This window comes from uncultured Roseovarius sp. (assembly GCF_913054395.1).
Taxonomy (GTDB): Bacteria; Pseudomonadota; Alphaproteobacteria; order Rhodobacterales; family Rhodobacteraceae; genus Roseovarius.
Genome location: NZ_CAJXIP010000015.1, coordinates 1 through 45748 on the forward strand (window position 1 = coordinate 1; position 45748 = coordinate 45748).

50 protein-coding genes and 1 tRNA gene are annotated in these 45748 nt (G+C 62.0%); 32 read left to right on the forward strand and 19 right to left on the reverse strand.

Features of this window, described 5'->3' with window-relative positions:
• A partial coding sequence (locus QZ522_RS03605; protein WP_294607598.1) for an FAD-dependent oxidoreductase occupies positions 1–2319 on the forward strand: 2319 nt, incomplete at its 5' end.
• 109 nt (positions 2320–2428) lie between these two features.
• Here the strand turns inward: QZ522_RS03605 and QZ522_RS03610 are convergent.
• Together QZ522_RS03610 and QZ522_RS03615 are read right to left on the reverse strand one after the other, a co-directional pair.
• Positions 2429–2653 (reverse strand): DUF2842 domain-containing protein, encoded by a 225-nt coding sequence (locus QZ522_RS03610; RefSeq protein WP_294607600.1) that lies wholly within the window; start codon positions 2651–2653, stop codon positions 2429–2431.
• An 8-nt stretch (positions 2654–2661) separates the two neighbouring features.
• On the reverse strand, positions 2662–3957 hold the full coding sequence (locus QZ522_RS03615) for an adenylosuccinate synthase (RefSeq protein ID WP_294607602.1): 1296 nt from the start codon (positions 3955–3957) through the stop codon (positions 2662–2664).
• 143 nt (positions 3958–4100) lie between these two features.
• Between QZ522_RS03615 and QZ522_RS03620 the strand changes: the two genes are divergently transcribed.
• The 4 genes from QZ522_RS03620 to QZ522_RS03635 all read left to right on the forward strand — a co-directional run bounded on the left by QZ522_RS03620 (position 4101) and on the right by QZ522_RS03635 (position 7951).
• Positions 4101–4496: a DUF6524 family protein gene (locus tag QZ522_RS03620; RefSeq protein ID WP_294607603.1), complete on the forward strand. Its 396-nt coding sequence runs from the start codon at positions 4101–4103 to the stop codon at positions 4494–4496.
• A gap of 104 nt (positions 4497–4600) precedes the next feature.
• Complete coding sequence (locus tag QZ522_RS03625; protein WP_294607606.1) at positions 4601–5524, forward strand: sulfite exporter TauE/SafE family protein; 924 nt, start codon at positions 4601–4603, stop codon at positions 5522–5524.
• Between the two features lie 254 nt (positions 5525–5778).
• Positions 5779–6138: a preprotein translocase subunit SecG gene (secG, locus tag QZ522_RS03630; RefSeq protein ID WP_294607608.1), complete on the forward strand. Its 360-nt coding sequence runs from the start codon at positions 5779–5781 to the stop codon at positions 6136–6138.
• 169 nt (positions 6139–6307) lie between these two features.
• The gene (locus tag QZ522_RS03635) at positions 6308–7951 is read left to right on the forward strand and encodes a CTP synthase (protein WP_294607610.1); all 1644 of its coding nucleotides are present in this window, start codon (positions 6308–6310) and stop codon (positions 7949–7951) included.
• A 20-nt stretch (positions 7952–7971) separates the two neighbouring features.
• Here QZ522_RS03635 and QZ522_RS03640 read toward each other — a convergent pair whose 3' ends face one another.
• On the reverse strand, positions 7972–8550 hold the full coding sequence (locus QZ522_RS03640; protein WP_294607611.1) for a hypothetical protein: 579 nt from the start codon (positions 8548–8550) through the stop codon (positions 7972–7974).
• A 186-nt stretch (positions 8551–8736) separates the two neighbouring features.
• Here QZ522_RS03640 and QZ522_RS03645 point away from each other — a divergent pair, with 186 nt between their 5' ends.
• The 8 genes from QZ522_RS03645 (at position 8737) to QZ522_RS03680 (ending at position 14408) form a co-directional block, all read left to right on the forward strand.
• A complete protein-coding gene (locus QZ522_RS03645; RefSeq protein ID WP_294607614.1) occupies positions 8737–9174 on the forward strand; it encodes a TerB family tellurite resistance protein in 438 nt (145 codons plus the stop codon).
• A gap of 42 nt (positions 9175–9216) precedes the next feature.
• Positions 9217–9657, forward strand: coding sequence for a TerB family tellurite resistance protein (locus QZ522_RS03650; protein ID WP_294607617.1), 441 nt, complete (start codon positions 9217–9219; stop codon positions 9655–9657).
• On the forward strand, positions 9654–10397 hold the full coding sequence (locus QZ522_RS03655) for a PhnD/SsuA/transferrin family substrate-binding protein (RefSeq protein WP_294607620.1): 744 nt from the start codon (positions 9654–9656) through the stop codon (positions 10395–10397). Before QZ522_RS03650 ends, QZ522_RS03655 begins: the two co-directional genes overlap by 4 nt.
• Positions 10398–10520: 123 nt before the next feature.
• On the forward strand, positions 10521–11297 hold the full coding sequence (locus QZ522_RS03660) for an ATP-binding cassette domain-containing protein (RefSeq protein ID WP_294607622.1): 777 nt from the start codon (positions 10521–10523) through the stop codon (positions 11295–11297).
• A gap of 30 nt (positions 11298–11327) precedes the next feature.
• The gene (locus tag QZ522_RS03665; protein WP_294607624.1) at positions 11328–12041 is read left to right on the forward strand and encodes a transporter substrate-binding domain-containing protein; all 714 of its coding nucleotides are present in this window, start codon (positions 11328–11330) and stop codon (positions 12039–12041) included.
• Between the two features lie 58 nt (positions 12042–12099).
• Positions 12100–12984: an ABC transporter permease subunit gene (locus tag QZ522_RS03670; RefSeq protein WP_294607626.1), complete on the forward strand. Its 885-nt coding sequence runs from the start codon at positions 12100–12102 to the stop codon at positions 12982–12984.
• Positions 12981–13787, forward strand: coding sequence for an ABC transporter permease subunit (locus tag QZ522_RS03675; protein ID WP_294607629.1), 807 nt, complete (start codon positions 12981–12983; stop codon positions 13785–13787). The genes QZ522_RS03670 and QZ522_RS03675 overlap by 4 nt, the downstream gene beginning before the upstream one ends.
• 18 nt (positions 13788–13805) lie before the next feature.
• Positions 13806–14408, forward strand: coding sequence for a nucleotidyltransferase family protein (locus tag QZ522_RS03680; RefSeq protein ID WP_294607630.1), 603 nt, complete (start codon positions 13806–13808; stop codon positions 14406–14408).
• Between the two features lie 145 nt (positions 14409–14553).
• Here the strand turns inward: QZ522_RS03680 and QZ522_RS03685 are convergent, their stop codons facing one another.
• The 5 genes from QZ522_RS03685 to QZ522_RS03705 all read right to left on the reverse strand — a co-directional run bounded on the left by QZ522_RS03685 (position 14554) and on the right by QZ522_RS03705 (position 20219).
• Positions 14554–16344, reverse strand: a complete 1791-nt coding sequence (locus tag QZ522_RS03685) for a Hint domain-containing protein (protein WP_294607633.1) — start codon at positions 16342–16344, stop codon at positions 14554–14556.
• Positions 16345–17089: 745 nt separating this feature from the next.
• Complete coding sequence (locus tag QZ522_RS03690) at positions 17090–18004, reverse strand: U32 family peptidase (protein ID WP_294607635.1); 915 nt, start codon at positions 18002–18004, stop codon at positions 17090–17092.
• Between the two features lie 5 nt (positions 18005–18009).
• Positions 18010–19008 (reverse strand): peptidase U32 family protein, encoded by a 999-nt coding sequence (locus tag QZ522_RS03695; RefSeq protein WP_294607637.1) that lies wholly within the window; start codon positions 19006–19008, stop codon positions 18010–18012.
• A 6-nt stretch (positions 19009–19014) separates the two neighbouring features.
• Complete coding sequence (locus QZ522_RS03700) at positions 19015–19536, reverse strand: SCP2 sterol-binding domain-containing protein (RefSeq protein ID WP_294607639.1); 522 nt, start codon at positions 19534–19536, stop codon at positions 19015–19017.
• The gene (locus QZ522_RS03705) at positions 19533–20219 is read right to left on the reverse strand and encodes a 5-formyltetrahydrofolate cyclo-ligase (RefSeq protein WP_294607642.1); all 687 of its coding nucleotides are present in this window, start codon (positions 20217–20219) and stop codon (positions 19533–19535) included. Before QZ522_RS03705 ends, QZ522_RS03700 begins: the two co-directional genes overlap by 4 nt.
• 213 nt (positions 20220–20432) lie before the next feature.
• Between QZ522_RS03705 and QZ522_RS03710 the strand changes: the two genes are divergently transcribed.
• On the forward strand, positions 20433–20846 hold the full coding sequence (locus tag QZ522_RS03710) for an Rrf2 family transcriptional regulator (protein ID WP_294607644.1): 414 nt from the start codon (positions 20433–20435) through the stop codon (positions 20844–20846).
• 88 nt (positions 20847–20934) lie between these two features.
• Here the strand turns inward: QZ522_RS03710 and QZ522_RS03715 are convergent, their stop codons facing one another.
• Complete coding sequence (locus QZ522_RS03715; protein WP_294607646.1) at positions 20935–21549, reverse strand: TetR/AcrR family transcriptional regulator; 615 nt, start codon at positions 21547–21549, stop codon at positions 20935–20937.
• Positions 21550–21647: 98 nt separating this feature from the next.
• Between QZ522_RS03715 and QZ522_RS03720 the strand changes: the two genes are divergently transcribed.
• Genes QZ522_RS03720 through QZ522_RS03730 form a run of 3 tightly spaced genes read left to right on the forward strand, consistent with a single transcriptional unit; the run spans position 21648 to position 26183 of the window.
• Entirely contained in the window at positions 21648–21806 is a 159-nt protein-coding gene (locus tag QZ522_RS03720) for a hypothetical protein (RefSeq protein ID WP_294607649.1), read from the forward strand.
• A 4-nt stretch (positions 21807–21810) separates the two neighbouring features.
• Positions 21811–23109 (forward strand): HlyD family efflux transporter periplasmic adaptor subunit, encoded by a 1299-nt coding sequence (locus QZ522_RS03725; RefSeq protein WP_294607651.1) that lies wholly within the window; start codon positions 21811–21813, stop codon positions 23107–23109.
• Positions 23106–26183, forward strand: coding sequence for an efflux RND transporter permease subunit (locus QZ522_RS03730; protein ID WP_294607653.1), 3078 nt, complete (start codon positions 23106–23108; stop codon positions 26181–26183). Before QZ522_RS03725 ends, QZ522_RS03730 begins: the two co-directional genes overlap by 4 nt.
• A 119-nt stretch (positions 26184–26302) precedes the next feature.
• Here the strand turns inward: QZ522_RS03730 and QZ522_RS03735 are convergent.
• Positions 26303–26388, reverse strand: a tRNA-Leu gene (locus tag QZ522_RS03735).
• A 137-nt stretch (positions 26389–26525) separates the two neighbouring features.
• Between QZ522_RS03735 and QZ522_RS03740 the strand changes: the two genes are divergently transcribed.
• Together QZ522_RS03740 and QZ522_RS03745 are read left to right on the forward strand one after the other, a co-directional pair.
• Positions 26526–27104 carry a YqaA family protein gene (locus QZ522_RS03740; RefSeq protein WP_294607656.1) on the forward strand — a complete coding sequence of 193 codons (579 nt, stop codon included), beginning with the start codon at positions 26526–26528 and terminating at the stop codon, positions 27102–27104.
• Positions 27101–27568 (forward strand): disulfide bond formation protein B, encoded by a 468-nt coding sequence (locus QZ522_RS03745; protein WP_294607659.1) that lies wholly within the window; start codon positions 27101–27103, stop codon positions 27566–27568. The genes QZ522_RS03740 and QZ522_RS03745 overlap by 4 nt, the downstream gene beginning before the upstream one ends.
• On the opposite strand, the gene QZ522_RS03750 is transcribed toward QZ522_RS03745, so the two are convergent.
• Positions 27565–27993 carry an Lrp/AsnC family transcriptional regulator gene (locus QZ522_RS03750; protein WP_294607663.1) on the reverse strand — a complete coding sequence of 143 codons (429 nt, stop codon included), beginning with the start codon at positions 27991–27993 and terminating at the stop codon, positions 27565–27567. The two genes, QZ522_RS03745 and QZ522_RS03750, sit on opposite strands and share 4 nt — an antisense overlap.
• Before the next feature lie 119 nt (positions 27994–28112).
• On the opposite strand from QZ522_RS03750, the gene rocF reads away from it, so the two are divergent.
• The gene (rocF, locus tag QZ522_RS03755; RefSeq protein ID WP_294607665.1) at positions 28113–29042 is read left to right on the forward strand and encodes an arginase; all 930 of its coding nucleotides are present in this window, start codon (positions 28113–28115) and stop codon (positions 29040–29042) included.
• A 51-nt stretch (positions 29043–29093) separates the two neighbouring features.
• A complete protein-coding gene (locus tag QZ522_RS03760; RefSeq protein WP_294607667.1) occupies positions 29094–30149 on the forward strand; it encodes an ornithine cyclodeaminase in 1056 nt (351 codons plus the stop codon).
• Between the two features lie 85 nt (positions 30150–30234).
• Here the strand turns inward: QZ522_RS03760 and QZ522_RS03765 are convergent, their stop codons facing one another.
• The gene (locus QZ522_RS03765; RefSeq protein WP_294607669.1) at positions 30235–30480 is read right to left on the reverse strand and encodes an EF-hand domain-containing protein; all 246 of its coding nucleotides are present in this window, start codon (positions 30478–30480) and stop codon (positions 30235–30237) included.
• Between the two features lie 260 nt (positions 30481–30740).
• Between QZ522_RS03765 and QZ522_RS03770 the strand changes: the two genes are divergently transcribed.
• From QZ522_RS03770 to QZ522_RS03800, 7 genes are all read left to right on the forward strand, one after another.
• Positions 30741–31247, forward strand: a complete 507-nt coding sequence (locus QZ522_RS03770) for an RNA polymerase sigma factor (RefSeq protein ID WP_294607671.1) — start codon at positions 30741–30743, stop codon at positions 31245–31247.
• 59 nt (positions 31248–31306) lie between these two features.
• Complete coding sequence (locus tag QZ522_RS03775; RefSeq protein ID WP_294607673.1) at positions 31307–32197, forward strand: hypothetical protein; 891 nt, start codon at positions 31307–31309, stop codon at positions 32195–32197.
• Between the two features lie 48 nt (positions 32198–32245).
• Positions 32246–33076 carry a glycosyltransferase gene (locus tag QZ522_RS03780; RefSeq protein WP_294607675.1) on the forward strand — a complete coding sequence of 277 codons (831 nt, stop codon included), beginning with the start codon at positions 32246–32248 and terminating at the stop codon, positions 33074–33076.
• A 162-nt stretch (positions 33077–33238) separates the two neighbouring features.
• Positions 33239–34222, forward strand: coding sequence for a D-erythronate dehydrogenase (denD, locus tag QZ522_RS03785; protein WP_294607678.1), 984 nt, complete (start codon positions 33239–33241; stop codon positions 34220–34222).
• Positions 34222–34992: a TIM barrel protein gene (locus QZ522_RS03790; RefSeq protein WP_294607680.1), complete on the forward strand. Its 771-nt coding sequence runs from the start codon at positions 34222–34224 to the stop codon at positions 34990–34992. Before denD ends, QZ522_RS03790 begins: the two co-directional genes overlap by 1 nt.
• A 74-nt stretch (positions 34993–35066) precedes the next feature.
• Positions 35067–35708 carry a TetR/AcrR family transcriptional regulator gene (locus QZ522_RS03795; RefSeq protein WP_294607683.1) on the forward strand — a complete coding sequence of 214 codons (642 nt, stop codon included), beginning with the start codon at positions 35067–35069 and terminating at the stop codon, positions 35706–35708.
• On the forward strand, positions 35695–36231 hold the full coding sequence (locus tag QZ522_RS03800; protein ID WP_294607686.1) for an isochorismatase family protein: 537 nt from the start codon (positions 35695–35697) through the stop codon (positions 36229–36231). The genes QZ522_RS03795 and QZ522_RS03800 overlap by 14 nt, the downstream gene beginning before the upstream one ends.
• A 41-nt stretch (positions 36232–36272) precedes the next feature.
• On the opposite strand, the gene QZ522_RS03805 is transcribed toward QZ522_RS03800, so the two are convergent.
• From QZ522_RS03805 to QZ522_RS03820, 4 genes are read right to left on the reverse strand one after another with little or no spacing between them, the layout of a single operon-like run.
• Positions 36273–36518: a MoaD/ThiS family protein gene (locus tag QZ522_RS03805; protein WP_294607688.1), complete on the reverse strand. Its 246-nt coding sequence runs from the start codon at positions 36516–36518 to the stop codon at positions 36273–36275.
• 4 nt (positions 36519–36522) lie between these two features.
• A complete protein-coding gene (locus QZ522_RS03810) occupies positions 36523–38772 on the reverse strand; it encodes a xanthine dehydrogenase family protein molybdopterin-binding subunit (RefSeq protein WP_294607691.1) in 2250 nt (749 codons plus the stop codon).
• The gene (locus QZ522_RS03815) at positions 38772–39251 is read right to left on the reverse strand and encodes a (2Fe-2S)-binding protein (protein WP_294607695.1); all 480 of its coding nucleotides are present in this window, start codon (positions 39249–39251) and stop codon (positions 38772–38774) included. The genes QZ522_RS03810 and QZ522_RS03815 overlap by 1 nt, the downstream gene beginning before the upstream one ends.
• The gene (locus QZ522_RS03820; RefSeq protein WP_294607696.1) at positions 39248–40111 is read right to left on the reverse strand and encodes a xanthine dehydrogenase family protein subunit M; all 864 of its coding nucleotides are present in this window, start codon (positions 40109–40111) and stop codon (positions 39248–39250) included. The genes QZ522_RS03815 and QZ522_RS03820 overlap by 4 nt, the downstream gene beginning before the upstream one ends.
• A gap of 264 nt (positions 40112–40375) precedes the next feature.
• Here QZ522_RS03820 and QZ522_RS03825 point away from each other — a divergent pair, with 264 nt between their 5' ends.
• Complete coding sequence (locus QZ522_RS03825) at positions 40376–40588, forward strand: hypothetical protein (protein WP_294607698.1); 213 nt, start codon at positions 40376–40378, stop codon at positions 40586–40588.
• A gap of 1 nt (position 40589) precedes the next feature.
• Here QZ522_RS03825 and QZ522_RS03830 read toward each other — a convergent pair whose 3' ends face one another.
• Both QZ522_RS03830 and QZ522_RS03835 read right to left on the reverse strand, forming a co-directional pair.
• Positions 40590–41306: an RlmE family RNA methyltransferase gene (locus QZ522_RS03830; RefSeq protein ID WP_294607700.1), complete on the reverse strand. Its 717-nt coding sequence runs from the start codon at positions 41304–41306 to the stop codon at positions 40590–40592.
• The gene (locus QZ522_RS03835) at positions 41306–42418 is read right to left on the reverse strand and encodes a Ppx/GppA phosphatase family protein (protein WP_294607703.1); all 1113 of its coding nucleotides are present in this window, start codon (positions 42416–42418) and stop codon (positions 41306–41308) included. The genes QZ522_RS03830 and QZ522_RS03835 overlap by 1 nt, the downstream gene beginning before the upstream one ends.
• Before the next feature lie 250 nt (positions 42419–42668).
• Between QZ522_RS03835 and QZ522_RS03840 the strand changes: the two genes are divergently transcribed.
• Genes QZ522_RS03840 through QZ522_RS03850 form a run of 3 tightly spaced genes read left to right on the forward strand, consistent with a single transcriptional unit; the run spans position 42669 to position 44996 of the window.
• On the forward strand, positions 42669–42965 hold the full coding sequence (locus QZ522_RS03840) for a virulence factor (RefSeq protein WP_294607706.1): 297 nt from the start codon (positions 42669–42671) through the stop codon (positions 42963–42965).
• Between the two features lie 29 nt (positions 42966–42994).
• Entirely contained in the window at positions 42995–43921 is a 927-nt protein-coding gene (locus tag QZ522_RS03845; RefSeq protein ID WP_294607709.1) for a methylenetetrahydrofolate reductase, read from the forward strand.
• A gap of 10 nt (positions 43922–43931) precedes the next feature.
• Positions 43932–44996, forward strand: a complete 1065-nt coding sequence (locus QZ522_RS03850; protein ID WP_294607713.1) for a dihydropteroate synthase — start codon at positions 43932–43934, stop codon at positions 44994–44996.
• A 101-nt stretch (positions 44997–45097) separates the two neighbouring features.
• Here the strand turns inward: QZ522_RS03850 and QZ522_RS03855 are convergent, their stop codons facing one another.
• Positions 45098–45703 (reverse strand): response regulator transcription factor, encoded by a 606-nt coding sequence (locus QZ522_RS03855; RefSeq protein ID WP_294607715.1) that lies wholly within the window; start codon positions 45701–45703, stop codon positions 45098–45100.
• Positions 45704–45748: the final 45 nt, after the last annotated feature.

The following is a 45748-nucleotide window of genomic DNA, read 5'->3' on the forward strand; positions in this document are numbered from 1 at the left end:
GTGGTCCTGCTGGAACGCGATGAGCTGACGAGCGGCAGCACATGGCACGCGGCGGGCGGGTTTCACACGCTCAATGGCGATACCAATATGGCCGCGCTTCAGGGCTATACGATCCGGCTTTACAAGGAACTGGAAGAGATCACCGGCATGTCCTGCGGGCTGCATCACGTGGGCGGTGTCACGCTGGCCGATAACCGCGACCGCTTTGACATGCTTTTGGCCGAGCGCGCCAAGCATCGCTACATGGGGCTTGATACCCATATCGTGACCCCAGAAGAGATCGCCAAAATCGCCCCCGTGACCAATACCGACGGCATCCTTGGCGGGCTGTACGATCCGCTTGACGGTCACCTTGACCCGTCAGGCACGACACATGCCTATGCCCGCGCCGCGCGCATGGGGGGCGCCACGATCGAGACCCATTGCATGGTGCAGGAGACGAAACAACGCGGCGATGGCACCTGGGATGTGGTGACAGACAAGGGCACGGTGCATACCGAGCATGTGGTCAATGCCGGCGGTCTATGGGCGCGCGAGGTCGGCGCGATGGCCGGGGTTTACCTGCCGCTGCACCCGATGGAGCATCAGTATATCGTCACAGATGATATCCCCGAGATCTATGAGCGCGATGCCGAACACCCGCATGTGATGGACCCGGCCGGTGAAAGCTATCTGCGCCAGGAAGGTCGCGGCCTCTGCATCGGGTTCTATGAACAGCCCTGCAAACCCTGGGCGGTCGATGGTACGCCCTGGGATTTCGGTCACGAACTCCTGCCCGACAACCTCGACAAGATCGAAGACAGTATCGAATTTGCCTATCGCCGCTTTCCGGTGTTGGAGCAGGCCGGCGTCAAATCGGTCATTCACGGCCCCTTCACCTTTGCCCCCGATGGCAACCCGCTGGTCGGGCCGGTGCCAGGCCTGCGTGGCTATTGGTCTGCCTGCGGCGTGATGGCGGGCTTTTCTCAGGGGGGCGGCGTCGGCCTCATGCTGGCGCAATGGATGACGACAGGCGAATGCGAGCGTGATGTCACCGCGATGGATGTGGCCCGCTTTGGCGACTGGATCACGCCGGGCTATACCCGGCCCAAGGTCATCGAAAACTATCAGAAACGATTCAGCGTCAGCTATCCCAACGAAGAACTGCCCGCCGCGCGCCCGTTCCGTCAGACACCGATGTATGACGTCTTTGATCGCATGGGCGCGGTCTGGGGCGCGCAATACGGGCTTGAGGTGGTCAATTACTTTGCCACAGGCGATGAGCCGCGCTTTGAAACCCCGTCTTTCCGCCGCTCGAACGCATGGGATGCCACAGCACGCGAGGTGAAAGCCGTGCGCGAGGCCGTGGGTATCAACGAGGTCCATAATTTCGGAAAATACCTTGTCACCGGGCCGAATGCCCGTGGCTGGCTTGATCGGATCATGGCGGGGCGCATCCCCAAGCCCGGTCGCCTGTCGCTGACGCCGATGCTCTCGCCCAAGGGACGGCTATGGGGCGATTTCACTGTCTCCTGCCTCAATGAAGATACGTTCCAGCTCACCGCCTCATACGGCGCACAGGCCGTCCACATGCGCTGGTTCGCAATGAATGAGGCGACAGGGGTGCATGTCGAAAATATCAGCGACCGCCTGAACGGATTCCAGATCGCCGGACCAAAGGCGCGCGAGGTTCTGGTGGCCGTGACGCGCGACACGGTCGAGGACATGGCGTTCATGGACATCCGCCATGTGACCGTCGGTATGGTCGACTGCCTCGTGCAGCGGGTCAGCTATACCGGCGATCTTGGGTACGAGATATTCTGTGATCCGATGGCACAGCGCGCGCTTTGGGATGTACTCTGGCGCGAGGGACAAAAGCACGGCATGCGCCCCTTTGGCATGCGCGCGATGATGTCGCTTCGGCTGGATCGGTTCTTTGGCTCGTGGATGAACGAATTCTCCCCCGATTACACCCCGGCCGAGACCGGCATGGACCGGTTCATCAGCTTTGCCAAGAACAGCGACTTCATCGGTCGCGCCGCGGCCGAGGCAGAGCGCGATGCGGGCGCGAAACGTAAGCTGGTGGCCTTTGAGGTCAAGACCGAGGACGCAGATGTCAACGGATACGAGCCGATATGGGTTGACGGCGACGTGACGGGCTTTTGCACATCGGGTGGCTATTCACACCATGCCGGGAAATCCATCGCCCTTGGCCTGATCCCTTCGGATCAGGCCAAGGAGGGCCTGGCGGTCGAGATCGAGATTTTGGGCAAGCGCTATCCCGCGAGTTTGATCACCGAACCGCTGTTTGATGCGGACGGGGCGCGCATGCGGGGATAAGCGGGGCCGCGCCGGAATTGCGCGGCGCGTGTCGGATCTGAGTGTTTTTGCCCAGAAGAAGGGGCGGTCGCATCTTTATCGACCGCCCCTTCTTGTGGGTCATGTGGTGTTATTCGTCAGGTGCGTCGGGATCAGCCTGACCGACGCCCTTGAAGATGAATTTAAAGGGCATGATCCAGATGAACCCAAGCCCCACGTAGATCAGCAGTTCGAGCCAGAAGGCGGGCCGGTCCAGCAGGCCGACAAGGCTGACCGCGACCACCAGATAGACCGGCAGCCCGATCAGCAGGATCACCAGGGACCAGCGCCGGCGCGCCTTGTAGCTCAGGGCCATTTCCAGTCTCAATCCGCGAAGGGGTCGGTCACGAGAATGGTATCCTCGCGCTCAGGTGAGGTCGAAAGGAGCGCCACGGGGCAATCAATCAGCTCTTCGACGCGCCGGACATACTTGATCGCCTCGGCGGGCAGATCGGCCCAGCTCCGTGCGCCTTCGGTCGACTCGGACCAGCCCGGCATTTCCTCGTAGATCGGCGTGCAGCGGGCCTGTTGCTCGGCGGCGGTCGGCAGATAGTCGAGCCGTTTGCCGTCGAGCTCATAGCCGACGCAGATTTTCAGCGTCTCGAAGCCATCCAGCACGTCAAGCTTGGTCAGGGCAATGCCGTTCACCCCTGAGGTGGCGCAGGTCTGGCGCACGAGACAGGCATCAAACCAGCCGCAGCGGCGCTTGCGCCCGGTAACGGTGCCGAATTCATGGCCGCGCGTCCCAAGCCGGATGCCGTCCTCGTCCTCAAGTTCGGTCGGGAAAGGCCCCTCGCCGACGCGGGTGGTATAGGCCTTGACGATGCCCAGCACGTAATCGATCGAGCCCGGCCCGATGCCGGTTCCGGTGGCCGCCTGCCCGGCGATCACATTGGAAGAGGTGACGAAGGGATAGGTGCCAAAGTCGATATCGAGCAAGGCCCCCTGAGCGCCCTCAAACAGGATGCGTTTGCCCGCCTTGCGCTTTTCGTTGAGAACCTTCCAGACCGGCGCGGCGTATTGCAGGATTTCCGGCGCGATCTCTTTGAGTTGGGCGATCAGCGCGTCGCGGTCGATCGCATCGATTCCGAGACCCTTGCGCAGCGGATCGTGATGCTGAAGTGCGCGATCCACCCGCGCCACGAGCGTTGCCTCGTCGGCCAGGTCCGCCACCCGCACCGACCGGCGCCCGACCTTATCCTCATAGGCGGGGCCGATGCCGCGCCCGGTGGTGCCGATCTTGGTGCCCTTGCTCGCGACCTCTTCGCGGGCGCGGTCAAGCTCGCCGTGGATCGGCAGGATCAGCGGCGTGTTCTCAGCGATCATCAGCGTTTCCGGGGTGATTTCGACACCCTGCTTGCGGATCGAGGCAATTTCCTTGACCAGATGCCAGGGATCCAGCACCACGCCGTTGCCGATCACGCTAAGCTTGCCGCCCCGCACCACACCCGACGGCAGCGCATTGAGCTTGAACACCTCGCCATCAATGACAAGGGTATGGCCCGCATTATGCCCGCCCTGAAACCGGGCGATCACATCGGCGCGTTCGCTGAGCCAGTCAACAAGCTTGCCTTTTCCCTCGTCACCCCACTGGGCACCGACTACGACGACATTTGCCATGATTATCCTCTCGGCATTTGGTCAAAACCGGAGCCCGTATAGCCCTGCGCCGCGCCGGACGAAACCACTAAATCGCCGCAGCCTCTGGACATGAACCGGCACCTTGGGCAAATCAGGGGAGAATGGCAGGAAAGGAGTGACAGATGGGCTTTGTTTTACGCTGGGCGATGGCGTTTGGCCTATTGTCGGCAACCTTCAATCCGACCCGGTGGAATTACGTGACCTGGGCACGAACGGGGTTTGGCGATCAGATGCCTCTGACGGTCTTGCTAGGGCTTTTGCTTTTGGTGGGATACATTATCTACCTGCGCGCCACGCTGCGCTCGATCGGGGGGGTTGGCATGGGGCTTGTCATGGCTCTCGCCGCCGCCCTTTTGTGGGTGCTCTATGACTATGGCATCCTGCGGCTTGACAACCCCTCGGTCAATGTCTGGCTCGGGATACTGGCGCTCTCGCTGGTGCTTGGCATCGGCCTGAGCTGGAGCCATGTGCGCCGAAAGCTGTCGGGTCAGGCGGATATGGATGATGTGGATGAGTGAGGCACCCTAGGGGCGCGCGGCGTGTTTTCAGTGCCTGTTATCTTGCATCCGACAGCGCTTGGGCGTAAGTGCAGGGCCTGCGCAACAAGGTATTCCCGGCTCTCATGGAAATTTACCTGCCCATCGCCGAGGTTTCGGTAAACGGTCCACTTCTCCTTTCTATCGGGCTCGTTGTCGGTCTTCTCTCAGGCATGTTCGGGGTTGGCGGCGGCTTCCTTATTACGCCTCTGCTGTTCTTCATCGGCATCCCGCCTGCCGTCGCAGTGGCCACATCGGCGAACCAGATCGTCGCGTCGTCCTTTTCGGCCATCCTTGCCCATATCCGACGTCGTACCGTCGATTTCCCAATGGGCATCGCGCTCATGGTTGGTGGCCTCACCGGCTCGACCGTGGGCATCTACATCTTCAATTCATTGCGCGAACTCGGACAGGTCGACCTTCTGGTCAACATCTTCTACGTGGTTGTTCTCGGGGTGATCGGCGCGCTGATGTTCATCGAAAGCCTCAACGCGATGCGCAAGGCAAAGCTGCAGGGCCCCAGCCCCAAACGCAAGCGGGGCGGTCTTGACTGGGTCCATGCGATGCCGTTGCGAATCCGATTCCGTTCGTCGGGGCTTTATATCTCGGTCTTCCCGCCGCTTATTGTCGGATTCTTCGTCGGCGTGCTTTCGGCGATCATGGGGGTGGGCGGCGGATTCGTTGTGGTGCCAGCGATGATTTATATCCTTGGCATGCCGACCAAAGTCGTGGTCGGAACCTCGCTGTTCCAGATCATCTTCGTCTCGGGGTACACCACGATGATGCATGCCTATAACAGCCACACGGTCGATACGGTGCTGGCCGTGCTGCTTATTGTCGGCGGCGTGATCGGCGCCCAGCTTGGCGCCCGCGTCGGCCTGCTGCTCAAAGCGGAACAACTGCGCATTCTTCTGGCCTTGCTGGTTCTTGCCGTCTGCCTCAAGCTCGGGCTTGATCTGGTGTTGCACCCTGCCGAGCCCTTCTCGATCTCGGTCCCGCGTCACCTCTGATCACGCGCCCGAGCGCAATATTGAGTGTTCCGCGCTTGCATTCGCGACATGCGCATTGCTCAGCCTTGTCGGCCATGCCGCGGGTCCTGCCCGGTTTTCAGTGTATCGCCCAAAGGTCACCGAAGCGGTTGGAAATGCCTGAAAACGCGCCACGTCCCGCTGATCCGCGGGTGTGATCGACATTGCCGGGTTGCGGGGGCTGGCGGAATTGCATAGATAGCGCCTGACCAAGCTAACTTATAGGCCCGTGCTTCATGGAAAACGTCGTCCTTACCATCCATCTCCTTCTGGCACTCGCCCTGATCGGCGTCGTGCTTTTGCAACGCTCTGAAGGGGGCGGACTTGGCATGGGCGGTGGTGGCGGGGCCGTCAGCGGGCGCGCCGCGGCCACGGCGCTTGGCAAGGTCACCTGGATACTGGCCGCGGCCTTTATCGTGACCTCGATCACCCTGACCATCATCGCCGCGCAGAACGCAGCCGGGGTTTCGGTGCTTGATCGCCTGACAGATGCACCGCCCGCCCCCGAGGCAAGCGTTCCCGCCCTGCCCGACGCGGACACGCTTTTGCCGCCGCCAAGCGGCGATACGGCACCGCTGACACCGACCGCCGACTAACCACAAAGAATTGATGGCCAATCCGGTGCCGCAACATCATCTTGCGGTCGGCTTGCGCTATTGTTGCGAATCCTATAAAGGTTTAGCCCCGTGATCCCTCGGTTTTCAAGGGCCGGTCCGGGCGCTTTACCGCACATCACACAGCAGAAATCACGGGGGCGCCACGCGCATGGCACGTTATATATTCATCACCGGCGGCGTTGTTTCATCCCTTGGCAAGGGGCTTTCCTCGGCGGCGCTTGGCGCGCTTTTGCAGGCGCGCGGCTTTTCGGTGCGGCTGCGCAAGCTTGACCCCTATCTAAACGTCGATCCCGGCACAATGAGCCCGTTCGAGCATGGCGAGGTCTTCGTGACCGACGACGGCGCCGAGACCGACCTGGATCTTGGCCATTACGAACGCTTCACCGGCGTGCCCGCGCGCTATACCGACTCCGTCAGTTCCGGGCGGATCTATTCCAACGTTCTTGAGCGCGAGCGGCGCGGCGACTATCTTGGCAAGACCATTCAGGTGGTCCCGCATGTCACCAACGAGATCAAGGATTTCCTTGCCATCGGCGAGGATGAGGTCGATTTCATGCTCTGCGAGATCGGCGGCACGGTGGGCGACATTGAAGGTCTGCCCTTCTTCGAGGCGATCCGCCAGTTCAGTCATGACAAGCCGCGCGGACAGTGCATTTTCATGCACCTCACCCTGTTGCCCTATCTCGCCGCCAGCGGCGAACTCAAGACCAAGCCGACCCAGCATTCGGTGAAAGAGCTGCAATCCATTGGCATCGCGCCCGATATCCTTGAGTGCCGCTCTGAACATCCGATCCCGGAAAAGGAGCGTGAGAAGATCGCGCTGTTTTGCAACGTGCGCAAGGAAGCCGTCGTCGCGGCCTATGATCTGAAATCCATCTACGAGGCCCCGCTGGCCTATCATCGCGAGGGGCTAGATCAGGCGGTGCTTGATGCCTTTGACATCTCGCCGGCCCCCAAGCCCGACCTGACCGTCTGGCAGGACGTGGCCGACCGCATCCATAACTTTGACGGCGAGGTGAATGTCGCGATCGTCGGCAAGTACGTTCAGCTTGAAGATGCCTATAAGTCGATCAAAGAGGCGCTGACCCATGGCGGCATGGCCAACCGGGTCAAGGTCAACGTGCAATGGGTCGACGCCGAGGTGTTCGATACCGAAGACCCCGCCCCCTATCTCGAAGGCTTTCACGCCATTCTTGTACCCGGCGGCTTTGGCGAGCGCGGGACAGAGGGCAAGATCAAGGCGGCAGAATTCGCCCGCACCCGCAAGATTCCCTATCTCGGCATCTGTCTCGGCATGCAGATGGCAGTGATCGAGGCGGCGCGCAACGTGGCCGGTCTTCCCGATGCGGGCTCTGAAGAATTTGACCATGAGGCGAGCAAGAAACGCTTTGAACCGGTCGTCTATCACCTCAAGGAATGGGTGCAGGGCAACGAAAAGGTTCAGCGCAAGGTTTCGGACGACAAGGGTGGCACGATGCGCCTCGGCGCCTATGACGCAACCCTTGGAAAAGGCTCGAAAGTGGCCGAGGTCTATGGGGTCCTTGCCATCGAGGAACGCCATCGCCACCGTTATGAGGTGGACACCAAGTATCGCGCCAAGCTCGAAGAGGTTGGCCTGCGATTTTCGGGCATGTCGCCGGACGGGCGTTTGCCGGAAATTGTGGAATGGTCCGATCACCCGTGGTTCATCGGGGTTCAGTTCCACCCCGAGCTTAAATCCAAGCCCTTCGCGCCACATCCGCTTTTTGCCGATTTCGTCCGTGCCGCGATCGAAACCTCGCGGCTGGTCTAGGCCCGCCCAAACGCGGCCAATCAGGTGCGGGGCGGTTTGTGTTTCAACAGGTCGCGGTTCACCCCAAGCTCTAGCACCGGGCTAAGCAGGTCCCGCCAGAGGCTTGGCTTTTTAAAGCGTTGCGCTTCTGTCCCGAGATCGAACCGAAGCCCGTCTTTCAGCATCGGCTCCAGAATCCGCTCATCCAGTATCCAGCGCCCGCACCGCCCCTCGTTCCGGTCGGTGTTTTGAAATTCCAGCCACTTCAAAAGCTTGCCGCGAGAGTCCGGTTCATGACCGGGATAGACAAGATAGAACCCGCTATTGATTCGCACACAGATGTTATCAAGCAGCCGCGCTGCACCGCGATGGGTGTCGGGAACGTGGCGTTTGGGCATGTAATTGAACCGCTCCGGTTCGCCGTTGAAAAAGGCGGTCAGGGCCGAACAGAGATCAATCCCCTTTTGCGCCATGGCCCAGCCAAGTACCGGCTCCGGGTAATGCGACCAGTCATAGGTTCTGATCAACCCGCAAAGGTCTTGTGGAGATAAAGACCGCGCCTCACGCAAATGATCCGCGTCGGAAGAGGTTGCCCAGTTGAAGGTATCGGGGGTGGGCATGAAGCGCTCCGTCTGATTTCGAGATCACCGTCGGAACAATTTGCTGTGACAAAAGGTGTTTTCTTTGGAACAAATATGACCCAATTACGGCGCCCGGAGCGGTCAGGTCATTCAGGGGTTCAAATCATCCTGCACTTCCCGGAAAAATTACTTGGGAGCTATCGGATTCGGCGCTAGCCTGAGATCATGATAAACAGGATCCTGCACGCCTTTTCCGCCCCCAAACCGGCGCCCCTGCCCGAACCGGATGAAAAACTTGCGCTTGGCGCCCTGATGGTCCGGGTGGCAAAATCCGATCACAATTACGAAGTGGCCGAAATCAAGCGGATCGACCGGCTTTTGGCGCGGCTTTACGGGCTCAAGCCGATCGAGGCCGCCAAGATGCGCGCCACCTGCGAAAAACTTGAACACGCGGCCCCTGATACGAGCAGGTTTGCCCATCTGATCCGCGAAACGGTCAGCATCGACGCGCGCGTCAACGCGCTAGAGGCGCTGTGGGAAGTGGTGCTCTCGGATGGCGCAAGCCACCCCGAGGAATTGCAGGTGCTTGATGCCGCCCGCGAAGCGATGGGCCTGAGCCACGCCGACAACGAGACCGCCCGCGCCCTGGCGGAAAACAGCTAAATTGCCATTGGCGCCACCGGCCATGCGCCCTATACCTAGGGAATGTTTGGTGACTTTCTCAGAAAGCTGGTTCAACCAGCCCCCGAGCCGCTGGCCGATGCGGATGCACGGCTGGCCCTGACCGCCCTTCTGGTCCGCGTGGCGCGCAGTGATGGCGACTATGCCGCCAATGAGATCATTCGCATCAACCGGATCATCGCCACGCGCTACGGGCTGTCGAAATCCGATGCCGAGGCGCTGCGCCAGCGGGCCGAATATCTTGAGGCCGAAGCCCCCGATACCGTCCGCTTCACCCGCGCGATCAAGGATGCCGTGGCCTATGAAGACCGCCTTGCCGTGATCGAATCCCTCTGGCAGGTGGCCCTGGCCGATGGCGTGCGCGAAGCCGACGAGGACGCGCTCTTGCGGCTGGTCGCGAATCTTCTCGGGGTTTCGGATCGCGACAGCGCAATGGCCCGCCAGAGGATGACACCATCCGCATGATCGCAAGCCTGCCGATGTACGATCGCCCTGAGACGGCGGAAGCCAATGACCGCCTCTGGCAGGGGGTCCGCGCAGAGCTTGGCTATGGCCCGGATCACCTGATCCGAGGCGCCGCCCCCTGGGATCACTGGCAAAGCCCCGATCTTCTCCTGTCGCAGACCTGTGGCTATCCCTATCGCGCGCGCCTGCACGGTTCGGTCACGCTTGTGGGCACGCCGGTACTGGAACTGCCGGATTGCCCGCCGGGGCACTATTACTCTGTGTTTGTCGTTCGGCGCGACGATCCGCGCACCACGCCGGATGGTTTTGCAGACGCGCGCCTTGCCTATAACGAGGCGCTCTCGCAATCGGGATGGGCCGCCCCGCAGACCTATGCGATGACCCACGGATTCAGCTTTTCAAACCCCGTGCAAACCGGTGCGCACCGGGCCTCGGCCCGTGCGGTGGCCGAAAACCGCGCCGATATCGCCGCGCTCGACGCCCTTAGCTGGCAGATGATGCAACGCCATGATCCGTTTGCCGCCGAACTGCGTGAGCTTGCCCGCACGAAAGCGACCCCCGCCCTGCCCTATATTACCGCGCCCGGCCGCGATCCGGCGCCGATCTTTGCGGCGCTCGGCGCGGCAATCGCGGGGCTGTCCTTGACGGATCGCGCGACCCTTGGTCTTCGCGGCCTGACAACGATCGCCGCAGAGGCCTATCTGGCACAGCCCAATCCCGCGCCACCGCCGCCAAATTGAGCGGAGTCCACGCCATTTCGGCACCTAAGCGGCCAAAACAACCGTTTTGAACGTTGCATCGGCCCATTTTTTCGGCCCTATTAACAGCTGAATGTAAAATTGTAACCGAAACGGAACCCCGCCTTGCCCGATGCGACACCGGTCCTTGAAATCCGCAACCTGCACAAGGCCTATGGCGCACTTGAGGTAATCAAGGGCGTTTCGATCACCGCCCGCAAGGGTGATGTTGTCTCGCTTATCGGATCATCCGGATCGGGAAAATCGACTGTGCTGCGCTGTGCCAACCTTCTGGAAGACAGCCAGCAGGGCGATATTCTGTTCAAGGGAGAGCCGGTGAAATGGCGCGGTGAAGGCCTTGGCCGGCATCCCGCCGATCCCACGCAGGTGCTGCGCATCCGCACCAATCTTTCGATGGTTTTCCAACAGTTCAACCTCTGGTCCCATATGACCATCCTGCAAAACGTGATGGAGGCCCCGATTACCGTTCTCGGGCGCGAGCGCGCCGAGGTCGAGGCCACCGCGCGCAAGCATCTCGACAAGGTCGGGATCGGCGACAAATGCGATGCGTTTCCCGCCCAGCTATCAGGCGGCCAGCAGCAACGCGCCGCGATTGCCCGCGCCCTTTGCATGGAGCCCGAGGCGCTGTTGTTTGACGAACCCACAAGCGCGCTTGACCCTGAGCTTGAGCAAGAGGTGATCCGCGTCATCCGTGATCTGGCCAATGAAGGCCGCACCATGATGATCGTCACACACGATATGAAAATGGCCGCCGATGTCAGCGACCATGTGGTGTTCCTGCACCAGGGGCTGATCGAAGAACAAGGCCCGCCAGAGACACTTTTCGGCGCCCCGAAATCGACGCGCCTGCAACAATTCCTCAGTTCGACAAACCCGGACTGAGGCTGCGTACCAACCAAGGGAGACATAACAATGAAAAAACTCATGCTTACGACCACCGCACTGGCCCTCACAGCCGGTTTTGCCATGGCCGATACGGTCCGTCTTGGCACCGAAGGCGCCTACCCCCCCTATAACTTCATCAACGACAAGGGCGAGGTTGACGGTTTTGAACGCGAGCTTGGCGACGAGCTTTGCAAGCGCGCAGAGCTGACCTGTGAATGGGTCACCAATGATTGGGACAGCATCATCCCCAACTTGGTTTCGGGCAACTATGACGTCATCATCGCCGGCATGTCGATCACCGATGAACGTGATCAGGTGATTGATTTCACACAGAATTACACCCTGCCCGACCCCTCGGCCTATCTCGCCGCGTCAAGCGGTGTTGACGTGACATCGGCCGTGATCGCAGCCCAGACCGGCACGATCCAGGCCTCTTTCGTGGCCTCAAGCGGTGCCACCCTCGTGGAATACGCAACCCCCGAGGAGACCGTTGCCGCAGTCCGCAATGGCGAGGCGGATGCCGTTCTTGCCGACCGTGCATACCTTGCCCCCATCGCCGATGAGGATGCCGGTCTTGAACTCCTCGATCAGTTGGAGCTGATCGGTGGCGGCGTCGGCCTCGGCCTGCGCGAAAGCGACACCGAGCTGAAATCCACGCTGGACGCCGCGATCCAGTCGATGAAGGACGATGGCAGCCTGAACGCCATGATCGAGAAGTGGGAAATCGGCCTGACCTTCTGATCAAGCCCTGCGGCGTGGCCACCCCCGGCCCCGCCCTTTCCCGATAAGGCCAGATGCAATGTTCTCATTCTGCACCGATCCTGCCGCGCTTGAAGGGCTGAACTGGTTGTCGTGCTATTTGACGACAACCAAGCACATCCAGCTTTACTATGCGGTGGCAACGGTTCTGTTACTGCTCGGAATTACCGCCCCGGCGGCCCTTGCCTTTGGCTTTGGCGGGGCAATGGCGGCGCGTTCGCATCTTTTGCCGGTCCGCTGGTTCGGAAAATCCTATATATCGGTGGTGCGCGGCGTGCCCGACATCGCCTTTTTCCTGTTTTTCGTTATCGCCCTCGATCAGGCGTTCGAGTGGACGCGCCATCAGGTCCTCTGCCCCGACTGGGACAAACCGATACGTCAGGGCAATGATTTCGTGGTCTGTCAGGCGGCCAAGCTTCCGCTCGGAACCGCGCCGCAATGGATTCATGAGACCTATGGGTTTTTCCTTGCGGTTCTGACCTTTGCGATCGTTTTTGGCGCCTTCGCGGCCAATGTCCTGTTCGGCGCGATGCGCGCCGTGCCACGCGCCCAGATGGAAACCGCCGAGGCCTATGGCATGACGCGCCGCCAAAGCTTTTGGCGCATCCTCGTGCCACAGATGTGGGTTTATGCCCTGCCCGGCCTCAGCAACCTCTGGATGGTGCTGATCAAGGCGACACCCCTTCTGTTCCTGCTCGGAGTCGAGGATATCGTCTATTGGGCGCGCGAACTTGGCGGCACCTCCAACCCGCGCTTCACTGAATATCCGCATGGCGACTGGCGGATGTGGTATTTCCTCGGGCTGCTGGTGTTTTACCTCGGCTTCACCCGGGTCTCCGAAGTTTTCCTTGAAAAGCTCATGATCAAGCTGAGCCACGGACAGGCCACCACCGGCGGTGAAGCCCAGAGAAAGGCCACGGCATGAGCTGTTTGCAGACCATTCAGGATTACGGGCTGCGCAGCATCGGCATCGGCGAGCGGCTTTTGCCGCGTGATAATTTCACCCTCTGCGAACAGGTTACGCTGATCGGATCGGGGATGATCTGGAACGTCTATTTCGGTGCGCTCGCGCTTTTGACCGGCTTTGTGCTTGCCACTGCGGTGGCGCTTGGCAAGGGGTCGCCCAATCCGCTTTTGCGCAAATCGTCCGAGTGGTTCATCTTCGTCTTTCGCGGCTCGCCGCTTTTTATCCAGTTCTTTTTCGCCTATTTCCTCTTCCTCTCCCTCAAGACGATCAGCCCGTTTTTCGACGTGCTGACCTCGGCCTTTCTGGGGGCGCTGATCGTGCTGTTTCTCAACACCGCCGCCTACTCGGGCGAGATTTTCTATGGCGCCCTGCGCTCAATCCCCAAGGGCGATGTCGAGGCGGCCGATGCCTATGGGTTTACCGGTATGGCGCGGTTTCGCCGGATCATCTGGCCGACCATGCTGCGCCTCGCCTGGCCTGCCTATACGAACGAGGCGATCTTTCTGTTTCACGCAACGACGCTTGTGTTCTTTTCCGGTTTCCCGGTCTGGCAGCAACGCGGCGACGCGCTCTATTATGCGAAATATTTCGCCGACAAGACCTTCAACCCCTTCGTGCCCTACCCGATCCTTGCCGGCTATTTCATCCTTTTGACACTTGCGGTGATCGCCAGCTTTGGCCTGGTCAACCGCTATCTCAACCGGCACCTGCCGCAAGAGGCGCGCCGCAGGCTCAAGATCAGGATGAACCTGATCCGCTAGCCCCCGGAAGGACTTAAGATGCCCGCCGATATCGTGTTGCTCATTCCCGCAGCCGGATCGTCGTCGCGCATGGCGCCGCACGACAAGCTTTTGGAGCCGATCGACGGGGTGCCACTGCTGCGCCGGCAGGTGATGATGGCGCTGCGAACCGGCTGTGATGTGCTGGTGACCCTATCGCCGGATCACCCCGCGCGCCGCGCGGCACTCTCGGGCATCAGCGACGGGCGGCTTCATCTCCAAGAGGTGCCCGAGGCCGCCGAAGGGATCGCCGCGTCGATCCGAAGAGGTGCCGCATGGGCCGAATCCCGACGCGCATCGGGGCTTATGGTGGTGCTGGCCGATATGCCAGACCTTGACGCCGCCGACCTTAACCTAATGCTTCAGGGTTTTGATCTCAAAACAGTTTGCCGCGCTGTGGACGAGGCTGGGACACCAGGTCATCCGGTCGTTTTCCCTGCGGATCTTTTGCCCGCCCTCAAACGTCTTTCAGGCGATCAGGGCGCGCGCGCGATCCTGCGCAGCGAGCGGGTGATGCATATCCAACTGCCCGGCACCCACGCCACGACCGACCTTGATACGCCCGAGGCCTGGGCCACTTGGCGGGCACGCAGCGGGCGTTAACCTCGTTTTCTGACCCATTCACGCAAACAATCCCGGCCATTGACCGGGATTGTTCGCTATTTCGAAACCGGATCAGCCCCCGCAACCGATTTCTGGTCAGCCCATCCCCAAGGGGAATGGGCGGACCGGCTGCAAACCGGGTGACCTATTTGACTAACAACCGTGCTTCGTGCCGCTTGAGAGAACGCCGCGCCGCCTGATAGGCCTCGATGCCTTTGACCTCGCGCAGGTCCGGGAACAGATCATAGATCTCGTCGCGCTGTGCGCTGCCCATGCCATCCAGAACCTGTTCGCCGGGCTGAAAACTCTCGGTCCAGGCGCCGTTGGAGAGCACGACCTCATGCTGGTCGAACATGAAGTGGATATAGGTGGTGCCACTGCTTTCCACCCTGTCCACACCGTCCATACCAGTCAGATGTTTCGCCGCCGCCAGAACCTCGCGTTCTTCAAAGTAAAGCGCCGCGCGTTCGTTGTTCAGCAGAATCCGGTGCTGCGGGCTGACCAGCATGTCACGTTCCGGCAACCCCTGGCCAAGCGCTCCCGCCCGGATCAGAACCGGCTGGAGATGCGGTGACCTGATCAGATCCTGACCGCCAAGCGCCCGGTGACCGATCCAGCGGATTTCCTGAAGACCGTTGTCCCTCGTGATGATCCGATCGCCAACCTGCAACTCTTCCACAAGCTTTTCACCGCGCGGCGTGGCAATCGCCGTGCCCGGAGTGAAACAGGGAATGAGGTTTTCGATTTCGCGGAAGGTCATTTCGCCGGTGACTTCTCCGTCACCATCAAGAAATTCGATCCGGCCCGAGGTAGAATTGCCGTCAGGATCGACGGTTTCGTCAACCACCCGCAGCGGGCCAGAACCGCTGAGGTCAAGGGTGTCATAGTCGGTGCCGGTGCTGCCGCCATCGGCCACATCGCCTGCGGTGCCTCCGATGATCGTGTCCTGATCAGCGCCACCCTCAATCAAATCGGCCCCGGCGCCGCCGGTCAGAACGTCATCGCCCTCTTCACCAAACAGGCTATCGTCGCCGTCACCGCCCAAAAGCGTGTCATTGCCCGGCGCGCCGGCGTCGATGACGCCGCCCGGCGCATCAAAATAGACGTCCGTCACGTTGATCCCGTCCGAATCCGGACCAGATTCCGCATAGCGGATCACCAGCGACACGGCGGGCCCCGCAATATCGACCAGAACCGAATTATCCGCCGCATCATCACCAAGCGTGGAGCTGGAGCCGGATCCTTCGGCAGTGTCCGGCCCGGTGGCCACCACAGATGCCCCGGTTGTCAGCGTCACGGGAACAAGGTTATCGAATTCATCAAACGCATAGACACGAATATTCTCATCGCCGTCCAGGTCATTTATCCGGAACGAAATATTCTCGACGCCTTCTGAAAACTCAAGCTTGAGGTCGGTGAATGTGTGTTCGTTGCCAAGGTCGGCTGCAAGCGAACTGTTGGGGTCCGCCGGGGCGCCGCCGGTGTCGATGCCGTCGACGGTCTGCGGGTTGGACGCAAACTCGGTCGTGCTGGGCCCTGTGGCTGTCAGCTGAAAAAAGGTGACATCGACAGTACCGGTATTCTGCGTGAAAGCCGTGATCGCGTCGCCGCCTTCGATCGGGGCGGGCCCATCCGGATCCGGCGCCAGGTCCCATTCAAAGCTTTCGCGACCGCCGCTGTCGAGGCTGTTGCTATCGCCATAGATGACATCGTTGCCTGCGCCGCCCTCTACACTGTCATTGCCCGACCCGGCGTAAACCGTGTCGTTTCCATCTTCGGAAAGGATCGTATCATCACCGCCAAACCCGTCGACCACATCGTCATTGGAGCCGTCCGCCGCATCGTTGTTGTCAATGCGATCACCGTCAACGTCCGCAGCATAATCCAGATCAATCCGGTTCCCGGCGTTGTCGCCTTCCACTTTATTAATCGGCATTTTCGTCTCCTATAACACTCGGACACACACGTGCTTTGAGCCTATGAATAAATTTCATCTCGCGGACGATGTTTTGGCGCACGGCGACCTGCACAAAAATTACAAGAGAGAAATTGCCGAGGTCGACAATGACAGACTGCGGAATTGACCCCGCGTCACGTGACATTCATGCGTTGTTTAATACAACTCAGCGAACGCACCCCTTGCCGCACCGAAAGGTGCGTAAAATTGTGCGGCCGCCCCCACGACCTACAGACATCGCCCCCCAGTTGGGCTGAGTTCGTTTTACCTAAAGGAGAAGCAACTCCAAAGGGAATTTTGACTGAAAGGCGTCAAAAACATGTCTGAAATGCCGGGAATTCGGAGCTTCTATCATCTGGGCGCCACATCTTTTGGGCGAAATTGTTTCACATATGAGCCGAACTTTTCCACAAAATAGGGTTTTCCCGCTGAAATCCGAAATAAAACCGGCTAGCAAACACGTTTTGCGTGTAATTGTTTCCAACCTGATATCGAGAACGCCGTGCCCCAAATTCCGCCATATTTTGGCCACATCCTTAATGGGTTGTGGCCTGATCGTGAGGCAATCGCTAATTTCAGCCTCCATCATCCAAATAATGGAAACAAATAAACCGACAGCCGCGACAAAGGGATGATTCGCAGACATTGTTCTTGCACTTTCGTCTGCGTGATCAGGCCCTCAACTGTTCGGTTATCGAGTCATCCGTGATGCTTTTATGCAGCGTCAGGCAGGCGATGCCATCGCGATCCGCCGATACCCTGCCGCACCGTGATAAAACCCGTTGCTGAGAGGCACCGCGCCGCAAAGACGCCCAAGACAGTCATCGGCCTCATCCATCGAAAGCTTTCCGTCCAGCCTGTCGCGGAACACGCCCGCGACCGCCACCATGTCCACATCCTGCGGCATGAGTCGCAGGTGCGTCACCCCGTCGGCGAGCAAACGATCCGCCTCGGGTAACAGATCGACGTAGCTCTCGGATTGGGTCTGTATCCCGTTCACCCGCAAGATCGCATGGTCGTCGGTGGTGCGCAGCGGCATTCCGTCAGCATCGCCTTCACAGACGAACTGGCAATTGTCTTTGGTCCGCCCATGCGCCCGCGCGTGGTAGCAGCGCGCCGACACCGCAAGCGAGGCCCGGCCAAACACCTGCACCTCGACACCCAATCCCAGGGCGCGGGCCGCTTTGGCCGCGACCGCGATGGCCGGGCCGGGCAATTCGGTCGGCAGGCAGACATGGGTTGCGCCCTGCCCGGCCATCCACGCGATCGTCGCCTCGTTATAGGCGTTCATGAAGGGACCGATGCGGTGCGCCTGCCTGCCCCGCGCATAAAGCCCCGCCGCGTTGTTGATCTCGATCTCGGGGGTTTCCATCGCGCACAGGTCGTTGGTCGCCTTACGCTCGCGTTTCAGCATCACCTCGGCCAGTGTCGAGACAATCACCGTCTTGCCCCCGCGTTCCAGTCGCGCGATGGTCTCGGGCAGGTCGGCTTCGTGAAACGGCGCACGCTTGGAACAGATCACCTCGCCGAGATAGACCTCGTCCACCGGTGATTCATCGGCGATGCGCGCGTAGAAATCCCGCCGCGTCCCGGCAGGCCAGTGATAGGCGATAGGTCCGAGTGTCAATTTTGTCGTCATCGGTGTCACCGCCATTTCTTCGTCTCGAACGCGCCTTGCGTCTGTTTCTGCCCCTCGGTCAGGGCGACCAGATCGGCCATGTTGGCTTCACGACCGGCACGGATGTCATCGACTGCTGCCCGGAAAGCCTTGACCACGTTACGGACATAGCTTTTGGACCGCTGCCGCCCCTCGATCTTGAAGGCATGAACCCCCGCGTCGATCAGCTCGGGCAAAAGCCGCGACAGGTTCAGGCTTATCGGCTCTTCGAAGGCATAATAGCCCTCGGGCCTGTTCGGCGCGGCATACCGGCCTTTGCAGATCGTGGGATAACCCGCCTTTTCGTCGGGCCCAAAGCGGTCGATGGTAAATTCCCCCAGCCGCGAGGACATCGAGCCATCCTCATGGCGGGCGTATTCAACGTCCGAAGCCGGCGAGCACACACCATCCATGTTGGTGGACTGGCCTGTAAGATAGTTGGTCAGACTACAGCGTCCCTCCACCATCAGCCCGTGATTGCCAAAAATGAAGGTCTCGATCTCACAGGGGATCTCCGTGCGGATCTGGCGGATCTCGGGGATCGTCAGGATACGCGGCAGCACCACGCGCCTGACGCCGAAATTCTCACAATAATACCGGATCGCCTCGGGGCTGGAGGCCGCCGCCTGTACCGAGAGATGCAGCCGCACCTGCGGATGGTTGCGCGCGATGTAGTCGGCAACGCCCATATCTGCGACGATGAACGCATCCACGCCATACCGCGCGCCCAGATCGGCCGCGTGACGCCACAGGTCGACCTTGCCCGCCGGCGGATAGGTGTTCAGCGCCAACAGCACCTTGGTGCCCTTGGCGTGGGCATAGGCCACTGCCTCGGCAAGTTCATCAGGCGTAAAGTTTAGGCCGGGAAAGTTGCGGGCGTTGGTCGCATCCTGGAACCCGCAATAGACGGCGTCGGCACCGGCATCCACGGCCGTGCGCAGCGCGGCGGGCGTCCCGGCGGGACAGATCAGTTCAGCAAGGCTCATCTCGGGTCAGGTCCTTTTCATGTCGGGGGTATATCCGCGCCGCAAACGGGCCAGAATGGCCCGTCCGGGCGGGCCGAACATCGCAGCCGTCTCCTCAGCCAGCGAGCCGTCCATATCATCCAGCGCGTTACGCAACCGCACCACTGCCTCAGTGTCGCCCGTGACCTCAAGATCGCGCGAGAAAAAAGCGGCGTCGCCGTCCTCTTCGGAATCAACCAGTTCCAGCAGCAGCATGAACCGCCCCCGGATCGCTGCGCCCACAACCGGCGCGGCATTGCGGGGTACGGCGCGAAACACCAGCGCCTGCGGATCGGGGCGCAGATGCAGCGCAAAGGGAAGGTCAACCGGATCAATCAGGAAATCGGTGCCCTGATGTGGGCCAAGGCGGGCGAAGAGTGACGGATGCCGCGCCGCAATGCGCCGCACGATCCGCGTCAGGATCGGTTGAGCCACACCACAGGCCAGACGCGAGATCATCCCGCTGCCCGGTAGCGGCATTGGCGACACTGCGGGATCTCCTGTGTTCATGTCAGAGCCGTCCTTTCGGCAGATAAACCATCCTCGGTCACAATCAGGTCGAGCGGGATGTCATGCGGTTGCGGATAGATCGTGGTCAGGCGCGCGGCCGTCAGCGCGATACCGATGGTCAGGGGGCGCGGGTCAAGCACGGCCAGCGTGCGATCGAAATATCCCCCGCCCCAGCCCAGCCGAAAGCACTCACCCTCCCAGCCAAGGCAGGGAGCAAGCGCGACATCGGGTGTCAACTCTGCGGCCTCGCGCGGGGGAACGGGAATGTTCCAGTCACCACGCACCATTTTCGTCTCGGGCGTCCAGCGGCGAAAGATCAAAGGGGCGGCGCGGGTTTCGACGACCGGAAGCGCGATGGTGACGCCTTTATCATGCAGGTCTCTCAGAAGCGGACGCAGATCGGGTTCTCCCTTGATCGGCCAGTACCCGGAAAGGACAGTTCCCTGTCCGATCCCGCGTTGGGTCAGGACCCGTTCCAGATTTCGCCCGATCCGCTCCGAAACGCTTGCCCGCCCGGCCTGACCCAAGGCCTCTCTCACTCCGGCCAGCCGTAACCGTTCCGCACGGCGCCAACGCGCCACGTCGCGTGACTGAACGGAATCAACCGCAAGCGGATCGAAATACGTGGGGTCGACCTCTGCCGCCATGCAGGGCGGCGACGCATATGTGCGGCCCTTGGTCATGTGGCGGCTTCGAAGTGATCATCATGCCCGGCACGCATCGCCGCAATGGGATGTTCGATCATCGCGCCGGTTTCCTGCGGCACCTTAATGGTGGTATCGTCTTTCATGGCACGTCCTTCATTGATGGTCGGTCCAGCTGGCATGAATTGGCATTTGATTTACCGATTATCCCACTGTAATACGCAATGTAAATACCAAATCAGGAACGCGACCATGCGCCTCACTTCTTTTACCGATTACGGGCTGCGCGTCTTGATGCGCATGGCCGGCGCCCCGGCACGCGCCTTTACCGCCGCCGATCTTGCCAGCGAATTTCAGGTGTCACGCAACCATCTGGCCAAGGTCATCTCGGCCCTTTCCGCCGCGGGCCTTCTGGAAACGCGGCGCGGCGGCGGGGGAGGCGCGATACTGGCCCGCCCGCCCGAGGAAATCCGGCTGGGCGATGTTGTGGCGGTGCTGGAAGCCGATCAGGCGCTGGTGGAATGCTTTGGCACGGCGGGCAATACCTGCATCCTCACCCCGCGGTGCCAGTTGAAGGCGCGGCTTGCGCATGCCGAAGCCGTCTTTATCGCCGATCTCAACCGCAGCACGCTGGCCGATTGCGTCTATCGCCCCGAAAACGTCTGATGCACCGACGCTCCCCGGCCTCGCCGCCGACAGCATCCGCCTGAACGCGCAGGCAAGCAAACGTGCGCTGCGCCGCTCCGGATTTGCCTTAGTCCTGCGCCACAACCCCGCTTGTGCACAATAGCGCCAACTGAACGTCAAACAGCCGCAATCCTTCCTGCACCAGCGGAAAGGCGCGCGCCCCCAGCGTCCAGCGGATCGCCACGCCCTGCACGAGTGAGGTCAGCAAGATCGCGATATCCTGCGCACTGATGTCAGCGCGAAGACCGCCCGCCCGCTGCTGATCCCGGATCGCCGCGACAAGGTGAACCTGAAAACTCCCCAGAAGCCCGTGAAACACATCCCGCAACGCCGGATTATCGACCTGCAACTCGCGCGAGAACAGGATCGAAGGCAGGGCGGGCCTTTCGGCAATCGCGGTCAGTTGCGCCTCGATCAGCGCCTTCAGCCGCGCCCTTGGGGTCGTGGCCTGCGCCCCGGCGTCGGCCCATGCATCGCGCAGGCGCATGGCGATATCCTCGGCGACGGCCAGCCAGAGCGCACTCTTGGTCGGGAAGTGCCGAAAGATCGCGGGCTGGCTAAGACCGATCGCACGGGCCACATCAGTGGTACTAAGGCGATCAGGCCCGATCTCATCTGCCAGCCGCAGCACCTCGGCGACGATCTGCGCCTTGCGATCTTCTGCACTTTGACGGCCGGTCATGAAACACTCCCTTGTTAGTTATAAGTAACTAACATATACTACCAACAACGGCAACCACCATCGCCCGCCGCGCCGACCCGACCGAAAGGATCCCCGTCATGCCCGCCACGACACGGCTGATCGCGCAGAAATGTCTGTTGAGAGATGCGATGCCGCCCCGTTTGTCTTTTCATGCGCTGATGGTCCTAATGGCCGTCAGCAGGACGGTTGCACATTGTGGCGGCGCACTGGTGCGGATGCGCCGGGTCGAGGATTGATCCCATGCGTCTCGCACCGCTTCTCGCCCTCCCGCCCATTGCCCTCGGTATCGCTGCGGCGGCCTGGATGATCGCAACCGCGCCCGGCCCCGCGCAACTTGAGGGCGCGGCGCCCGCCCTGCCCGTCCGGGTCATGCGGGTCACGGCGCAAGATATCCGCCCGACCGCCAGCGCCTGGGGCAACCTGCGGGCGGCCGACACCTGGGTCGCCGTGGCCGAGGTCCAGGGCGAGGTCATCTGGAGACATCCTGATTTGGAGCCTGGCCGCCTGATTCCGGCCGGGACCAAGGTCCTGCGGATCGACCCGGCGGATTACGAATTGGCATTGGCGCAGGCCGAGGCCGATCTCGCCGCCCTTGCCGCAGAGGACAGGCAACTGACCACCGAAACCGCCAATACCACCCGCATTCTGGCACTGGAACGCGACCGGCTGATCCTGGCCGAGGCCGATCTGGCCCGCACCCGCACCCTGACCGAACAGGGAACCGCCCCACAGGCCCGCGCCGACGAGGCAGAGCGTGCGACGCTTCTGGCCCGTCGCGTTGTGGCCGAACTGGAAAACGCACTGGCCCTGATCCCGTCGCGCGAGGCGCGGATTACCGCACAGACCGCGCGCGCGCAGGCCGCCATCGCGCGGGCACGGCGGTCACTTGAGCGGACCACGCTGACAACGCCTTTCGATCTGCGTGTGACCGAGGTGAATGCCGAACACTTTCAGACCATCGCCCCCGGTCAGGTCGTGATCCGTGCCGATGGTATAGCCACAGCCGAGGTCGTGGCGCATCTGCCTATCGACAGGTTTCGCCGCCTCGTTGGCGACCTGCCCGGCGGCATGACCCTTTCGGACATGATGCGCGACATGCCCGCCACACACATCGCCGTGACGCTCAGCCCCTTGTCTGACCCGGCGCAAGTCTGGCCTGCCAGCGTCAGCCGGATCGAGGGTGCGCTCGATGCGCGCGCCCGCACCGTGCCCGTCGTGGTGACCGTAAACGCCCCTTATGCCGACGCAGACCCGCCCCGCCGCCTGCCGCTGGTGCCCAATATGCAGGTGCAGCTTTCCTTCGCGGGTGCCCCCCTGACCGGCGCCATCGCAATCCCCGAGGCGGCGCTTCATGCCGGGACGGTGCGCCTTGCGGGCGCCGGTGATCTGCTGGAGTTGCGCCCCGTCACCCCGGCCTTTGCACAGGACGGGCGCGTCGTGCTGAGCGGCGGCCTTGCCCCCGGCGACCGCGTGATCCTTGATGATATCGCCCCCGCGATCCCCGGCATGGCCCTGACCGCCATCGAGGCCCCGGAATGATCCGCTGGTTTACCGGCCACCCGACGGCGGGCAACCTGCTGCTATTGCTGTTCCTTGCCGCCGGTGTCTTTGCCGCCCCGACCCTCTTGCGCGAGACCTTCCCGGATTTCCGCGCGGTCGAGGCCGAGGTCACGCTGATCTATCGCGGGGCCGCCGCCGAGGATGTCGAAGGCGCGATCTGCGGGCCGCTCTGGGACGGGGTGCAGGGGGTCGAGGGCCTCGAAACCTTTACCTGCACCGCGCAGACCGGCCACGCCCGTGCCGTGGCAACCATGGCCCCCGGCAACGATGCGCTGCGCTTTGTGAATTCGCTGCGGACCGAAGTTTCTGCGATTGATACATTTCCCGACAGGGCCGACCCCGCCATCGTGCGCGAATTACACCGGACCGCGCCCGTAAGCTCCGTCGCCATATCGGGGGATTTGCCGCTGAGCGAACTGGACCGTTACGCCGATGCCTTGTCCGACCGCCTGACCGCGCTGCCGGGCGTGGCAAAGGTCCTACGCAGCGGGCTGGGCACACGCTCACTCTCGGTCACCGCCACGCGCGCCGTATTGGACAGCCACGGCCTGACCCCGGCGGCACTGGCCGCCGCCATCGCCGCCCAGAACATCGACCTGCCCACCGGCACGCTGGAAGGACCGGGTGCCGATCTGACCCTGCGATTCACGGCCGAGCGCGACACGGCCACGGAGCTCGCCACGATCCCCGTGCTGGTCCTGCCCAATGGCGCGACGCTGACGCTGGGTGACGTGGCCGTGATAGAAGAGCGGTTCGAGCCGCCCTTCGAGCGCGCCTTCGTGGATGGCACCCCCGCGATCCTGATCGACGTGGCCAAGGCGCTCGACGCGGATGCGCTGCGCGTGCTGGACGGCGTGGCCGCTCTGGTCGAGGACGAGACCGCGCGCCTGCCCGGAACGATCAGGGTCGAAGTGGTGCAGGACGTGACCTCGATCATCCGCGACCGGCTGTTCATGCTGATCCGGAACGGCGCGATGGGTCTTGTGCTGGTCGTGGTCGTGATGAGCCTGTTCTTCCGCCCCGGTTTTGCAATCTGGGCCGCGATGGGCCTGCCGGTGGCCTTTGCCGGTGCTTTCGTCTGGATGGGGCTGACCGGACTCAGCCTGAACATGATAACGCTGGTGGCGCTTCTTATGGCGATCGGGATCGTGATGGACGATTCCATCGTGATCGCGGATTCCATCGCGGTGCATACCACCAAGGACGTCAGGGTGGAAAAGGTGGCTGCGGGCGTCGCCGCCGTGGCACCCGGCGTTGTCTCGTCTTTCCTGACCACGCTGGCCGTGTTCCTGCCGCTGGCCTTTCTGGCGGGCGATCTGGGGGCGGTGCTCGAGGTTCTGCCGGTTGTCCTGGTGGCGGCCCTTGCCGCCTCGCTGATCGAGGCCTTCTTCATCCTGCCGCACCACCTTGCGCGCGGCTTGAAAGAGGCCGAGCCGTCACGCTTCCACCGCCGCTTTGATGACGCCTTTGACGCGCTGCGCGAAGGCGGTGTGGGCCGGCTTGCAGATGCCGCGATCCGCGGGCGCTGGCTGGTCGTGGGGCTGGCGACGGCGGCGCTGATCATCACTCTGGGCGCGTTGGGCGGCGGTGTCGTCAAACGCGAGGCAATGCCCGAGATCGACGGCGACGTCCTTGAGGCGCGGCTTTTGCTGCCTGCGGGCACGCCCCTGTCACGCACGAGCGAAGCGGTCGCACAGGTCGAAGCGGCGCTTGACCGGGTAAACGCCCAGCTGACGCCCGAACAGCCCGATGCGCAACCGCTGGTGATCCGCCGCATGACCCGCATGGGCCGCAACCTTTCGGTTGGCGAGAACGGCGCCCATGTCGCCACTATCGCCGTGGACCTGCTGGGCGCCGAGACCCGCGCCAGCACGCTGGACGAGATTGTCACCCGCTGGCGCGCGGAAATCGGGCTGCTGCCCGGCGTCACCTCTCTGATCCTGACCGAACCGGGCATCGGCCCACAGGGCATCGCCCTGGAGTTGCGCCTGACCCATTCCGACCTTGACACGCTGGAGACGGCGGGCCGGGCCACGTTGGCCGAATTGGAAACCTACGCAGGCGTGCGCAACGCGATCCTCGACCTGCGTCCGGGCGCGCCGGAATTGCGGTTGATCCTGTCACCGGGGGCAGAGGCCCTTGGGCTGAGTGCCGCGGACGTCGCGGGACAGGTGCGCGCGGCTTTCCTTGGCACGCAGCTTGCCGAAATCCGGCGCGGCGACCTGGCGTGGGATCTGGAGGTTCGCCTGTCCGACACCGACCGCGTCGATCATGCCGACCTGAGCGACGTCGAGATTGCCCTTCCCGGCGGTGGCACCGTCCCACTGGCCAGCATTGCGACCATCACCGAGGCGCGCGGCTGGGGCAGCATCACCCGGCGGAATGGGCTGCGCAACCTGACCGTCTCGGCCGATGTGGATGGCCGGATCGGCAATGCCGACGCGATCACCGCGCGGCTGACCGCGGGCTTCCTTCCCGATCTCGTCACCGCCACGCCCGGCCTTGACTTTGAGATCGGGGGGCAGGCCGCGAATTCGGCTGAAACCGTCGGCTCGATCCTGCGCGGCTTCCTGATCGGATTGATCGGCATCTACATCGTCCTCAGCTTCCAGTTCCGCAGCTATGTCGAACCGCTGATCGTCATGCTGACGATTCCGCTCGCCTTTCTAGGTGTGATCTGGGGTCATGTGCTGATGGGCTACAACATTTCGATGCCGTCACTGGTGGGGGCTGCGTCGCTGGCGGGGATTGTCGTGAACAACGCGATCCTTCTCATCGGCGTGGTCAACCTGCGCCGCGCCGCAGGTCTTTCGGCCGCAGAGGCCACCGGAGAGGCCGTGCGTGCCCGGTTCCGCCCGATCTTCGTGTCGGTCTCGACCACCATCATGGGCATGGCGCCGCTGCTGCTGGAAACCTCCACACAGGCGCAAACACTCAAACCGCTGGTGATTGCGATCGTCTTCGGCCTGCTGAGCAGCACGGTGCTGATCCTTTTGGTGCTCCCGGCGTTCTACGCAGTGCTGGAGGACATCCGGCCAAAGCAACGCACATAAGCCCGCGAACGTCAGGCCCAGGCACGTCCACCATCAAGCTGACGCGGGGGACATTCGCACTGGAGAAACTGCATATCCCCACTTTCGGTATTCTTACGGAAAGTCCTGCAAAAGCAGGGTGGTGCCCAAGGCGAGACTCGAACTCGCACGCTGTTACCAGCGGGGGATTTTGAATCCCCTGCGTCTACCATTCCGCCACTTGGGCCCGCGCGAATCTCTAGCGAAGGCTGCGGCCCGCGTCCAGTGCCCAAACCGGGTTTTTTACATCTTGCCGCCGCACAGACCTTGACCCCACCCGCCCTGCGTGGTGTCTCGCGGTCAACCAAGGGAAAGAATGCCTCGATGCTGCAACGCCTTTATCAGTGGACCATCCGCATGGCCGACCACCGCCACGCCCTCTGGGTGCTTGCGGCGGTGTCGTTTGTGGAAAGCTCGGTCTTTCCGATACCGCCGGATGTGCTGATCATTCCGATGATACTGGCGCGTCCCTCGCGGGCCTGGCTGATTGCCGGTGTGGCGCTCGTGGCCTCGGTAATCGGCGGGCTTCTGGGCTATGCCATCGGCGCGTTTGCCTATCAGGAAATTGGCCGCCCCATCCTCGAATCCCTCGGCAAGGGCGACGCAATGGAGGCCTTCAGCACCCGGTTCAACGATTTCGGGTTCTGGGCGGTTCTGACCGCCGGGGTCACGCCCTTTCCCTATAAGGTGATCACCATCATGTCCGGCGTCACGAGCATGCCGCTGTTCACCTTCATCGCCACGTCCATCCTTGCACGTGGGCTACGCTTTTTCATCCTTGCGGCGTTGTTATACCGGTTCGGCGCCCCTATCCGCACCTTTATCGAGCGGCGCCTGGGGCTTTTGACCATCGTCTTTGTCGTGCTGCTGTTTGGCGGCTTCTATCTTGCGAGGCACCTATGACCCTTCCCTCACGACGCACCCTGATCCTGCTTGCGGCTGGCGGCTCTGCGGCCATGATGCTTGGCGCCCTTGCGTTTCAACATCTGGGCGACATGGCCCCCTGCAAGCTTTGCATCTGGCAACGCTGGCCGCATGTGAGTGCGATCTGCTTTGGCGCTTTGGCGCTGGCTTTTGCACCGCGCCTCATGGCTTTCGGCGGCATGCTGGCGGCGCTGACCACCTCGGGCATCGGCATGTATCACACCGGGGTCGAGCGCGGCTGGTGGGAAGGCCCCACCACCTGTACGGCAGGTGACGCGGCAGGCCTTTCGACCGACGATCTTCTGGCCCAGATCATGGCCGCGCCGCTTGTGCGCTGTGACGAGGTGCCGTGGGAGATGTTCACCCTGTCGATGGCAAGCTGGAACGCGATTGCGTCGCTCGGGCTGGCCGCGATCTGGTTGCTGGCCTGGCGGCGCGGCTAACGCCCGGATTTGCGGGTGTTCAGCAGAAGGCTGGTTTCGGAATGGGCGATCCCGTCAAAGCGGCGGATCTGCCCCAACACCTGATCCAGTTCTTCAAGCGTCGGCGTGCCGATTTCCACGATGACATCCCAACGCCCGTTGGTGGTATGGGTCGCACGCACGGCACTTAGCCCGTTGAGCTGTCGGATGATCCGGTCCGCGCCGCGCCCCTCGATCCCGAGCATCATCAGCCCGCGCACCGGATCACGTGTGGTATCGCCGCGCAGGACAACGCTAAAGCCAAGGATATCGCCGCGCTGACGCAGGCGGTCGATCCGTCCGCGCACCGTTGTGCGCGACACCCCAAGCCCAAGCGCCAAATCCGAGAGCGACGCGCGTGCATCATGCCGCAGCGCTGAAATCAAATTACGATCTATTTCGTCCATTTCGCCAAAAAACCCATCCGTTTTGGATAATCCGCCGTCAATTAGTGCAAAATAGCTGCTATAAATCAACCCGAATTGGCATGAATCTACACCCACTCCATAAATGAAAGAGATCCGAGATGACCACAACGACCTGCATTCTCGTTGGCGCCCCTGTTGATAGCGGTAAAAACCGTCGTGGCTGTCTTATGGGGCCTGATGCCTATCGCACTGCCGGGCTTGCCGAGGCGCTTGGCAACCTGGGACATGCGGTGCGGGACATGGGCAATCTGACCCCTGCCCCGGCAGAGCTTCACCCCGAGATGCCCGGCCATGTCTATGCGGCGACGCAGACCGCCGGCTGGACTGCGACCCTGATCGAGGCGGCGCAGGCGGCCATGGCCGAGGGCGTGCCGATCTTCCTTGGTGGCGATCACAGCCTGTCATTGGGGTCCGTGGCCGGGGTTGCGGCCCATGCCGCCGCCAACGATCGACCGCAATTCGTGCTCTGGCTGGATGCCCACAGCGACTTTCACACGCCCCAGACCTCCTCTTCGGGCAACCTGCACGGCACGCCGCTTGGCTATGTGACGGGGCGCGACGGGTTTCACGGTTTTCCCGAGGTCAAGCATCCGGTCCCGCAGGAAAATATCTGTATTCTCGGCCTGCGTTCGGTCGATCTGGCCGAACGCGAGGCGCTTCAGCAAAGCGATATCCGCTATCACGACATGCGCGCGATCGACGAACAGGGCATTGCCACGCCACTCGCCGCATTTCTTGACGATGTCGCGGCCGTCGGTGGCGCGCTGCATGTCTCGCTGGATGTCGATTTCATTGATCCTTCCTTTGCCCCTGCGGTCGGCACCACCGTGCCCGGCGGCGCCACCATCCGCGAGGCGCATCTGGTGATGGAGATGATCAGTGACAGCGGCTTGATGACCTCGCTCGATCTGGTCGAACTGAACCCCTTCCTGGACGAGCGCGGCCGCACCGCGCAGGTGATGGTCGATCTGGCCGCCTCGGCCCTAGGTCGCCGCGTCTTTGACCGCCCGACACGCGCATTTTCATGATCAGGCCGGGTATCCCGCCCGCCGAACGCCCCACTCACAAGAGGTAACCGCATGACCACCCTGACCCCCTCCGACAAGGCGCTGGTGCCTTTCGTCTCTGTCGACAACATGATGCGCCTTGTCCATCACATCGGGATCGAGCCGATGCTGCGCGGGCTGGCTGACTATATCGAAGCCGATTTCCGCCGCTGGGAGCTGTTTGACAAGACCCCACGCATTGCCAGCCATTCCGCCGAGGGCGTGATCGAGCTTATGCCAACCTCGGATGGCGAGGTTTACGGGTTCAAATACGTCAACGGCCACCCCAAGAACACCGCCGAGGGCTTGCAGACCGTGACCGCCTTTGGCCTTCTGGCGAATGTCGGCAATGGCTATCCGGTGCTGTTGTCGGAAATGACCGTTCTGACGGCACTGCGGACGGCGGCGACCTCGGCGATGGTGGCGAAATACCTTGCCCCCAAGGGCGCCGATACCATGGCGATGATCGGCAATGGCGCGCAATCCGAATTTCAGAGCCTCGCGATGAAGGCGATCTGCGGCATCACAACCGTGCGCCTTTACGACACCGACCCTGCCGCCACCGCCAAGGCCGCGCGCAATCTCTCGGGCATGGGGCTGAGCGTTGTTGCCTGCAACTCCGCCGAGGAAAGCATGGAAGGCGCACAGATCATCACCACCTGCACCGCCGACAAGCAATATGCCACCATCCTGACCGACAACATGGTCGGCGCGGGCGTGCATATCAACGCCATCGGCGGCGATTGCCCCGGCAAAACCGAACTGGCCCCGGCCATCCTGCAACGGGCGGATATTTTCGTGGAATACCCCGAGCAAACCCGTATCGAGGGCGAGATTCAGCAATTGGCCCCCGATCACCCCGTCACCCAGATGTGGGAGGTGATCAACGGCACCGCCAAGGGGCGCCGTTCGCCCGAGCAGATCACCCTGTTCGACAGTGTCGGCTTTGCAATCGAAGATTTCAGTGCCCTGCGCTATGTGCGCGATCACATCGAAGGCAGCGGCCTGTTCATTGATCTTGACCTTTTGGCCGATCCCGACGATCCGCGCGATCTGTTCGGGATGCTGCAACGGGCCGCACCCGCCTGAAGGCACGGCCCGAGACCCCCGATGCCCCTCACCCTCTGGGGAAAGGCGGGGACATGCGGGGGATGACGGTGAACACCCGGTTCACTTACATTTCAGGCAAAAGGCCCTGTTCCTGGCCCGCTGCGATCTCGTCACCGTCAAGCGCGCCGTCGCTGTTGGCGTCGACCTCGGAAAAGGTCTCGGCGCTGATGTCGGGATAGCCAGCCTGGACCTCGCTCACGCTGAGCATGCCATCGCCATTCACGTCAAGCTCGGCCACGGCCTCGCCCATGGCAATCGCCGCATTGGCGAGCACGCCAAGCCCAAGCACAAGTACGATGAATTTGGTCATCTCTGTTCTCCTCTGATCGTCAGGTTGAAAGGCCGCGACAGCCGCGAACCCTACATACAAAGACGCGCGAAGGGCGCGGGGCGTCCCGCCGATACCGCGGTGATGCCCCAACGCGCGGCAGCCCGCCGATAACGCCCCCACAAACCGGCAAAGCCTTGCCCAAAAAGGCCCGCCGCGGCAGATCGGCGGAATCTGCCCATTTGTCAGGCGCGCCCAAACCCGCAAAACTTGGGGAACCTGACCCGAGAGCATTGCATTGCATGGCCTGCCCCGATCAACTCACTGCCCTGATGCCCCATCTGTTGCGCGTGGCCCGACGGCTCTGTCGTAATGGTGACGGGGCGCAGGATCTCTGTCAGGAGGTGCTCTTGAACCTCTGCATCCGGCTTGATGCGGGGGCCGAGATCGACGATTTGCGCGCCTATGCGATGACCGCCCTGCGCAACCAGCACCGTCAGAGGATGCGCCGTGGGGATCTGTCGCTTGGCGCGCCCGAGGTGGTCGAGATCACCCAGCCCGATGCCTTTGACGCCTGCGCCCTAAGCGAGGTCCGCGCCGCCATTGCCCGCCTTCCGGCGCCGCAAGAGCGGCTGATGCGGCTGGTCGCCGCGGGCGAAACAAGCCCCGCCGATCTTGCCCGCCGCACCGGGCTTGCGCCCGGCACGGTCATGTCACGCCTGGCCCGCGCCCGCGCCAGACTGCGCGCCGATCTCGGGTTTGAACGACACCGGCAGTCACACCCCCCGCTGCATCGCCCGCAAACTTGAAGCCACAGATGGAATATGCCATAGGCTCAGCCAAGGTCATGGGATCGAGGAAATCAGCTATGCGTTGTCCGATTGTCACGTCGATACCGCCTGTATTTTCGCGCAGGGATGCGAATGGCCAGGAAATCGGCGATGCCCATCTGAGCGCCTGCATTGAGTCCTGGCGCGCCTGCGGATTTGACCCCGTCACCGTCAATGCCGAGACCGAGGCGCTTCATCCGCTTATCAAAGAGCATGACGTGAAAGTGCTGCGCGTGCCGCGGGATGCATCGGAATTCACCGATCGCCCGCATGTGTTTATGAACGACCTTCTGAATGCAGCCCTGTCCTTGCCGACCGAGCAGATTTTCATCATCAACGCCGATATCGAGCTTGAGATGGACGCACAGGCACAACAGCGCATTGGCACTCTTGGTCCGACCCAGGCGATCGGCGTGCGTCGGCGCGATTATTACGGCGACAAGACTAGGGCGGATGCGCCTTATGACTGTGGCATCGACCTGTTTGGGGCCGGGCGCGAGGCGCTTGCGAATATCGACTGTGGCCAGTTGATCTATGGCATGCCCTGGTGGGATCATTACCTGCCGCTGATGCTGTTATGGCATAATTGCGAATTTCGTCCAGGAACGGGCATCAAGATTTGGCACCTTGCCCATGAAGGACGCTGGAACAAGAAACAGTTTATCCGCTCCGGTCAGGAGTTCCGCCGCCTACTTGAGGCCGCCGATCCAAGCCTGAGACAAAATGCTTTCGTCAACAAGCACGTGGCGGAATTGGCGCGGATTGGGCGGGGGCACTATGGCTCGTCCGCCATTCGCGCGGTTGAGGCGCGGCTTTTTGCAATGCTGCTGCCCATGTCCAACACCCACACCCGCCGGATGCTGCGCGCAACATCGCTGCATAACACTTTGCTTTTGAACGAGATTGCAGGATGCCCCCAAGATGCGTAGTCGCCCGCACGACGCCGCATTTGGCACGGTTTTAACGGGCAGCGCAGCATGATGGAGTTCGCCATCATCATTCCGGTATTCAATGCCGGCCCCAAGATCGCACGCACCATCGAAAGCCTGCTGTCGCAGACCGCGCTTGCCACCGGTGAGGCGCGACTGACCTGCCTTGTGATCGACGGGGCTTCGAGCGATGACACGCTTGATCATGTGCGCGGCTTTAATGATCCCCGCATCACCATCCTGTCGGAAACAGATAGTGGCATGTATGATGCCCTTGCCAAGGGGCTTGCGCGCGCAAGTGGCGATGTCACCGGCTATCTTCCCGCAGGCGAAGTGTTTGATCCCCACGCCTTTTCCGTAATCACTGAGGTGCTGACGCGCTATCCCGACATCCATTGGATCACCGGGCACGAGGTAACGCGCAACGAAAAGCGCCAAGTCATCAACTGTCGGCTGCCGCATCCGTTTTGCCGCTCGTTTTTCGACTGCGGCATGTACGGCACGCGGCTTACGGTCCTGCAACAGGAAAGCACCCTTTGGCGCAGCGGTATGAATGCGCATTTCGATCTCGAAAAGCTCGCGGCATGCAAGCTAGCAGGTGATTATTTCCTGTGGCGTACGCTTGCGCGTCATCAAGAGCTTTACGTGTTGGATACTCATATTGGGTCATTCACGGTCGAACCCGATCAACTTTCAAAGCAGACCCCCGGCGGGTATCGACGCGAGATTCGCGCCCTGCGCCGTCGCCCGCACCTTTGGGAGCGGCTTCATGCGCTGCTTTATCGCCAATATGTCAAACGCACCCGCCCCGGCAAAACAGCGCCGCGCATGGTGCGCTATGACCATGGCCGCCAGCAGTGGCTCTTGACCAGGGGGTGAGAACGCTCAGGTGGCGGGCAGCCCCAAGGCCCGGTCAGCCTGCGGGCTAATGACAAGGGGGGTATTTCGCCTTATGCAATCCATGCGGTCTGGCGCGCGTATCCCGTCGCTCTTGCCTGTGACCTCATCGGCCATGGCCCCGCTGCGTGGAAGGATGATCAAATGCGCATACTCGTCACCGGCGCCGCCGGATTCATCGGCCGCATGGTCGTGGGGGCCCTTGCAGGCCGGGACACTCTCACGCTGAACGGGCGCGACCGGCGCATTTCGGCAATCCTTGCCTGTGACATGGACGAAGCCCCGCTTGGCGATCTTGCGAACACCCGCCGCCGTGTGCATGCCCTGCCCGGCCCGCTTTCTGATCCCGCGATACTGGCCCGCATAAAAGAGGATGCCCCCGAGCTTGTCATCCACCTTGCCGCCGTGGTCTCGGGTCAGGCCGAGGCGGATTTCGATCTTGGCATGGCCGTGAACCTGCAATCGACCATCGAGTTGATCAACGCCTGCCGCGCCATGGCCCGCGCGCCGGTGTTTGTTTTTTCCTCATCGGTGGCGGTGTTTTCCTGCGCCGGGAACGGCACGATTTCCGAAGACACCCTGCCCGCGCCTCTTTCGTCCTATGGCACGCAAAAGCTGATCGGGGAATTATTGGTGCGCGATGCCACCCGCAAAGGGTTCATTCTGGGCCGAAGCCTTCGGTTTCCGACGATTTCCGTGCGCCCCGGCGTGCCCAACAAGGCCGCATCAGGTTTTGCCAGCGGCATCATCCGCGAACCGCTTGCGGGCGAGCAGGCGCTATTGCCGGTGGCGGGCGATCTGCGGCTTCACCTTGCCTCGCCCGCCAAGGCGGTGGAGTATACGCTTGCGGCCTGCGGCCTTGATCAGGATGCGCTTGGCGGTGACACGACCATCACCCTGCCCGGCATTAGCGTGCGTGTGCAAGAGATGCTCGACACCCTGCGCGCCCTTGCGGGCAATGAGGTTGCCGACCGGGTGACCCCCGCACCCGATGCCGCCATTTCCGCCATCGTCAATAGCTGGCCGGGCGCGATCGTCACACCGCGCGCCCGCGCGCTTGGCTTTTCCCCCGACACCGCCTTTGCCGACCTTGTTCAGCAACACTTGGCTGACATGGGCCGGACCTGATGCGCTTTTCTGCGAACCTCGGCTTTCTGTTCACCGACCGGCCCCTGCCCGAGGCAATTCATGCCGCCCATAAGGCCGGGTTTGACGCGGTGGAATGTCATTTTCCCTATGGCATCCCCGCCTCCGAAGTGGCCCAAGCGCTGCGCGACACCGGCCTGCCGATGCTTGGCATCAATACCTGGCCGGGGGATCGTGGCGCAGGCGATTTTGGCCTTGCCGCGCTTGTCGGGCGCGAGGATGAGGCGCGTGCGGCTATTGATCAGGCGATTGATTACGCGTCGCAAATAGACGCCACTGCTGTGCACGTCATGGCCGGAATCACCGATGGCGGGGCCCTTGCCGAGACCTGTTTTCGCGCCAACCTTGCCTACGCCAGCGATCAGGCCGCCGCGCATGGGATTGCCATCCTGATCGAGCCGATCAACCAACGCGACGTGCCTGGCTATCATCTGTCGTCCTCGGATCATGCCGCGCGGATCATCACCGAACTTGGGCGCAAAAACCTCAGGCTGATGTTTGATTGCTATCACCTTCAGATTATCGAAGGCGACCTTTTCACACGTTTTCAGGCAGTGCGCCCGCTCATCGGTCACGTGCAATTCGCCGCTGTGCCTGATCGGGGTGAACCAGACGCGGGCGAAGTCAATTACGCCTGGCTTTTACCCGCTATGGTCAAGGCGGGCCATACCGCGCCCTTTGGCGCCGAATACCGACCACGCGGCGCAACGACCGCCGAGGGGCTTGGCTGGATCGGGGCATTTCGGGGTTAGAGGCTTGGCAATCCGTGGGCCTGCGTGCTAGCAATCGAACAGCGTTCGAATTCACGAAAAGCGACATCCGCCTGATGCCATCTCCCCGCCCCAGACGTCCGCGAGCCGATACGCCGGACAAGCGCGCGCTTATTCTTGAGGCGGCGGCACAGGTCTTTGCCGATGTCGGGCTTGAAGGCGCAAGCCTACGTGCCGTTGCCGCGCGCGCAGGCTATGCCCCCGCCGCGCTTTATTTCCACTTTGCGTCAAAAGAAGCACTTTACGCCGAGGTGCTTATGGCCTCGCTGGCACGGCTTGGTGCGGCGACCATTGCCGACAGTGATGCCGACAGATGCGCGGTGACGCGCCTCAAGGCGGCGGCGATGGCTTTTTTCACCTATTACGCCGATCATCCGCGCGATCTTGACCTTGGGTTTTACCTGTTTCGCGGCGGAATGAAGCCCGCCGGCCTTGGGCGTGACCGCGACGAGGCCCTCAATAGCGCCCTCGAAGCCGCGCTTGCGCCAATCGAGCGGGCGGCGATTGATCTTGGCACGTCGCGCGATGAGGCCAGGCTTTTGACCGTTGACATCTTTGCCCATGCCGCCGGATTACTCTTGCTGCTGCACACAGGACGCATTCGTATGTTCGGCGCCTCCGCACCGCATATGATGGAGCGCTATATCACCGAAAAAACCGCCGCCCTGTTGAAAGGAACAGCCCATGCTGACACTTGACGCGCGCACTTCGCATCTTCTGGCGATCGACTTTCAGGCGCGGCTTATGCCCGCCATCCATGACAGCGCACCTGTGGTGCAGAACGCCAACCGCCTGTTGCTTGCGGCCCGGCGGCTTGGCCTGCCCGTCACCTATACCGAACAGAACCCAAAGGGCCTTGGCTCCACCCTGCCCGAACTTGCACCGGAGCCGGGTGAAATAGTGCTGCACAAGATGACATTCGATGCCTGCCGCACAGCGGGTGTGGCCGCGCATCTTGACGGCAACGCCGCACTGGTCGTGATGGGCTGTGAGGCGCATGTCTGCGTGCTTCAGACGGTCCTTGGTCTCTTGTCAGGGGGGCGTCGCGTCTATGTGGTGGCAGACGCCATCGGGTCGCGTATGGAAGAAAATCGCCGCGCCGCACTGGGGCGTATGGCGCATCACGGGGCTGAGATCCTGACCACGGAAATGGTGATCTTCGAGTGGCTGGCAAGCGCCGAGCACCCCGATTTCCGTGACATTGTGAAGCTGGTTAAGTAGATTTAAAACAAAGGCATAACTGGCGCTTCTAATGCGATACATCAACCACCCTTGAGACGGCGCAGCAAGACCACCTCGCTATCCTCGGAAATCGGGGTGAACCAGCTGTCGTTATAGACACGCCCGTCAATCGCCACGGAAATCCCGCGCTCAAGCTGGGGGCGCAGGCCGGGATATTTCCCGGCCAACCCATCCAGCAGATCGCGCAGGGTATCGGCCTTGATCTCTACCTCGGTTTGCCCCTCGGTAAATTCGGCCAGCGACCCCCAGACGCGCACCTTGACCATCGCTTTACGCGCCTTTTTGCCCCTGAATGGCGGCAAGCACGCGCGGCGGTGACATCGGCAGGTCGGTCATCCGAACCCCCGCCGCCGCTGAGACCGCATTGGCAATCGCCGCGAGCGGCGGCACGATTGGCGTCTCACCAACCCCACGCACACCATACGGATGCCCCGGGTTGGCGATCTCAAGGATCACCGTGTCGATCATCGGCAGGTCCGAGGCGACAGGAATACGGTAATCGAGGAATCCGGCATTTTGCAGAATGCCATCCTCGCCATAGATATATTCCTCGTTCAGCGCCCAGCCGATGCCCTGCACTGCACCGCCCTGAAACTGTCCTTCGACATAGGCCGGATGCACCGCCTTGCCGGCGTCCTGAAACACCGTATAGCGCAGGATCTTTGTCGAGCCCGTGTCGGGATCAACCTCGACATCCACCATATGGGTGCCAAAGCTGACGCCCGCACCTTCGGCATTGACCTCGTAATGCCCGGCAATCGGCCCGCCTGTATTGCTGGCGATGGCGGCGATTTCCTTAAGGGTCATGGGATCGTGCTTGCCCGCATTCGGCCCCGCAGGACGCGCGGCCCCGTCGACCCATTCGACCGCCTCTTCGTCGATCCCCCAGACCATCGCGGCGCGTTTGCACATCTCGCGCTTGGCATTGCGCGCCGCCTCGATCGTGGCCAGGCCAACCGCAAAGGTCACCCGAGAGCCGTCAGTGACCTCGTTCTGACCAAGCGATCCGGTATCGGCGATGATCGTGCGGACCTTGTCGTAGGGAATGCCAAGCTCTTCTGCCGCCATCATCGTCATCGAGGCGCGCGACCCGCCGATATCGGGGTTGCCCTCGGACACGGTGACCGTCCCGTCAGGCGTGATATTCAGCGTTACACAGGTATCGCCGCCAAAGTTGAACCAAAAGCCGCAGGCCACGCCCCGGCCCTGGTTTTCCCCCAAAGGAGCGCCCCAATGCGGATGCGCCTTTGCCGCCTCAAGCGTCGCCTCAAGGCCGATCGCCGGAAAGGTCGGCCCGTAAGACGCCAAGGTGCCCTCGCGCGCCGCGTTCTTCAGGCGCACCTCAAGCGGATCAAGGCCAAAGCCCTTGGCCAGCTCATCCACCGCGCTTTCAACGGCGAAGGCCGCCATCGGCGCGCCCGGAGCGCGGTAAGCGGCCGCTTTGGGCCGGTTGGTCACCACGTCAAAACCGACGGTCTTGACGTTTTCAAGGTCATAGGGCGCAAAGGCCGACATCGAGCCCATATCGACCGGCGAGCCGGGATAGGCGCCGCCCTGATATCGCAATTGCGCGTAACCGGCGGTGATGCGGCCATCCCTGGTCATGCCGAGCTTGATATCAATCGAGCTTGACGAGGTCGGCCCGGTGGCGCGCAGTACCTCGGAGCGGGTCATCACCATCTTTACGGGGCGCCCGGCAAGTTTCGACAGCATCAGCGCGACAGGTTCAAGAAAGACCGTGGTCTTGCCGCCAAAACCGCCGCCGATCTCGCTTGCGGTCACGCGAAGCTGCCCCTGCTCCATGCCAAGGATCGCCGCGCAGGTGTTGCGCACCATGTAATGGCCTTGGGTACAACCCCATAGATCGGCCTGCCCGTCCGGGCCCATCGTCGCCAAACAGGCATGCGGCTCGATATACCCCTGATGGGTGGCGCCGGTGCGATAGGTCCGCTCGACCACGCGATCGGCCTCGGCCAGGCCCTTGTCGATATCGCCATGGCCGAACTCGACCCGCGACATCACGTTTTGCGAATAACCTTCGGGCACGGTCTCGTCCTGTCGGCCCGCGTGCAGAACCGGCGCGCCGGGCTGCATGGCGGCATCGACATCGCTCACATGCGGCAAGACCTCGTATTCGACCTCGATCAGGCGCAGCGCCTTTCGCGCCACGGCAGCGCTTGAGGCGGCAACGGCGGCCACCGCATGCCCATCGTAAAGCGCCTTGTCGCCAGCCATGCAATTGTCAAGAATATCGGCCACGGCATCGGGCACTGTCCCGAAATCGGCGCGTGTTACCACCGCTTTGACGCCGGGCAGGGCCCGCGCTTTCGCGGTGTCGATCTTCACGATCCGGGCATGGGCATGCGGGCTGCGCAGCACGCGCCCCGTCAGCATGCCGGGGGCCACGATATCGGCGCCAAACCGGGCGCGGCCGGTTACCTTGTCAATGCCGTCCGGGCGCAGCGGGCGCGTGCCGACAACCTTGAAGGTCCGGGATTTGTCTGAGCTGTCCAATGCCATCACGAAGCCCTCCGCAGATCCGCCGCCGTTTCCATCACGGCGCGGATGATTTTGTCATATCCGGTGCAGCGGCAGAGATTTCCCGCCAGCCAATAGCGCACCTCTTCCTCTGTCGGATCGGGGTTCTTTTCCAACAGCGACTTCGCCGCCACAAGGATCCCCGGCGTGCAGATGCCGCATTGCAGGGCGGCCATCTCGATGAACTTCTGTTGCAACGGGTGAAGCTGATCACCCGTTGCCATGCCCTCGATGGTGGCGACCTCGCGGCCTTCGGCCTCGGCGCCAAGCATCAGGCACGAACAGACAAGCCGCCCGTCGACCGTGACCGAACAGGCCCCGCAATCGCCGGTGCCACAGCCCTCTTTTGAGCCGGTCATGCCAAGCCGGTCGCGCAGCACATCCAGAAGCGTGTCTTCGGCCTCGCAGAGGAATTCCGTGACGTCGCCATTGATGGTGGTCTTTACGTGGATCTGGCTCATGCCGGTTCTCCTTTTGCACGGGTTGCGGCGATCAGCGCCACACGGCGGGCCAGAACGCCCGCAACATGGCGGCGGAAATCGACCGTGCCGCGTTTGTCGTCAATCGGGCTGGCCGCTGCCGAACAGGCCTCTGCCAGATCGTCGAGCGCGCTATCGTCAAGCGTGCGGCCAAGGATCGCCTCAGCGGCGGGATCGACTAGCATCACCTTGGGACCGACCGCCCCAAGCGCGACGCGCGCCGATGTGACCTTGCCCGCCCCGTCAAGCGCAAGCGAGACGCCACAGCCGACAACGGCGATATCCATCTCGGTGCGCGGGATAAAGCGCAGATAGGCGTCACTTGCCCCTGCCCCCTTTGCGGGCAGAAACACCGAGGCGATGAATTCACCCGGCGCCAGAGTGGTCTTGCCAGGGCCTGCGGGCACCTCGACCACCGGCACATCACGGGTGCCGTTCGGGCCAACGATCCGCACGCTGGCATTTGCCGCGACCATCGCGGGGACGCTATCAGCGGCTGGCGAGGCATTGCAGAGGTTGCCCGCCAGTGTCGCGCGGCCCTGTACCTGGGTCGAGCCGATAAGACCGACCGCCTCGACCACACCGGGCCAGTCGGCGGCAAGGGCGGCATGCTCGCCCATTTCGGCCCCCGACACGGCCGCGCCGATGCGCCAGCCGCCGTCCTCAGGCGTGATATCCTTCATGCCAGCAATCCGCTTGATATCGACCACAAGGTCGGGCTCAAGCATCTCGGCGCGCAGTTTCACCAGCAAATCCGTGCCCCCGGCCAGAACATAAGCCCCGTCAACCGTAGCCAATAGATCAATCGCGGCCTCAATGCTTTGTGGCGCTTCATATCGCATCCGTGCAGTCCTTTTCCTGTGTACGGCCCCTGGCCGCTTCGGGTCAGACTCGGGGTCGCTTTGGCGTGACTATCTCGCAACTTGCGGCGGGGTGCAAACAACTCTGCGACACTGTGCCGGTCACAGGCGGCACGCCGTCAAGGCAGCAATCCCTGCACCAACCGGCCCCTGCCACGCTATGGCACCGATGCTGAACCAAAACCGCCTTAATCTTATGGCAAGACAGATCCGTCATGTTGGATTGCCAAAGCCAAGAGGTTTGTCATGTCTTTCGAAGCTCCGCTTCCATCGGTCCGGCAAAAACCGCCGCGCCATGCGCTCTTGTTTGAGCTGATCCGCCAGCGCAGCGTGGCGAAATACGTCAATCACCGCATATCGAAACAACCGCCTGCCGACCCGGCGGACCTTATGCATCTCGCGCATGTGGCGCAACGTTCGCTCGGCATTTCCGCCGGGCGGCAGGCCCCGCCCCGTTAGCCTAGCCGCGAAACCCGGTGGCGACGACGAATTTCTCGGAACTGTCGGCGCGTGACGCGGGCGGCTTGACGTTGGCCACCTTGTCAAAGCGCTGCTTCAAAAGCTTCTGCAACTCACCCTCGGCGCCCCCGGCCAGAACCTTTGACACGAAGGTTCCGCCGATCTCTAGCACATCGAAAGCAAGGTAAGCCGCCGCCTCGCAAAGCGCGATGATGCGCAAATGGTCGGTCTGCTTGTGCCCCGAGCTTGACGCCGCCATATCCGACATCACCACATCGGCCTTGCCGCCAAGCCATTCCTTGACCTTGATATCGGCGTCATCGGCCATGAAATCTAGCTGATGGATTTCGCAGCCAGGAATCGGTTCTACCTCTTGCAGATCAACCCCGAGGATGCGCCCCACCGCCTTGCCCTGCTTTTCACCGAGGGCATTGACCCGCGGCACCGCCACCTGGCACCAGCCCCCCGGCGCACAGCCAAGATCGACAATCCGCGCCCCTGGCACCAGAAAGCGGAACTTGTCATCCAGTTCCATAATCTTGAAGGCCGCGCGTCCGCGGTATCCCTCGACCTGTGCGCGCTTGACGTAAGGGTCGTTCAACTGCCGCTGAAGCCAGCGTGTCGACGAGGCCCTGCGCCCGCGCGCGGTTTTCACCTTCACGGTCAGGTCGCGCTGTCCGCGCCCCGAGGTGTTCTTGCCATCCGGTGTCTTGGCCATCAGTCTGTCCCGTCCTTGAAAACCCCATCCGCCGCCATCTGGGCGTAGAGCATACCCTCGCGCAAACCGCGATCTGCCACCGACAGGCGGTCGGTTGGCCAGCACCGCAAAAGCGCCTGCAAAATTGCCGCCCCGGACATGATCAACGCCTGTCGGTCAAGCCCGATCCGCGGATCGGCCCGCCGCCCCGCCGGGCCGAGCGCCAGATAGCTGCGGATCACGCGGTCGATCTCGTCACTGGTCATGGTCAGCCCGTCCACCTTGTTGCGATCATATCGCTTGAGGCCAAGGTGGCTGGCGGCGACGGTCGTGACCGTGCCGCTGGTGCCGACAATCTGAAAACCTTCGCGCTTTTGCTCGTCCTTGTAAGGCGCGAATTCGGCGAGGTTTTCCTCGAAGTACCAACTCATCAGGGCAAAGCGCGCTGAATCGTCCTCGACATCGCGGAACTGATCGCGGAGCGTCGCCACCCCGAGGGGCACGCTGATCCAGTCCACCACCCGCGCCGCCGCAAACCGCGTGTCACAGGCGTTGAACCCCAGATGCATCCGCATGATCGCGCGCCGCCGTTCGGCACGGGGCACGCCGGTCAGGTCGATCCAGACGAGTTCGGTCGAGCCGCCACCGATATCGACCACCAGAAGCTGATCGGTATTGGGGCTGACAAGCGGCGCGCAGGACACGACCGCAAGCTGTGCCTCTTCCTGCGGCGCGATGATATCCAGCCGCAGCCCGGTCTCGCGTTCGACCCGCTTCATGAAATCGGCGCCATTGGTTGCGCGACGGCAGGCCTCGGTCGCGACAAGGCGCATCTGCTTGACGCGGTGACGCTTGAGCTTTTGCTTGCAGACCCGAAGCGCCTGAATGGTCCGGTAGATCGACGAACGGGACAACCGCCCCGAATTTTCAAGCCCGGCGCCAAGCTGAACCGACTTTGAAAAGCTGTCCACGACTTTAAACTGGTTGCCCTTGGGTTGGGCAATCAGCATACGACAACTGTTTGTTCCAAGATCAAGCGCCGCATAAAGCGGCATCTGATCCGGCAGGCTCAGTGCGGGGCTCTCAACCGGTTTCGGGATCGCGCCCGCACTTTCGGGACGCTTGGGCGCCATTACGACACGCCCTCCATTTCAAGTTGCCCCCAAGGTAGTGGCTTACGTGTCCCCGTGCAAGCGCTGCGAGGGCCACGATCACGATCATCGATAACGTTGATGAATATTTTTCGCATCACCGCCTGTGGCCCCGCCAATGCGCCGCGGTTATTGTCGCCACGTCGCATGACGTCCCAGTTCTGTCGAAATCAAACCCTGCACCGGGGTCCTGCTGCATTAGGTAATGGCCTTGAGGAAAAAGGAATCAGCCATGGTTGACGTCACCATCGTCTACTGGCGGGACATCCCCGCACAGGTCATTGCCGGGAAAGGCCGTCGCGGCAGCAAGGTACAGCTGCCCGAACGCTTTGAGCAGGCAATTGACCGCGCCGCCATGAAGACCGGCGCGGCAGGCACCGACGACTATCTCGCCGAATGGCGCAAGGCCGATCCCTATACCGTTGACGGAGATCAGGATGAGGTCGCCAAATCAGAGGCGGCCCGGCTTGATGCAGAGTATGATCAGGACCGTATCAAGGCCTTGATTGCCAATAATGGCTGGGCGTGATGCGCCCCGGATCGCTATGGGAGGCCACAATGGCTTTGTTGAATTTCAAGAAGCGTGAAAAGACCGTCGCACCGGCCAGTGGCCAGCTTGAGGCGTTTTTGCAGGGCTATTCGATCGAGGTGATGCCGCGCACCGCCGAGAAGGTCGAGAACTTTCGCGATCTGCTGCCGACCGGCACCCGCGTCTATATCGCCCATATCGAGGGCACCCCGATCGAAGACATGGTCGCCACGGCCAAGCGCCTGGCCACCGACGGCTATCCGGTGATGCCGCATTTCCCGGCGCGGATCATCAAGGACAAGGCCACGCTGACCGACTGGATCGCGCGCTATCAAGGCGAAGCGGGTGTCGATCAGGCGCTTCTGCTGGCCGGTGGCGTCGCAGAGCCGCATGGCGACTTTGAGTCGTCGATGCAACTGCTGGAAAGCGGCGAATTTGACCGTGCGGGCTTCAAGCGGCTGCATGTGGCCGGCCACCCCGAAGGCAACAAGGATATCGACCCCAAGGGTGGCATGCAAAACGTCATGGACGCACTGCGCTGGAAACAGAAATTCAACGAGACCACCGATGCCGAAATGGCCCTGGCGACACAGTTTGCCTTTGACGCCAAGCCGATCATCAAATGGGCCGACGACCTTGCCGCCGCCGGGATCACCCTGCCGATCCATATCGGCATTGCGGGTCCGGCCAAGCTTCAGACGCTGATCAAGTTCGCGATTGCCTGTGGTGTCGGCCCCTCTCTCAAGGTGCTGCAAAAGCGTGCAATGGATGTTACCAAGCTCTTGCTGCCCTACGAACCGAACGACGTGTTGAACGAGCTGGCCGCCCACAAGGCCGCCAACCCGGATTTCAACATTGAAAAGGTCCATTTCTTCCCGCTTGGCGGGATCAAGGCGAATGCCAACTGGGCCATCGAAAACGGCGGCGACGCCGGCAAACCTGCAAACGCATCTTGAAGGACCAGATATGACTCGCACCATCGTCGAGAGCAAAACCAAAACCGCCGTTATCGGCTTTGACGAGCCGTTCTGCGTGATCGGTGAGCGGATCAACCCCACGGGCCGCAAGAAACTGGCCGCCGAGCTTGAAGCGGGCGATTTCTCGACCGTGGAGGCCGACGCGATTGCCCAGGCCGCGGCCGGTGCCACCGTTCTCGATATCAATGCGGGTGTGGTCTACAACTCCAACCCCAACCCGAACGAGACCGAACCGCCGCTGATGACCAAGATCGTCGAGCTGGTTCAGGGCTTGGTCGATCTGCCGCTCTGCATCGATAGCTCGGTGCCGGCAGCGCTCGAAGCGGGGCTCAAGGCCTGCGAAGGCCGCCCGCTTCTGAACTCGGTCACCGGTGAAGAGGATCGGCTTGAATACGTTCTGCCGCTGGTCAAGAAGTACAATGTTCCGGTCGTCGCCATCTCTAACGACGACACCGGCATTTCCGAAGATCCCGATGTTCGCTTTGAGGTCGCCAAGAAGATCGTTCAGCGCGCCGCCGATTTCGGCATTCCCGCGCATGACATCGTGGTTGACCCGCTGGTCATGCCCGTCGGCGCCATGAGCACCGCCGGCCTTCAGGTCTTTACCCTCGTGCGCCGCCTGCGCGACGAGCTTGGTGTGAATACGACCTGTGGCGCCTCGAACATCAGCTTTGGCTTGCCCAACCGTCACGGCATCAACAACGCCTTCCTGCCGATGGCCATCGCCGCCGGCATGACCAGCGCCATCATGAACCCGATTGCCCTGCCGGTGAAACAGGCCGAGATCGAGGCCAAGAAGGCCGAAGTCGCTGCCACAGGGCTTGTCCTGCCGGCCGATATGGACGACGAAACCTTCTGTCAGCTGTTCGGCCTCGGATCGACCAAACCGCGCGCGGGCAAGGAAATGGAGGCCATCATGGCGGCCAACTTCCTGACCGACAACGACCCGCATGGCGGCAATTGGATCCGATTCAACAAAGCGCCGCCGAAACCCGGCGAAGCGGTCCGCACCGGCGGACGCGCGGGCAGCCGCAGCAGAAGCCGCCGCGCCTGAGCCAAAGCCCGGCCAAACGATCAAAGGCCTCGTCCGTGACGAGGCCTTTTTCGTTTAACAACAGACTATTAGAAGACTGACCTGATGTTGATATTCCACCTTCAAGTCAACCCCATATCCCGCGCCAACATGGCCGCATGGGTCCGGTTTTTCGCCTTGAGTTTACGCGACATCGTCTTGAGGTGAAGCTTGACCGTCACCTCCTGTATATCGAGATCACGGGCGATTTCCTTGTTGGATTTCCCCTCGGAAATCCCGACCAGAACATCGCTTTCCCTCGGTGTAAGGCTGACCTGATCAAGGTCCTCGTCGCCCTGGCTAAGAAAGTCGAGCGGCTTGTATATCTCGCCCAGAAGCATGTGGCGCACCGCCGAAACAAGCAATTTCGGATCAAGCGTCTTGGGCAGAAAACCGGCCGCGCCAGACCGAAGCGCCCGCCGCGCCACATCCGGCGGCGCGGTCCCCGACAGAATCGCCACCGGGCAGGACGCCCGCGCCTTCATCTGCGCAAGGCCGGACAGCCCATCCATGCCAGGCATCAGCAGATCAAGCAGCACAAGGTCAAACGGACCGTGAGTTTCATAACATTCAAACGCCATACTCAGAGAATTGGCGGCATGAACTTCGAAATTTCCCTGACCGCGCAGAAATTCCGCGATGGTTTCACGAACAAGATCATGATCATCGGCCAGCAAAAGTTTTTTCATTCGTCTTACTTTCGAATGTCACAATGGCTTCAATATAATCCCAAC

Bases quoted from the DNA above. Each gene is read 5' to 3' on its own strand.
- QZ522_RS03810 (WP_294607691.1), bottom strand. From the start codon at position 38,772: ATGGCATTGGACAGCTCAGACAAATCCCGGACCTTCAAGGTTGTCGGC.
- QZ522_RS03820 (WP_294607696.1), bottom strand. From the start codon at position 40,111: ATGCGATATGAAGCGCCACAAAGCATTGAGGCCGCGATTGATCTATTG.
- denD (WP_294607678.1), top strand. From the start codon at position 33,239: ATGCGCATACTCGTCACCGGCGCCGCCGGATTCATCGGCCGCATGGTC.
- QZ522_RS03610 (WP_294607600.1), bottom strand. From the start codon at position 2,653: ATGGCCCTGAGCTACAAGGCGCGCCGGCGCTGGTCCCTGGTGATCCTG.
- QZ522_RS03730 (WP_294607653.1), top strand. From the start codon at position 23,106: ATGATCCGCTGGTTTACCGGCCACCCGACGGCGGGCAACCTGCTGCTA.
- QZ522_RS03670 (WP_294607626.1), top strand. From the start codon at position 12,100: ATGTTCTCATTCTGCACCGATCCTGCCGCGCTTGAAGGGCTGAACTGG.
- QZ522_RS03775 (WP_294607673.1), top strand. From the start codon at position 31,307: ATGCGTTGTCCGATTGTCACGTCGATACCGCCTGTATTTTCGCGCAGG.
- QZ522_RS03795 (WP_294607683.1), top strand. From the start codon at position 35,067: ATGCCATCTCCCCGCCCCAGACGTCCGCGAGCCGATACGCCGGACAAG.
- QZ522_RS03845 (WP_294607709.1), top strand. From the start codon at position 42,995: ATGGCTTTGTTGAATTTCAAGAAGCGTGAAAAGACCGTCGCACCGGCC.
- QZ522_RS03700 (WP_294607639.1), bottom strand. From the start codon at position 19,536: ATGAACACAGGAGATCCCGCAGTGTCGCCAATGCCGCTACCGGGCAGC.
- QZ522_RS03685 (WP_294607633.1), bottom strand. From the start codon at position 16,344: ATGCCGATTAATAAAGTGGAAGGCGACAACGCCGGGAACCGGATTGAT.
- QZ522_RS03705 (WP_294607642.1), bottom strand. From the start codon at position 20,219: ATGACCAAGGGCCGCACATATGCGTCGCCGCCCTGCATGGCGGCAGAG.
- QZ522_RS03720 (WP_294607649.1), top strand. From the start codon at position 21,648: ATGCCCGCCACGACACGGCTGATCGCGCAGAAATGTCTGTTGAGAGAT.
- QZ522_RS03690 (WP_294607635.1), bottom strand. From the start codon at position 18,004: ATGACGACAAAATTGACACTCGGACCTATCGCCTATCACTGGCCTGCC.
- QZ522_RS03645 (WP_294607614.1), top strand. From the start codon at position 8,737: ATGATAAACAGGATCCTGCACGCCTTTTCCGCCCCCAAACCGGCGCCC.
- QZ522_RS03665 (WP_294607624.1), top strand. From the start codon at position 11,328: ATGAAAAAACTCATGCTTACGACCACCGCACTGGCCCTCACAGCCGGT.
- QZ522_RS03710 (WP_294607644.1), top strand. From the start codon at position 20,433: ATGCGCCTCACTTCTTTTACCGATTACGGGCTGCGCGTCTTGATGCGC.
- secG (WP_294607608.1), top strand. From the start codon at position 5,779: ATGGAAAACGTCGTCCTTACCATCCATCTCCTTCTGGCACTCGCCCTG.
- QZ522_RS03850 (WP_294607713.1), top strand. From the start codon at position 43,932: ATGACTCGCACCATCGTCGAGAGCAAAACCAAAACCGCCGTTATCGGC.
- QZ522_RS03790 (WP_294607680.1), top strand. From the start codon at position 34,222: ATGCGCTTTTCTGCGAACCTCGGCTTTCTGTTCACCGACCGGCCCCTG.
- QZ522_RS03855 (WP_294607715.1), bottom strand. From the start codon at position 45,703: ATGAAAAAACTTTTGCTGGCCGATGATCATGATCTTGTTCGTGAAACC.
- QZ522_RS03620 (WP_294607603.1), top strand. From the start codon at position 4,101: ATGGGCTTTGTTTTACGCTGGGCGATGGCGTTTGGCCTATTGTCGGCA.
- QZ522_RS03635 (WP_294607610.1), top strand. From the start codon at position 6,308: ATGGCACGTTATATATTCATCACCGGCGGCGTTGTTTCATCCCTTGGC.
- QZ522_RS03840 (WP_294607706.1), top strand. From the start codon at position 42,669: ATGGTTGACGTCACCATCGTCTACTGGCGGGACATCCCCGCACAGGTC.
- QZ522_RS03770 (WP_294607671.1), top strand. From the start codon at position 30,741: ATGGCCTGCCCCGATCAACTCACTGCCCTGATGCCCCATCTGTTGCGC.
- QZ522_RS03760 (WP_294607667.1), top strand. From the start codon at position 29,094: ATGACCACCCTGACCCCCTCCGACAAGGCGCTGGTGCCTTTCGTCTCT.
- QZ522_RS03650 (WP_294607617.1), top strand. From the start codon at position 9,217: ATGTTTGGTGACTTTCTCAGAAAGCTGGTTCAACCAGCCCCCGAGCCG.
- QZ522_RS03615 (WP_294607602.1), bottom strand. From the start codon at position 3,957: ATGGCAAATGTCGTCGTAGTCGGTGCCCAGTGGGGTGACGAGGGAAAA.
- QZ522_RS03675 (WP_294607629.1), top strand. From the start codon at position 12,981: ATGAGCTGTTTGCAGACCATTCAGGATTACGGGCTGCGCAGCATCGGC.
- QZ522_RS03765 (WP_294607669.1), bottom strand. From the start codon at position 30,480: ATGACCAAATTCATCGTACTTGTGCTTGGGCTTGGCGTGCTCGCCAAT.
- QZ522_RS03625 (WP_294607606.1), top strand. From the start codon at position 4,601: ATGGAAATTTACCTGCCCATCGCCGAGGTTTCGGTAAACGGTCCACTT.
- QZ522_RS03830 (WP_294607700.1), bottom strand. From the start codon at position 41,306: ATGGCCAAGACACCGGATGGCAAGAACACCTCGGGGCGCGGACAGCGC.
- QZ522_RS03655 (WP_294607620.1), top strand. From the start codon at position 9,654: ATGATCGCAAGCCTGCCGATGTACGATCGCCCTGAGACGGCGGAAGCC.
- QZ522_RS03780 (WP_294607675.1), top strand. From the start codon at position 32,246: ATGATGGAGTTCGCCATCATCATTCCGGTATTCAATGCCGGCCCCAAG.
- QZ522_RS03750 (WP_294607663.1), bottom strand. From the start codon at position 27,993: ATGGACGAAATAGATCGTAATTTGATTTCAGCGCTGCGGCATGATGCA.
- QZ522_RS03800 (WP_294607686.1), top strand. From the start codon at position 35,695: ATGCTGACACTTGACGCGCGCACTTCGCATCTTCTGGCGATCGACTTT.
- QZ522_RS03825 (WP_294607698.1), top strand. From the start codon at position 40,376: ATGTCTTTCGAAGCTCCGCTTCCATCGGTCCGGCAAAAACCGCCGCGC.
- QZ522_RS03745 (WP_294607659.1), top strand. From the start codon at position 27,101: ATGACCCTTCCCTCACGACGCACCCTGATCCTGCTTGCGGCTGGCGGC.
- rocF (WP_294607665.1), top strand. From the start codon at position 28,113: ATGACCACAACGACCTGCATTCTCGTTGGCGCCCCTGTTGATAGCGGT.
- QZ522_RS03680 (WP_294607630.1), top strand. From the start codon at position 13,806: ATGCCCGCCGATATCGTGTTGCTCATTCCCGCAGCCGGATCGTCGTCG.
- QZ522_RS03815 (WP_294607695.1), bottom strand. From the start codon at position 39,251: ATGAGCCAGATCCACGTAAAGACCACCATCAATGGCGACGTCACGGAA.
- QZ522_RS03695 (WP_294607637.1), bottom strand. From the start codon at position 19,008: ATGAGCCTTGCTGAACTGATCTGTCCCGCCGGGACGCCCGCCGCGCTG.
- QZ522_RS03640 (WP_294607611.1), bottom strand. From the start codon at position 8,550: ATGCCCACCCCCGATACCTTCAACTGGGCAACCTCTTCCGACGCGGAT.
- QZ522_RS03715 (WP_294607646.1), bottom strand. From the start codon at position 21,549: ATGACCGGCCGTCAAAGTGCAGAAGATCGCAAGGCGCAGATCGTCGCC.
- QZ522_RS03805 (WP_294607688.1), bottom strand. From the start codon at position 36,518: ATGGTCAAGGTGCGCGTCTGGGGGTCGCTGGCCGAATTTACCGAGGGG.
- QZ522_RS03725 (WP_294607651.1), top strand. From the start codon at position 21,811: ATGCGTCTCGCACCGCTTCTCGCCCTCCCGCCCATTGCCCTCGGTATC.
- QZ522_RS03835 (WP_294607703.1), bottom strand. From the start codon at position 42,418: ATGGCGCCCAAGCGTCCCGAAAGTGCGGGCGCGATCCCGAAACCGGTT.
- QZ522_RS03740 (WP_294607656.1), top strand. From the start codon at position 26,526: ATGCTGCAACGCCTTTATCAGTGGACCATCCGCATGGCCGACCACCGC.